Origin of the sequence: Streptomyces angustmyceticus (assembly GCF_040701845.1) — a bacterium.
GTDB lineage: Bacteria > Actinomycetota > Actinomycetes > Streptomycetales > Streptomycetaceae > Streptomyces > Streptomyces angustmyceticus_A.
Window position 1 is genome coordinate 1 of record NZ_JBFBHQ010000035.1, and the last position, 51,188, is coordinate 51,188.

The 51,188-nt window shown below is 72.4% G+C and carries 55 protein-coding genes; 24 read left to right on the forward strand and 31 right to left on the reverse strand.

The genetic code is table 11. The features are described from left to right. A partial coding sequence (locus tag AB0411_RS35475; protein WP_366421365.1) for a hypothetical protein occupies positions 1-346 on the forward strand: 346 nt, incomplete at its 5' end. 112 nt (positions 347-458) lie between these two features. Here AB0411_RS35475 and AB0411_RS35480 read toward each other — a convergent pair. After that, positions 459-1,109, reverse strand: a complete 651-nt coding sequence (locus AB0411_RS35480) for a DNA-3-methyladenine glycosylase (protein WP_366421366.1) — start codon at positions 1,107-1,109, stop codon at positions 459-461. A gap of 172 nt (positions 1,110-1,281) precedes the next feature. Between AB0411_RS35480 and AB0411_RS35485 the strand changes: the two genes are divergently transcribed. The 3 genes from AB0411_RS35485 (at position 1,282) to AB0411_RS35495 (ending at position 3,544) form a co-directional block, all read left to right on the forward strand. After that, on the forward strand, positions 1,282-2,064 hold the full coding sequence (locus tag AB0411_RS35485; protein ID WP_366421367.1) for a sporulation protein: 783 nt from the start codon (positions 1,282-1,284) through the stop codon (positions 2,062-2,064). A gap of 42 nt (positions 2,065-2,106) precedes the next feature. Beyond that, a complete protein-coding gene (locus tag AB0411_RS35490) occupies positions 2,107-2,646 on the forward strand; it encodes a YbhB/YbcL family Raf kinase inhibitor-like protein (protein WP_366421368.1) in 540 nt (179 codons plus the stop codon). 394 nt (positions 2,647-3,040) lie between these two features. Next, entirely contained in the window at positions 3,041-3,544 is a 504-nt protein-coding gene (locus AB0411_RS35495) for an HNH endonuclease (protein WP_086718236.1), read from the forward strand. A 33-nt stretch (positions 3,545-3,577) separates the two neighbouring features. Here the strand turns inward: AB0411_RS35495 and AB0411_RS35500 are convergent, their stop codons facing one another. From AB0411_RS35500 to AB0411_RS35515, 4 genes are all read right to left on the reverse strand, one after another. Then, positions 3,578-4,345, reverse strand: coding sequence for a sulfite exporter TauE/SafE family protein (locus AB0411_RS35500; protein ID WP_366421369.1), 768 nt, complete (start codon positions 4,343-4,345; stop codon positions 3,578-3,580). 83 nt (positions 4,346-4,428) lie between these two features. Further along, on the reverse strand, positions 4,429-5,367 hold the full coding sequence (locus AB0411_RS35505; protein WP_086718234.1) for an SPFH domain-containing protein: 939 nt from the start codon (positions 5,365-5,367) through the stop codon (positions 4,429-4,431). 102 nt (positions 5,368-5,469) lie between these two features. Then, a complete protein-coding gene (locus AB0411_RS35510) occupies positions 5,470-5,883 on the reverse strand; it encodes an NfeD family protein (RefSeq protein ID WP_260639906.1) in 414 nt (137 codons plus the stop codon). Positions 5,884-5,956: 73 nt separating this feature from the next. Then, entirely contained in the window at positions 5,957-6,769 is an 813-nt protein-coding gene (locus tag AB0411_RS35515) for an ABC transporter ATP-binding protein (protein WP_366421370.1), read from the reverse strand. A 90-nt stretch (positions 6,770-6,859) separates the two neighbouring features. Here AB0411_RS35515 and AB0411_RS35520 point away from each other — a divergent pair, with 90 nt between their 5' ends. Next, positions 6,860-7,675, forward strand: a complete 816-nt coding sequence (locus AB0411_RS35520; protein ID WP_366421371.1) for a hypothetical protein — start codon at positions 6,860-6,862, stop codon at positions 7,673-7,675. 102 nt (positions 7,676-7,777) lie between these two features. Here the strand turns inward: AB0411_RS35520 and AB0411_RS35525 are convergent, their stop codons facing one another. The 4 genes from AB0411_RS35525 to AB0411_RS35540 all read right to left on the reverse strand — a co-directional run bounded on the left by AB0411_RS35525 (position 7,778) and on the right by AB0411_RS35540 (position 10,488). Further along, positions 7,778-8,023 carry a chaplin gene (locus AB0411_RS35525; protein ID WP_366421372.1) on the reverse strand — a complete coding sequence of 82 codons (246 nt, stop codon included), beginning with the start codon at positions 8,021-8,023 and terminating at the stop codon, positions 7,778-7,780. 156 nt (positions 8,024-8,179) lie between these two features. Beyond that, positions 8,180-8,422, reverse strand: coding sequence for a chaplin (locus AB0411_RS35530; RefSeq protein ID WP_313772107.1), 243 nt, complete (start codon positions 8,420-8,422; stop codon positions 8,180-8,182). A gap of 193 nt (positions 8,423-8,615) precedes the next feature. Beyond that, positions 8,616-9,305, reverse strand: a complete 690-nt coding sequence (locus tag AB0411_RS35535; protein ID WP_366421407.1) for a response regulator transcription factor — start codon at positions 9,303-9,305, stop codon at positions 8,616-8,618. A gap of 25 nt (positions 9,306-9,330) precedes the next feature. After that, positions 9,331-10,488, reverse strand: a complete 1,158-nt coding sequence (locus AB0411_RS35540) for a GAF domain-containing sensor histidine kinase (RefSeq protein WP_366421373.1) — start codon at positions 10,486-10,488, stop codon at positions 9,331-9,333. A 187-nt stretch (positions 10,489-10,675) separates the two neighbouring features. Here AB0411_RS35540 and AB0411_RS35545 point away from each other — a divergent pair, with 187 nt between their 5' ends. The 3 genes from AB0411_RS35545 (at position 10,676) to AB0411_RS35555 (ending at position 13,918) form a co-directional block, all read left to right on the forward strand. Further along, positions 10,676-11,584, forward strand: coding sequence for an SDR family NAD(P)-dependent oxidoreductase (locus tag AB0411_RS35545; protein ID WP_366421374.1), 909 nt, complete (start codon positions 10,676-10,678; stop codon positions 11,582-11,584). Next, a complete protein-coding gene (locus AB0411_RS35550; protein ID WP_366421375.1) occupies positions 11,581-12,714 on the forward strand; it encodes an S-adenosylmethionine:tRNA ribosyltransferase-isomerase in 1,134 nt (377 codons plus the stop codon). Before AB0411_RS35545 ends, AB0411_RS35550 begins: the two co-directional genes overlap by 4 nt. Before the next feature lie 445 nt (positions 12,715-13,159). After that, the gene (locus AB0411_RS35555) at positions 13,160-13,918 is read left to right on the forward strand and encodes a transglycosylase SLT domain-containing protein (protein WP_366421376.1); all 759 of its coding nucleotides are present in this window, start codon (positions 13,160-13,162) and stop codon (positions 13,916-13,918) included. Positions 13,919-14,012: 94 nt separating this feature from the next. On the opposite strand, the gene AB0411_RS35560 is transcribed toward AB0411_RS35555, so the two are convergent. Beyond that, positions 14,013-16,607, reverse strand: coding sequence for an ABC transporter ATP-binding protein/permease (locus tag AB0411_RS35560; RefSeq protein WP_366421377.1), 2,595 nt, complete (start codon positions 16,605-16,607; stop codon positions 14,013-14,015). 564 nt (positions 16,608-17,171) lie between these two features. Here AB0411_RS35560 and serB point away from each other — a divergent pair. Beyond that, entirely contained in the window at positions 17,172-18,419 is a 1,248-nt protein-coding gene (gene serB / locus AB0411_RS35565; RefSeq protein WP_129297060.1) for a phosphoserine phosphatase SerB, read from the forward strand. A 225-nt stretch (positions 18,420-18,644) separates the two neighbouring features. Here the strand turns inward: serB and AB0411_RS35570 are convergent, their stop codons facing one another. From AB0411_RS35570 to AB0411_RS35585, 4 genes are all read right to left on the reverse strand, one after another. Next, positions 18,645-19,163, reverse strand: coding sequence for a SixA phosphatase family protein (locus AB0411_RS35570; protein ID WP_086718623.1), 519 nt, complete (start codon positions 19,161-19,163; stop codon positions 18,645-18,647). A gap of 88 nt (positions 19,164-19,251) precedes the next feature. Then, a complete protein-coding gene (locus AB0411_RS35575; RefSeq protein ID WP_366421378.1) occupies positions 19,252-19,461 on the reverse strand; it encodes a hypothetical protein in 210 nt (69 codons plus the stop codon). A gap of 169 nt (positions 19,462-19,630) precedes the next feature. Next, entirely contained in the window at positions 19,631-19,747 is a 117-nt protein-coding gene (locus tag AB0411_RS35580; protein ID WP_263295963.1) for an SGM_5486 family transporter-associated protein, read from the reverse strand. A 16-nt stretch (positions 19,748-19,763) separates the two neighbouring features. Then, positions 19,764-21,104, reverse strand: a complete 1,341-nt coding sequence (locus tag AB0411_RS35585) for a CynX/NimT family MFS transporter (RefSeq protein ID WP_366421379.1) — start codon at positions 21,102-21,104, stop codon at positions 19,764-19,766. A gap of 145 nt (positions 21,105-21,249) precedes the next feature. Here AB0411_RS35585 and AB0411_RS35590 point away from each other — a divergent pair, with 145 nt between their 5' ends. Then, complete coding sequence (locus AB0411_RS35590) at positions 21,250-21,933, forward strand: FadR/GntR family transcriptional regulator (protein ID WP_366421380.1); 684 nt, start codon at positions 21,250-21,252, stop codon at positions 21,931-21,933. Positions 21,934-22,007: 74 nt separating this feature from the next. On the opposite strand, the gene fabI is transcribed toward AB0411_RS35590, so the two are convergent. Further along, positions 22,008-22,778 (reverse strand): enoyl-ACP reductase FabI, encoded by a 771-nt coding sequence (fabI, locus tag AB0411_RS35595; RefSeq protein WP_088797049.1) that lies wholly within the window; start codon positions 22,776-22,778, stop codon positions 22,008-22,010. A gap of 5 nt (positions 22,779-22,783) precedes the next feature. Then, a complete protein-coding gene (fabG, locus tag AB0411_RS35600) occupies positions 22,784-23,488 on the reverse strand; it encodes a 3-oxoacyl-[acyl-carrier-protein] reductase (RefSeq protein ID WP_366421381.1) in 705 nt (234 codons plus the stop codon). Positions 23,489-23,782: 294 nt separating this feature from the next. Between fabG and AB0411_RS35605 the strand changes: the two genes are divergently transcribed. The 3 genes from AB0411_RS35605 (at position 23,783) to tyrS (ending at position 28,371) form a co-directional block, all read left to right on the forward strand. Continuing rightward, on the forward strand, positions 23,783-25,312 hold the full coding sequence (locus AB0411_RS35605) for a TldD/PmbA family protein (RefSeq protein ID WP_366421382.1): 1,530 nt from the start codon (positions 23,783-23,785) through the stop codon (positions 25,310-25,312). Then, positions 25,309-26,760: a metallopeptidase TldD-related protein gene (locus AB0411_RS35610; RefSeq protein ID WP_366421383.1), complete on the forward strand. Its 1,452-nt coding sequence runs from the start codon at positions 25,309-25,311 to the stop codon at positions 26,758-26,760. The genes AB0411_RS35605 and AB0411_RS35610 overlap by 4 nt, the downstream gene beginning before the upstream one ends. Before the next feature lie 207 nt (positions 26,761-26,967). Further along, complete coding sequence (gene tyrS / locus AB0411_RS35615) at positions 26,968-28,371, forward strand: tyrosine--tRNA ligase (RefSeq protein WP_366421384.1); 1,404 nt, start codon at positions 26,968-26,970, stop codon at positions 28,369-28,371. 101 nt (positions 28,372-28,472) lie between these two features. Here the strand turns inward: tyrS and AB0411_RS35620 are convergent, their stop codons facing one another. Beyond that, positions 28,473-28,751: a GlsB/YeaQ/YmgE family stress response membrane protein gene (locus AB0411_RS35620; RefSeq protein WP_366421385.1), complete on the reverse strand. Its 279-nt coding sequence runs from the start codon at positions 28,749-28,751 to the stop codon at positions 28,473-28,475. 221 nt (positions 28,752-28,972) lie between these two features. Between AB0411_RS35620 and AB0411_RS35625 the strand changes: the two genes are divergently transcribed. Together AB0411_RS35625 and AB0411_RS35630 are read left to right on the forward strand one after the other, a co-directional pair. Beyond that, complete coding sequence (locus AB0411_RS35625) at positions 28,973-29,347, forward strand: DUF3099 domain-containing protein (RefSeq protein WP_366421386.1); 375 nt, start codon at positions 28,973-28,975, stop codon at positions 29,345-29,347. 230 nt (positions 29,348-29,577) lie between these two features. After that, on the forward strand, positions 29,578-29,823 hold the full coding sequence (locus tag AB0411_RS35630; protein WP_366421387.1) for a hypothetical protein: 246 nt from the start codon (positions 29,578-29,580) through the stop codon (positions 29,821-29,823). A 69-nt stretch (positions 29,824-29,892) separates the two neighbouring features. On the opposite strand, the gene moaA is transcribed toward AB0411_RS35630, so the two are convergent. The 3 genes from moaA to AB0411_RS35645 all read right to left on the reverse strand — a co-directional run bounded on the left by moaA (position 29,893) and on the right by AB0411_RS35645 (position 33,045). Then, entirely contained in the window at positions 29,893-30,882 is a 990-nt protein-coding gene (gene moaA, locus AB0411_RS35635; RefSeq protein ID WP_366421388.1) for a GTP 3',8-cyclase MoaA, read from the reverse strand. A gap of 184 nt (positions 30,883-31,066) precedes the next feature. After that, the gene (locus AB0411_RS35640) at positions 31,067-32,704 is read right to left on the reverse strand and encodes a solute symporter family protein (protein WP_366421389.1); all 1,638 of its coding nucleotides are present in this window, start codon (positions 32,702-32,704) and stop codon (positions 31,067-31,069) included. After that, entirely contained in the window at positions 32,701-33,045 is a 345-nt protein-coding gene (locus AB0411_RS35645) for a DUF485 domain-containing protein (RefSeq protein WP_366421390.1), read from the reverse strand. Before AB0411_RS35645 ends, AB0411_RS35640 begins: the two co-directional genes overlap by 4 nt. Before the next feature lie 220 nt (positions 33,046-33,265). On the opposite strand from AB0411_RS35645, the gene AB0411_RS35650 reads away from it, so the two are divergent. Both AB0411_RS35650 and AB0411_RS35655 read left to right on the forward strand, forming a co-directional pair. Further along, entirely contained in the window at positions 33,266-33,463 is a 198-nt protein-coding gene (locus tag AB0411_RS35650) for a hypothetical protein (protein ID WP_366421391.1), read from the forward strand. A gap of 196 nt (positions 33,464-33,659) precedes the next feature. Then, entirely contained in the window at positions 33,660-35,174 is a 1,515-nt protein-coding gene (locus tag AB0411_RS35655) for a S8 family serine peptidase (RefSeq protein ID WP_366421392.1), read from the forward strand. Positions 35,175-35,220: 46 nt separating this feature from the next. On the opposite strand, the gene AB0411_RS35660 is transcribed toward AB0411_RS35655, so the two are convergent. Genes AB0411_RS35660 through AB0411_RS35670 form a run of 3 tightly spaced genes read right to left on the reverse strand, consistent with a single transcriptional unit; the run spans position 35,221 to position 38,475 of the window. Then, the gene (locus AB0411_RS35660) at positions 35,221-36,852 is read right to left on the reverse strand and encodes a TIGR03086 family metal-binding protein (protein ID WP_366421393.1); all 1,632 of its coding nucleotides are present in this window, start codon (positions 36,850-36,852) and stop codon (positions 35,221-35,223) included. A 10-nt stretch (positions 36,853-36,862) separates the two neighbouring features. Further along, a complete protein-coding gene (locus AB0411_RS35665) occupies positions 36,863-37,579 on the reverse strand; it encodes a lysoplasmalogenase (protein ID WP_366421394.1) in 717 nt (238 codons plus the stop codon). After that, complete coding sequence (locus tag AB0411_RS35670) at positions 37,576-38,475, reverse strand: sterol desaturase family protein (RefSeq protein WP_366421395.1); 900 nt, start codon at positions 38,473-38,475, stop codon at positions 37,576-37,578. Before AB0411_RS35670 ends, AB0411_RS35665 begins: the two co-directional genes overlap by 4 nt. A 132-nt stretch (positions 38,476-38,607) precedes the next feature. On the opposite strand from AB0411_RS35670, the gene AB0411_RS35675 reads away from it, so the two are divergent. From AB0411_RS35675 to AB0411_RS35700, 6 genes are all read left to right on the forward strand, one after another. After that, positions 38,608-39,312 (forward strand): Type 1 glutamine amidotransferase-like domain-containing protein, encoded by a 705-nt coding sequence (locus tag AB0411_RS35675; RefSeq protein ID WP_403152693.1) that lies wholly within the window; start codon positions 38,608-38,610, stop codon positions 39,310-39,312. A gap of 136 nt (positions 39,313-39,448) precedes the next feature. Then, positions 39,449-40,486, forward strand: a complete 1,038-nt coding sequence (locus AB0411_RS35680) for a DEDDh family exonuclease (RefSeq protein WP_403152690.1) — start codon at positions 39,449-39,451, stop codon at positions 40,484-40,486. A 63-nt stretch (positions 40,487-40,549) separates the two neighbouring features. Next, a complete protein-coding gene (locus AB0411_RS35685; RefSeq protein WP_030087516.1) occupies positions 40,550-40,783 on the forward strand; it encodes a hypothetical protein in 234 nt (77 codons plus the stop codon). Positions 40,784-40,889: 106 nt separating this feature from the next. Then, positions 40,890-41,717, forward strand: coding sequence for an SURF1 family cytochrome oxidase biogenesis protein (locus AB0411_RS35690; protein WP_366421397.1), 828 nt, complete (start codon positions 40,890-40,892; stop codon positions 41,715-41,717). 54 nt (positions 41,718-41,771) lie between these two features. Then, on the forward strand, positions 41,772-43,556 hold the full coding sequence (locus tag AB0411_RS35695; RefSeq protein ID WP_366421398.1) for a glycoside hydrolase family 15 protein: 1,785 nt from the start codon (positions 41,772-41,774) through the stop codon (positions 43,554-43,556). Positions 43,557-43,560: 4 nt separating this feature from the next. Beyond that, on the forward strand, positions 43,561-44,316 hold the full coding sequence (locus tag AB0411_RS35700) for an SDR family oxidoreductase (RefSeq protein WP_366421399.1): 756 nt from the start codon (positions 43,561-43,563) through the stop codon (positions 44,314-44,316). A 94-nt stretch (positions 44,317-44,410) separates the two neighbouring features. Here the strand turns inward: AB0411_RS35700 and amaP are convergent, their stop codons facing one another. From amaP to AB0411_RS35725, 5 genes are read right to left on the reverse strand one after another with little or no spacing between them, the layout of a single operon-like run. Beyond that, positions 44,411-45,016, reverse strand: a complete 606-nt coding sequence (gene amaP / locus AB0411_RS35705) for an alkaline shock response membrane anchor protein AmaP (protein ID WP_366421400.1) — start codon at positions 45,014-45,016, stop codon at positions 44,411-44,413. 7 nt (positions 45,017-45,023) lie between these two features. Then, positions 45,024-45,689, reverse strand: a complete 666-nt coding sequence (locus tag AB0411_RS35710) for a DUF6286 domain-containing protein (protein ID WP_366421401.1) — start codon at positions 45,687-45,689, stop codon at positions 45,024-45,026. After that, a complete protein-coding gene (locus tag AB0411_RS35715) occupies positions 45,686-46,078 on the reverse strand; it encodes a hypothetical protein (RefSeq protein ID WP_366421402.1) in 393 nt (130 codons plus the stop codon). The genes AB0411_RS35710 and AB0411_RS35715 overlap by 4 nt, the downstream gene beginning before the upstream one ends. A gap of 6 nt (positions 46,079-46,084) precedes the next feature. Continuing rightward, complete coding sequence (locus tag AB0411_RS35720) at positions 46,085-46,282, reverse strand: hypothetical protein (protein WP_086717251.1); 198 nt, start codon at positions 46,280-46,282, stop codon at positions 46,085-46,087. A 36-nt stretch (positions 46,283-46,318) separates the two neighbouring features. Further along, positions 46,319-46,780, reverse strand: a complete 462-nt coding sequence (locus AB0411_RS35725; protein WP_366421403.1) for an Asp23/Gls24 family envelope stress response protein — start codon at positions 46,778-46,780, stop codon at positions 46,319-46,321. A gap of 221 nt (positions 46,781-47,001) precedes the next feature. Between AB0411_RS35725 and AB0411_RS35730 the strand changes: the two genes are divergently transcribed. Further along, complete coding sequence (locus tag AB0411_RS35730; protein ID WP_366421404.1) at positions 47,002-47,727, forward strand: hypothetical protein; 726 nt, start codon at positions 47,002-47,004, stop codon at positions 47,725-47,727. A 50-nt stretch (positions 47,728-47,777) separates the two neighbouring features. Here AB0411_RS35730 and AB0411_RS35735 read toward each other — a convergent pair whose 3' ends face one another. From AB0411_RS35735 to AB0411_RS35745, 3 genes are all read right to left on the reverse strand, one after another. Then, positions 47,778-48,557 carry an enoyl-CoA hydratase/isomerase family protein gene (locus AB0411_RS35735; protein ID WP_366421405.1) on the reverse strand — a complete coding sequence of 260 codons (780 nt, stop codon included), beginning with the start codon at positions 48,555-48,557 and terminating at the stop codon, positions 47,778-47,780. Between the two features lie 113 nt (positions 48,558-48,670). Then, positions 48,671-48,892, reverse strand: a complete 222-nt coding sequence (locus tag AB0411_RS35740) for a helix-turn-helix domain-containing protein (RefSeq protein ID WP_006606369.1) — start codon at positions 48,890-48,892, stop codon at positions 48,671-48,673. Between the two features lie 335 nt (positions 48,893-49,227). Next, the gene (locus tag AB0411_RS35745) at positions 49,228-50,826 is read right to left on the reverse strand and encodes an ABC-F family ATP-binding cassette domain-containing protein (RefSeq protein ID WP_366421406.1); all 1,599 of its coding nucleotides are present in this window, start codon (positions 50,824-50,826) and stop codon (positions 49,228-49,230) included. Positions 50,827-51,188: the final 362 nt, after the last annotated feature.

Consider the following 51,188-nt stretch of genomic DNA (forward strand, 5'->3'; position numbering starts at 1 on the left):
ATATCTGGCGTTGACTTTTGGCACGCTGTTGAGTTCTCAAGGAACGGACGCTTCCTTTGTGCCTGTTTCACCAGGCTCTCCGGGCGCTTCCCTTCAGTCTTGCGTTTCCGACTCTATCAGATCCTTGCGGTTCCGATTTTCGCCGGTGCGTTTCCGCCTTTCAGCTTCTTCGCGGTTCCGACTCTACCAGATCCGGCTTCTTTCGATTCCGGTTCCGATTTCCGTCGGAGGTGCGCCTTGGAGCAGTTATTTACTGCTGCCCTTTCGGCGTGGTCCCTACTTTAACGGCTTTCCCTGGCGACTCATAATCGAGGCGGCTGGATCGAATTTCGGCAACGCGAAATAAGACCCGTGAGGGTGCCTATCGGAGTAGTTGGTTGTGCCGCCTGGCGGTCTGCGCAGATAGCGCTGCCCGTCTCCAGCGGCTCGGGCTACGTTAGGCGGTCGGCCATGCAGAGTCAAGTAGCGCTGGTGGTGCGGCGTCGGGGGACGTGGGGGCGGTAGGGGCTGACGGTCGGGTCGTCGGCGATCCAGTAGCGCCAGGGGTGGTCGGCACCGTCGCCGCCGACGCCGGTGCGCGGGCCGTTGCGTACGAGTTCGCGGGCGGGCGGGCGGCCGTGCAGGACGGAGAGGGGGGCCGTGCCGCCGGTGCACAGGTCGGTGCCGTCGAGGGTGCGGTCGATGTCCAGGGCGGTCGCCAGGCGGGCCGGGCCCTTCGCCAGTTCGTTGGTGTTGCGGGCCTTGGGGCGGCGGGCGGCAGCCAGGGGCGCGCCGGTGAGGATCTCGCCGGCGCGCAGGAGGACGCCGCTCGCCTTGTCCTCGGGGCCGCAGACCGCGTTGAGGCTGAACCACATCCCGTAGATGAAGTAGACGTACGCATGGCCGGGCGGGCCGAACATGGTGGCGTTGCGCGCGGTGCGGCCGCGGTAGGCGTGGGAGCCGGGGTCGGTGTCGCCGTCGTACGCCTCGACCTCGGTGAGGCGGAGCTCGATCGGGCCGTCGGGGGTGTTGCGGCGGAGGATGCGGCCCAGCAGGTCGGGGGCCACGTCGACCACGGGGCGGTCGAAGAAGTCGTGGGTGAGCGGCATACGTTCCGGTACGTCGGTCATGCGGACCGAGAGTAGTGGAGCCGTTCGAGAGGGCGGCTGGCCATGGGGGCGCCGGGGTTGGGAAAGTAAGGGCCGTGGAACCGGGTCGTACGGTTTCGCGTTCGTAGGGATCAAGCCGAGACCTCGGCGCGCAGTACACAGCACACAGGCGTTCCGCCTGGGGAGGACGAGCATGGGATTCAAGAAGCTGCTGGCGAGCCTGGGCGCCGGGGGTGCGTCGGTGGAGACGGTGCTCTTCGAGGAGAACGTCGTCCCGGGTGGGGTCGTACAGGGCGAGGTGCGGATCCAGGGCGGGTCCGTGGCCCAGGACATCCAGGGACTGTCCGTCGGGCTGCAGGCGCGCGTCGAGGTCGAGAGCGGCGACGAGGAGTACAAGCGGAACATCGAGTTCACCAAGGTGCAGCTGGGCGGCGCCTTCGCGGTGCAGCCGGGTGCGGCGCACACCGTGCCGTTCGGGCTGGAGATCCCGTGGGAGACGCCGATCACCACGTTCCTGGGGACGCATCTGCACGGGATGAGCGTCGGCGTGACGACGGAGCTGGCGATCGCCCGCGCGGTGGACTCCGGTGACCTCGACCCGGTGAACGTGCACCCGCTGCCGGCGCAGCAGGCGATCCTGGACGCGTTCGGGCGGCTCGGGTTCCGGTTCAAGGCGGCCGACCTGGAGCAGGGGCACATCCGGGGGACGCGCCAGCGGCTGCCGTTCTACCAGGAGATCGAGTTCCATGCGCCGCAGCAGTACCGCGGGCTGAACCAGGTGGAGCTGTCGTTCGTGGCGGACGACCGGGAGATGGACGTCGTCCTGGAGATGGACAAGAAGCCGGGGCTGTTCAGCGAGGGGTCGGACACCTACCGGTCGTTCACGGTCGGGCTGAACGACTTCGAGGGGACCGACTGGGCGGCCTACCTCAACCAGTGGCTGGCGGAGGTCGGCGGTAAGCGGAACTGGCTCTAACCTGGGCGGACAGGTGTCAGCAAGCGACCAGGAGGTGTTGCAGTGTCCGAGCTGAAGCGGCGGCCGCTCCCGCACGATTTCCATCCGCCGGTGCCGGCGTTCACGGTGCTGAGCGACGAGGTGGAGCCGGGCGGGACGCTGCGGCCGGAGCAGGTCTTCGCCGAGGGGAACCGTTCACCGCAGCTGCGGTGGGAGGGGGCACCCGCGGGGACGAAGAGCTACGCCGTCACCTGCTACGACCCGGACGCGCCGACGGGCAGCGGCTTTTGGCACTGGTCGCTGTTCGACATCCCGGCGTCGGTGACGGAGCTGCCGGCCGGTGCCGGGTCCGGGGAGATGAAGGGGCTGCCCGAGGGCGCCGTGCACGTCCGTAACGACTACGGGACACGGGACTTCGGGGGCGCGGCGCCGCCGCCCGGGGACGGTCCGCACCGCTATGTCTTCACGGTCTACGCGGTGGACCAGGAGAAGCTCGGTCCGGATGCCGAGGCCTCGCCCGCGGTGGTGGGCTTCAACCTGCGGTTCCACACCCTCGGGCGGGCTCAGCTGATCGCCGAGTACGAGATTCCCGCGGCGGGCTGAGCGCCGTAATTCCGTTGCGCCCCGGCGCTTCCCCCACGCACAGTGGTGTCCGTGCCGCCGCCCCGTAAGAAGGGCGTCGGGCAGCCGGTACCGCAGTGGCGGGAGCGTCGGGGCGCAGGTGTGTCGTCCGTTGCTCGCCGGAGCCCGCGTTCGAGCGGGTGTCCTCGCCGGCTGCCGTTTGCTCCGGGTCTCGCGTAATTCACGGGGGTGGGACCCGGAGCGCACGTTTTTCCGGCTCCGGGTGAGGCACTGCCGGAGCACCTCCTTTTCATCTGCCGATCGTCCTCCATTTCCCTTGTGGCATGCGGAAATTGCGTTGTTCGGGGAATACCTGCCGCTGCACAGTGGAGCAACTTCGCCACGGGGGCGGAGCGGGTCCGGGAGGGTGGACGGGATGCGCGAGACGCTGGTGCTCAATGCGAGCTTCGAGCCGCTGTCGACGGTGTCGCTGCGGCGGGCGGTGGTGCTGGTGATGCAGGACAAGGCCGTTGTCGAGCACGCTCACCCGGGGCTGCGGATCCGTGCCGCTTCGGTGGATCTGCCGGTGCCGCAGGTGATCAGACTGAGCAGATACGTCCGGGTGCCGTTCCGACAACGGGCGCCCTGGTCGCGGCGGGGTGTGCTGGTGCGTGACCAGCACCGGTGCGCGTACTGCGGGCGGCGGGCGACGACCGTGGACCATGTCGTGCCGCGGTCGCACGGCGGCGGGGACACCTGGCTGAATACCGTCGCCTCGTGTGCGGAGGACAACCACCGCAAGGCGGACCGTACGCCCGAGCAGGCGGGGATGGCGCTGCTGCGGCGGCCGTTCGAGCCGACGCCGGCGGACGCGCTGCTGTCGACGCTGGGGGTGTCGGTGCGGGACGCGCTGCCGGAGTGGCTGGCGCTGCCGGCGTAGCGCGCACCTCGGGAGTCCGTCGTCCGGCTCCTCCTACTTCAGGAGGAGTTGGACGATGGCCAGCAGGCCGACGAGGACGATGACGCCGCGCAGCGCGGTGGGCGGCAGCCGTCGGCCGACCTTCGCGCCGAGCTGGCCGCCGAGGGTGGAGCCGAGGGCGATCAGGGCGACGGCGGTCCAGTCGAAGTGGGCGACGAAGAGGAAGAAGACCGCCGCCACGCCGTTCACGACGGCCGCGAGGACATTCTTGAGGGCGTTGATCCGCTGGAGGTCCTCCGTGAGCAGTACGCCCATCAGGGAGAGGTAGATCACTCCCTGCGCGGCGCCGAAGTAGCCGCCGTAGACGCTGGCCAGCATCAGGCCGAGGAGCAGGGCCGGTCCGCCGTCGCGGTGGGCGGTGGTGCCGTTGCGCTCGCGCCGGGCGCGGATCCACGCGGCGAGCCTGGGCTGCGCGACGACGAGGACGAGCGCGACGGCGATCAGCACCGGGACGATGGTGTCGAAGGCCTTGGAGGGCAGTGCCAGCAGCAGGACGGCGCCGCCGAGGCCGCCGATCAGGGCGAAGGCGGAGAAGCGCAGGATCCGGCGGCGCTGGCCTGCGAGTTCGCGGCGGTAGCCGATGGCGCCGCTGATCGAACCGGGCACCAGGCCAAGGGTGTTGGACACGTTGGCGGTGACCGGTGGCAGGCCGAAGGCGAGCAGTACCGGGAAGGTGATCAGGGTGCCGGAGCCGACGACGGTGTTGATCGTTCCGGCGCCGATTCCGGCGGCGAAGACTGCGACTGCTTCCCCGATGGACAAGGCCCTCTCCTCACATGGTCAGGGTCGCCTCCCCGCCATGAAGGTCGAGGGGCCACCGCTGATCATGCACGAGGCCGGACGGGTCAGTCGATGGGCGGTGCCTCGCGGTTCGGCGAGCTGGGCTTGGGGATGGAACCGCCGCCGGTCGGCGGGGTGAAGTTGCCGATGGCGCCGCCGAGACCCTTGAGGGCGTCGCCGATCTCACTGGGCACGATCCAGAGCTTGTTGGCGTCGCCCTCGGCGATCTTCGGGAGCATCTGGAGGTACTGGTAGGAGAGCAGCTTCTGGTCCGGGTCGCCGGCGTGGATGGACTCGAAGACCACCCGGATCGCCTGGGCCTCGCCCTCGGCGCGCAGGGCCGCGGCCTTGGCCTCGCCCTCGGCGCGCAGGATCGAGGACTGCTTCTCGCCCTCGGCGGTGAGGATCTGGGACTGCCGGACACCTTCGGCCTGGAGGATGGCGGCGCGCTTGTCGCGGTCGGCGCGCATCTGCTTCTCCATCGAGTCCTGGATGGAGGTCGGCGGCTCGATGGCCTTGAGTTCGACGCGGTTGACGCGGATGCCCCACTTGCCGGTGGCCTCGTCGAGGACGCCGCGCAGCGCCGCGTTGATCTCCTCACGGGAGGTCAGGGTCCGCTCCAGGTCCATGCCGCCGATGATGTTGCGGAGGGTGGTGACCGTGAGCTGCTCGATGGCCTGGATGTAGCTGGCGACCTCGTAGGTCGCGGCGCGGGCGTCGGTCACCTGGTAGTAGATGACGGTGTCGATGTTCACGACCAGGTTGTCCTGGGTGATCACCGGCTGCGGCGGGAACGGCACGACCTGTTCGCGGAGGTCGATGCGGTTGCGGATGGAGTCGATGAACGGGACGACGATGTTCAGGCCCGCGTTGAGGGTGCGGGTGTAGCGGCCGAAGCGTTCGACGATGGCGGCGCTGGCCTGTGGGATGACCTGGATCGTTTTGATGAGTGCGATGAACACGAGCACCACCAGGATGATCAGGACGATGATGATCGGTTCCACAAGCGGCTCCCGTGCCCTTCGTTGCTGGTCCGCGCCGGCCGGTGACCGGCTTGCCGTTGATCAGTCTTTCAGAGACGTGGCTCGTCGCGCAGCGTGTTCGGGTCAGATGACGACGGCGGTGGCGCCTTCGATCTCGACGACGTCGACCTGCTGGCCGGGCTCGTAGACCTGGTTGCCGTCGAGGGAGCGGGCGGACCAGATCTCGCCCGCGAGTTTGATGCGGCCGCCGACCCCGCCGTCGACCCGCTCCAGGACCGTGGCGCTCCTGCCCTTGAGCGCGTCGATGCCGGAGGCGAGTTGGGGACTCTGGCCGCGGTGGCGGTTGGCGAGGGGGCGTACGACGGCGATCAGCGCCACCGACACGGCGACGAACACGAGGAATTGCGGGACGGTGCCGCCACCGAGACCTGCGGTGACGGCACCGGCGACGGCGCCGACCGCGAGCATGCCGAATTCGGGCATCGCGGTCACGACGAGAGGAATGCCCAGTCCTACGGCGGCGATCAGCCACCACACCCATGGATCCACCGCTTCATGGTAGATCCGTGCGGCGGCCCGGGACAGGGCGCGATCGGCCAGGCGCGGGCCGTCAGGTCAGGGGCAGACCCTGCGCGGTCCAGCGGTCGTTGCCGTTGCGCTCGACGATCAGCGGGAGGCCGAAGCAGTGGGAGAGGTTGCTGGAGGTGAGTTCGAGCTCCAGGGGGCCGGCGGCCAGCACCTTGCCCTGACGGATCATCAGGACGTGGGTGAAGCCCGGGGCGATTTCCTCGACGTGGTGGGTGACCATGATCATCGAGGGCGCGTACGGGTCGCGGGCCAGGCGGCCGAGGCGGCGGACCAGGTCCTCGCGGCCGCCGAGGTCGAGGCCGGCGGCCGGCTCGTCCAGCAGGAGGAGCTCGGGGTCGGTCATCATGGCGCGGGCGATCAGAGTGCGCTTGCGCTCGCCCTCGGAGAGGGTGCCGAACTTCCGGTCCAGGTAGTCGTTCATCCCGAGGCGGTCGAGGAAGGCGCGGGCGCGCTGCTCGTCGATGTCCTCGTAGTTCTCCTGCCAGCTGGCCGTCATGCCGTACGCGGCGGTCAGCACGGTCTGCAGGACGGTCTGGCTGCGGGGCAGCTTGTCGGCCAGGGCGATGCCGGCCATGCCGATGCGGGGGCGCAGGTCGAAGACGTCGACCTTGCCGAGCTGCTCGCCGAGGATCGACACATCGCCGGCGGTCGGGAAGAGGTAGCTGGAGGCGACATTCAGCAGGGTGGTCTTGCCGGCGCCGTTGGGGCCGAGGATCACCCAGCGCTCCCCCTCCTTCACCGACCAGGAGACCTGGTCCACCAGAGCCCGTCCTTCGCGGACCACGGATACGTCCACCAGCTCCAGCACATCGCTCATGAGCGCGTTGTCTCCCATTGCTTCTCGGTCGTCGCGTACACCTGTAGGCGCAGCCCCCCTGCAAACCTACGCCACTCGTTGTCAGTGCTCTTCCCTAGGCTGGGGGCCATGCTCGATGAACCACGTTCAGGACGGCTGGCGGCATGGGGAAATGCCCTTTTGGCCGGACTTGTCTCACCTGATGAAGCCGCGCACCGGATCGCGGACGACGACGCGGTGCACCGCGTGGCGGACCTGCCCGGGGAGGAGGCGCCGGTCGGGCTGACGCTCGCACTGGGGCGGCTGCGGACGCTGGGGGCGACGGGCCTGCGGGTGGCCCTGCCGGTGTCCGGGCATCCACTGGGGCTGTGCGGGCCCCCGGAATTCAATGCGCGGGCGCTGGAGGCCGGGGAGGCGGTGCTCGCCTCGGGGGCCGGGCTGGGGCTGGTCCCGGAGACGTACGAGGCCGGGCCCGAGGGCGGCACCGGTCCCGATGTGCATGTGGAGGTGGTCTGGCGCTGCCTGCCGGTGCGGGAGGCGCCGCCCGCCGATGTGCCGTCGCTGGGCGAGGCCGAGCGGGAGCTGGCGGAGGCGCTGCGGGAGGCGACCGAACTGCTCTCGAAGCTGGACGTGGCCGGGTCCGGGCCGGTGGCGCAGGCCGCGCTGGAGGCGTACCGGGCACGGGCCGAGGCCGGCCGGCAGGTGCTGGCCCCCGGATATCCGCCGCGGGCGGTGCGGGTGCTGGAGCTGGCGCAGCGCGTCGGTGCGCTCATCGGCATCGCGCACCAGGCCGGCGGGGACGGCAGGGAGCACGGCGCGGCGGTGAGTTCGTCCGAGATCGCGGCCCGTGCCGAGGCGCTGCGGCCGGTGGAGCGGACGGCCCGGCGGGCGCAGGTGGCGGCGTACAACTCCGCGGTGGAGGAGAGGGAGCGGCACCGCGGGTGAACGCAAGCGGCCCCGCCGGACCATTGTGTGGTCGGCGGGGCCTGTGCCGGCCGGGCCGGACGCCTCTGGGCAGGCGAAGCCGTGCGGCCCGGCCGGACAACCTCAGTTGTTCGAGGTGGCGTTGCCGAAGGCGGGGTTGAGCGCGCCGATGACGTTGACCGTGTTGCCGGTGGCGTTCACGGGGACGTGCACCGGGGCCTGGACGAGGTTGCCCGACCCGACGCCGGGGGAACGCGTGGCCGCGCCGTCGGCCTGCGCGCCGCTGGTCGCGAAGGCGGATCCGGCGGCCGCACCGAGGGCGATCCCGGTGGCGGCGAGGACGAGGGCGGCCTTCTTGGCGGTGTTCATGGGGGCGAGTTCCTCACGTACCGGCACGGGGCCGGAGGGACGATGGGGGGAGGGAGGGACCGGCCGCGCGTCGAAGGGGTGACGGGGCCGGTCGGCCCGACCCGCGCGGACCATGGCGTCGCGCGGGTCAGGCGGTGGCCTGCGGGCCGTCTGCGATCAGACGTTGACGCAGGGGTTGCCGAAGGTGGGGTTGAGCGCACCGATGACGGTGGCGGTGACGCCGCAGGCGTTCACGGGGACGTGCACCGGGACCTGGACGACGTTGCCGGAGACGATGCCGGGGGAGTTCACCGCACCGCCCTGCGCCTGCGGGGAGTGGGCGGAGGCGATGCCGGCGCCCGCGAGGGCGAGACCGCTCGCCATCATCGTGACGGCCGCTGCGCGCTTGATGTTCTTCACTTCTCTGGCTCCTCGTTGCCGTTGCCGTGGCCAGCCGCCACGACTGCACTGGACAACGCCCCGGGCCGGGGAGGGATACGCCGAACGGGCTACAGCTACACGACAGTATGAATCTCGGATCTGAAGACGACATTCCGCTTGTGTGGGCGGTAGAAGAGCGCCGCCGTCGTAACCGGCGCTCCCCTACCGGCGTTCAGGCCCCGATGCCGTGCCGTACGGCCCACAGCGCGGCCTGTGTGCGGTCGGCGAGGTCGAGCTTCATGAGGATGTTGGAGACATGGGTCTTGACGGTCTTCTCCGACAGCACCAACGCGCGGGCGATCTCGCGGTTGGAGCGGCCGTCCGCGATCAGGCCGAGCACCTCGCGCTCCCGGTCGGTGAGGGAAGTGCCGCGCCCCTGCGTGCCGTTGTTCTCCTCCTGGGTGAGCAGTGCGCCGGCCACTTCGGGCTGCAGGAGGACATGGCCCGCGTGGACGGAGCGGATGGCGCCGGCCAGCGCGTCCGGGTCGATGTCCTTGTACACATAGCCGGCCGCGCCCGCGCGCAGCGCCGGGACGACGGTGCGCTGTTCGGTGAAGCTGGTGACCACCAGCACCCGGGCGGGGTTGGCGAGTTCGCGCAGCGCGCGGAGCGCCTCGATGCCGTCCATGCCGGGCATCTTGACGTCCATCAGGACGACGTCGGGGCGCAGCTCTTCGGCGGCGGCGAGGCCCTCGGCGCCGTCGGACGCCTCCCCCACCACCTCGATGTCGTCCTGGACCTCCAGGAACGTCCGCAGCCCGCGGCGCACCACCTGGTGGTCGTCGACGAGCAGCACGCGGATCGCCTGTCCGCCGCCCGCGGCGCGCCGCCCGGAGCCCGCGCCGGCCTCCCGCGGGGGCATCCCCGTCGCGCCGTCCCTGTCCCTGTCAGCCACCGGGCACCTCCATCTCGACAGCGGTGCCCTTGCCGGGCTCCGATTCCACGGTGAGCTTGCCGCCGACGCCGCTCGCGCGGTCGCGCATCGAGACCAGGCCTAGGTGGCGGCCGGCCCGGCGGACCGCGCCGGGGTCGAAGCCGCAGCCGTCGTCGGAGATCCGCAGCAGGGCGCCCTGGCCGCTGCGGGTGAGGGTCACCTCGACCAGTTCGGCGCCGGAGTGCCGCAGGGCGTTGTGCAGGGCCTCCTGGGCGACCCGGAGCAGCGCCTCCTCCTGGGCGGCGGGCAGCGCCCGGACGCTGTGGGCGGCGAAGGTGACCCGCGCGGAGTGGGCCCGGTCCAGGACCTGGGCCTGGGAGCGCAGGGTGGCGATCAGGCCGTCCTCGTCCAGGGCGGCGGGCCGCAGTTCGACGACGGCGGCCCGCAGTTCGTCGGCCGCCTCCGCGGCCAGCGCGGCGACCTGGTGCAGCTCGTCCTTGGCGCGCGCCGGGTCGCGGTCGACGAGGGCGGTGGCGGCCTGGGCGGTGAGGCGGAGCGAGAAGAGTTTCTGGGCGACCGCGTCGTGCAGCTCGTGGGCGAGGCGGGCGCGCTCGCCGGCGATGGTCAGTTCGCGGCTGCGCTCGTAGAGGCGGGCGTTGGTCAGGGCGATGGCGGCGTGCTGGGCGAGTATCCCGAGCAGCCGCTCGTCCTCCTCGGTGAAGCCGCAGCCGTCCCTGCGGGAGGGAGGGGCCTCGGGGCGGCGCTTGTTGGCCAGGAAGAGGGCGCCGAGGATCTCGTCCCCGTCGGCGACCGGGAGGCCGAGGAAGTCGGACATGTCCGGGTGGGCGGTCGGCCAGCCGCCGAAGCGGGGGTCCTCGCGGACGTCGGCGAGCCGTTCAGGGGTGGCGTTGTGCAGCATCGCGGCGAGGATGCCGTGCTGGCGGGGCAGCGGGCCGATGGCCTTCCACTGCTCGGCGCTGACACCGTCCACCACGAACTGGGCGAAGCCGCCGTGGTCGTCGGGCACCCCCAGGGCCGCGTATTCGGCGTCCAGCAGCTCACGGGCCGAGGCCACGATCGTCTTGAGGACGTCGCGCACCTCCAGGTGCCTGCTCATCGCCAGGATCGCGGTGCTCACCGCGGGGATCCCGGCTCCCGCTCCGTTGGTCATGGCCTCACCGTACCGGCGGGGCGACCAGGCCGTATCGGTCCGGCGGCGGCCGCCTCCTCCGTCCCCCGGCCTAGGACGAATGCCCTGGCCACGGCCGGTCCGGCGCCCGACGTCCGCGGGGCGGCGGCGTTCCTACCGTGAGGCCGGGGCCGGATCCGGTCCCCCGTCGGGGAAGGTGGAGACGATCATGCCGGTGGCGATCATCACGGGGGCGTCGAAGGGGCTGGGCCGGGCGCTGGCCGCGGCACTGGCCGCACGGGGCTGGGACCTGGTCGTGGACGCCAGGTCGGCCGGGCCGCTGGAGGACGCGGTGCGGGAGCTGCGCGGGGCGGGGGCGCGGGTGGTCGCGCTGCCGGGGGACGTGACGGACGGCGGGCACCGGGCGGCACTGGTGGCCGCGGCCGGTGAGCTGGGCGGGCTCGATCTGCTGGTGAACAACGCGAGCGTGCTGGGGGCGGAGCCGCTGGTCCCGCTGGCGGACCATCCGCTGGACGGGCTGCGGGCGGCGCTGGAGGCGGATGTGGTGGCCCCGCTCGGCCTCGCGCAGGAAGCTTTGCCACTCTTGCGCATTTCCTCCTACCTGTCCTCGTATGAAGAAGTCGTTCCTTATATAGGAAACGCTCCCTATATAGAGGATGTCGGAAATGCTCCGTCATACGATCCACACCCTTACATCGGGAATGCCCGAAATGCCGGATCGTCCGATTCGCCCCCTTATGTAGGGGTAGAAGATGTCCTTAACGGGGCGAAACGGGCACCCGTCCCGACGGGTGGAGCGATCCTCAACATCAGCTCGGACGCGGCGGTCGAGGCGTACCCGACCTGGGGCGGCTACGGATCGGCGAAGGCGGCGCTGGACCAGCAGTCGGCGGTGCTCGCCCAGGAGGAGCCGGGGCTGCGGGTGTGGTGGGTGGATCCGGGCGACATGCGGACCGATCTGTACGCGGCCGCCGTACCGGACGACGACCCCTCCGGACGGCCGCTGCCCGGCACGGTGGTCCCCGGGCTGCTGCGCCTGCTGGACGACCGGGCCCCCAGCGGGCGGTACCGCGCGGCGGCCGGGGTCGCCGTGCCCGACGGGGCGGGCTCCCGGTGATCGCGGAGGCCCTGCGGGTACCGGCGGAGCTGTCGGCCGCGGTTCCGGCCGAGCAGCGCGGGCCGGGCCTGGGCCGGGACGCCGTACGGCTGATGGTGAGCCGGGGGGCCGCCGGGACCGGCCACCACCTGTTCGGCGAGCTGCCGGAGCTGCTGACGGCCGGGGACGTGCTGGTGGTGAACACCTCGCGGACGCTGCCCGCCGCCGTGGACGGCCGGGTCGGCGACGGCCGGGGGCGCGGCGAGCCGGTGGTGGTGCACTTCTCGACGCGGGCGGACCGGTGGCATCCGGCAGGGCGGTCGGCGGCCGGCTGCTGGGCGGTGGAGCTGCGGACGCCGGACGGCCGGGGCAGCACCGGGCCGCGGGCGGGCGGCCCGGCCGGCGCGGTGGTGCGGCTGCCCGACGGGGCGCGGCTGGTGGTGGAGGCCCCGCTGGACCCCGGGAGCGGGCGGCTGTGGTGGGCGCGGGTGACGGGCGCGGAGGTGCCCGAGCTGATGCGGCGCCACGGGCGGCCGATCCGCTACGGCTATACGGACCGGGACCAGCCGCTGGCCGCGTACCAGACGGTGTTCGCGGCGGACTCCCCCGGCGGCGGCAGCGCCGAGATGCCCAGTGCCGCCCGGCCCTTCACGGCGGCGCTGGTGGCGCGGCTGGTCAGCAAGGGCGTGATCGTCGCGCCGGTCTCGCTGCACACCGGGGTCGCCTCGGCGGAGGCGTTCGAGCCGCCGTATCCGGAGCGGTTCGCGGTCCCCCCGGTCACGGCCTGGCTGGTGAACGCGGCGCGGGCCCGGCGCAGGGCGGCGGCGCGGCGGCATGCGGCGCCGGGCGGCGCGTCCGGGCGGATCGTGGCGGTGGGGACCACAGCGGTGCGGGCCCTGGAGTCGGCGACCGGCCGGGACGGGCGGGTGCGGGCCGCGGCCGGCTGGACGGACCTCGTGGTGACGCCGGAGCGCGGGGTGCGGGCGGTGGACGGCCTGCTCACCGGGCTGCACGAGCCCACCGCCTCCCATCTGCTGATGCTGGCGGCGGTGACGGACGGCGAGGTGCTGCGGCGCGCGTACGCGGAGGCGGTGCGGCGGCGCTATCTGTGGCACGAATTCGGCGATCTGCACCTCGTGCTGCCGGACTGAGTCCGGGGCGGGCGCGGGGCGAACGGCCGGGGCCGGGTGCGGGCGGTTGAGGACCGCCCGCACCCGGCCCCGGAATGCGAAAGGCGGGAGGTATTCCGCGGCCGTTCGACCGATCCTCGCGGAGTTCTCACGCGTACGGTCTGTGCGTTTGCAATTACGTCCGGCGAGACAAACACCGCCGCACTGTGACGCCGCGCATAGGACGCAGGTCACTTACGAGCCGGGTTAGTGGACCCCCTAATACTGCGTGAGCTGGGAAAGTCCTATTCGGGACGCAATATCCGCCAGCGGGGTTCCACTAACCCGGATCGTATGTCACACCTTTGCCGGGGGAATTTCCGGCCGCTAAGAATGGCTCTCGTCGCTCGGCGCCGTGATCGGAATACGGCGTTCGCCACCGCTCTGGGCCCGTGCGGCATCCCCCCATCGGAAGGTCTGTCCCGCCATGCCTCAGCACGCCACTTCTGGTCTCCACCGCCTGACCCGGACGCACAAGCTCGCCGTCGCCGGTGTCGCCACTGCCGGTGCCGCAGCTCTGGTCTTCGCTGCCGTTCCGGGTGCCGACGCCGATCAGGGCAAGACCCAGGCGACCTCTGTCGAGAACGTGAAGCCGGTCGCCTTCAGCGCGGTCGGTACCGCCGCCCACGCCCAGCAGGCCACCATCGCCCAGCAGGCCGACAAGTCCGCGGCCGCGGGCAAGGCGGAGAAGGCCGCCCAGGTGAAGGCCGCCGCCGCGGCGAAGGCCAAGGCTGCGAAGGCGCGTGCGGAGCAGGCCGCCGCGAGCCGCTCCGCCGTACGCACCGCGATCCCCGCGGCCGCGCCGAAGCCGGCCCCGAAGCCGGCTCCGAAGAAGGCCGCGCCGAAGCCCGCCGCCAAGACCTACCCGAACAACCTGGACGGCTGGATCCGCGAGTCGCTGGACATCATGGCCAAGAAGGGCATCCCCGGTTCCTACTCGGGCATCCACCGCAACATCATGCGGGAGTCGAGCGGTAACCCGATGGCCATCAACAACTGGGACATCAACGCGATCAACGGCACCCCGTCCAAGGGCCTGCTGCAGGTCATCGCGCCGACCTTCAAGACGTACCACGTCGAAGGCACGTCCTGGAACATGTACGACCCGGTCGCCAACATCACCGCCGCCTGCAACTACGCGGCCGACAAGTACGGCTCGATGGACAACGTCAACTCGGCCTACTGAGCCGCCGGTTCAGGCAGTCCGCAGCGCACACCGCCGAGGGGCGGCACCCGGTGACGGGTGCCGCCCCTCGGGCGTGCCGGTGCGGTGCGCGGCGTTACTTGCGCATGACCTCGGGTTCGTGGCGGCGCAGCAGCCGGGCGACGACGAAGGCGAGCCCGATGCCCAGGCTGATCAGGATGATCATGTCCATCACATAGACGCCGGTGTGGTGCTTCCACAGCGGGTCGGGGTTGCCCGGCTCCCACGGCAGGAGCGTGTTCATGTCGGCGGTCGCGCCCATCGCGGCGACGGCCCAGCGCGACGGCATCAGCCAGGCGAACTGCGCGACGCCCGGGGTGTCGAAGAGCTGGAAGAGCACGCCGGTGAAGACCACCTGGACGATGGCGAACATGACCAGCAGCGGCATGGTCTTCTCCGCGGTCTTCACCAGCGAGGAGATGATCAGGCCGAACATCATCGAGGTGAAGCCGAGCGCGATGATCGCCAGCGCCATCTCCACCGCCGGGGCCTTCGCGACGATGAGCCCCTCGCTGGGCATGTTCCGGGTGGAGAAGCCGATCGCCGCGATGATCACGCCCTGGATGGCCGTGACCACGCCGAGCACGATCACCTTGGACATCAGATACGCCGACCGCGACAGGCCGGTGGCCCGTTCGCGCTCGTAGATGACCCGCTCCTTGATGAGCTCACGGACCGAGTTGGCGGCGCCCGAGAAGCACATCCCGACCGCGAGGATCAGCATGATCGTGCTGGCGTCGCGGTTGGTGCGGCTCTTGTTCATCGGCCCGTAGCCGAGGCCGTAATCGCTGGGGATCAGCATCGAGACCACGCCGAGCACCGCGGGCAGGATCAGCATCAGGCCCAGGAAGCCCCGGTCGGAGGCGAGCACCGAGACATAGCGGCGCATCAGCGTCCACAGCTGCGAGCCCCAGCTCTGGGACTTCTGTATCCGGGCCGGCGGCACCTGGACGTCGACCGACTGCGGGGCGACGGCGTCGATGTCCGCGGCATACATCTGGTAGTGCGGGGAGCCGCGCCAGCGCCCCATCCAGTCGTAGTCGCGGTAGTTCTCGAACGCGGAGAACACATCCGCCCAGGTGTCGTACTGGAAGAAGTTGAGCGCCTCCTCGGGCGGGCCGAAGTAGGCCACGCCACCGCCCGGGGCCATCACCAGCAGCTTGTCGCACAGCGCGAGTTCGGCCACCGAGTGCGTGACGACCAGGACCGTACGGCCGTCGTCGGCGAGGCCGCGCAGCAGCTGCATGACGTCACGGTCCATGCCCGGGTCGAGGCCCGAGGTCGGCTCGTCCAGGAAGATCAGTGACGGCTTGGTCAGCAGTTCCAGGGCCACCGACACCCGCTTGCGCTGGCCGCCGGAGAGCGAGGTGACCTTCTTGTCCTTGTGGACGTGGAGCTTGAGTTCGTGCAGCACCTCGTCGATCCGGGCCTCGCGCTCGGCCTCGGCGGTGTCGCCGGGGAAGCGGAGTTTGGCCGCGTACTTGAGGGCCTTCTGGACGGTCAGCTCCTTGTGCAGGATGTCGTCCTGCGGGACCAGACCGATGCGCTGGCGCAGTTCGGCGAACTGCTTGTAGAGATTCCGGTTGTCGTAGAGGACATCGCCCTGGTTGGCGGGGCGGTAGCCGGTCAGCGCCTTGAGCAGCGTCGACTTGCCGGATCCGGACGGGCCGATGACCGCGACCAGCGACTTCTCGGGGACGCCGAAGGAGACGTCCTTGAGGATCTGCTTGCCGCCGTCGACGGTGACCGTGAGGTGGCGGGCCGAGAAGGAGACCGCGCCGGTGTCGACGAACTCCTCCAGGCGGTCGCCGACCATGCGGAAGGTGGAGTGACCGACGCCGATGATGTCGTTCGGGCCGACCGGCGCCTTGCCGGACTTGGGGACCGGCTGGCCGTTGATGTAGGTGCCGTTGTGGCTGCCGAGGTCGTGGATCTCGAAGCGGCCGTCGGGGGTGGCGCGGAACTCGGCGTGGTGGCGGGAGACCTGGAGGTCGGAGACGACCAGTTCGTTCTCCAGCGCACGGCCGATGCGCATCACCCGGCCGGTGTCCAGGCGGTGGAAGGTGGTCGGGCTGCGGTCGCCGTGGACGGGCGCGCCGGCCGCCTGCTGCGCCGGGCGCTGCGGGGGCTGCTGGGCCCGCTGCGGGGGCACGGCCTGCTGGGCCTGCTGGGCCTGCTGGGGCTGCCGGTCCTGCTGCGGCGGGACATAGGGCGGCTGCCCGTCCTGCGGCGGGGCCTGCCAGCCCTGCTGGGCCGGCGGCTGCTGCTGGGCCGGCGGCTGCTGCGCGGGGGGCGCCTGCCAGCCCTGCGCGGCCTGCTGCTGCCGCGCCGCAGCGGGCTGGGCGCCGAAGCCGTCGGCGGCGGGCGCCCCGGCGGACAGGGTCACCCGGGGACCGTCGGTGGCATTGCCCAGATGCACGGTCGAGCCGGGGCCGATCTCCATCTGGTGGATCCGTTGGCCCTGGACGTACGTGCCGTTGGTGCTGCCCTGGTCTTCGATGAGCCAGCCGCGGCCGGCCCAGCGGACCGTGGCATGCCGCCAGGAGACCCTGGCGTCGTCGAGCACCATGTCGCCCTGCGGATCACGGCCCACGCTGTAGGACCGGGACGGGTCGAGCGTCCAGGTCCTTCCGTTCAATTCGAGTACGAGTTCAGGCACTCCACGCCCCATTACATAGTCCCCCGAGTGACGCCCTGTATGGGAAGTCCAGGGATGGTGAACATCGTGAGGAACTATTTCAGGCTCGGCCCTCCGACCGGTAACCGGGACGGGACCGGGGTGCACGGGGTCCGCTCCGGGCCCGTCACACTCGCACGGAGCGGGGGAACGCCCGCGGAGGGGCAGGGATCACCGGATTCCGGGTGTTCCGGGCGGCCGGACGCCGGCGGGAAGGCGGCAGGGCCCGCCGGGGACGCCGTGCGCGCCCGCACCGGAAGCCGCATGATGGGATGAAGCGGGCATAACGCCGACCGATGGCGCGGCCCGCCGCGGTGGCGTGCGGCGTGGTGTGCCCGGGGCGCGCCGAACCGGTCGCCCCGGCAAGGAGGTTGGCGCGCCCGAGCGGATCCCCTGGTCGGGAGCGTACGAGGCGAGCCGGACACGACTCCATAACGATCCAGGGGGTGGCCGGATGCCGGAGGTGTGGGGTGCGGGCGCGGCTCCACGGGGCCGCGCCGGTCCGAACCCCGGACACGCGTACGGCCGCGGCCGCCCGGCGGTTACCGTAAGGGCACCATGAGCGCATCGCAGACCCCGCCTGCCACCGCCGTACCGGGCGATGACGTACCGACCCTTCTCGTGAAGATCTTCGGGAAGGACCGGCCCGGCATCACCGCAGGTCTCTTCGACACCCTCGCTGCCTACTCCGTCGATGTCGTGGACATCGAACAAATGGTGACCCGGGGGCGCATCACGCTGTGCGCGCTGGTCACCGCCCCCTCCCCCGCCGAGGGCTCCTCCGGCACCTCCGAAGGCGACCTGCGGGCCACCGTGCACAGCTGGGCCGAATCGCTGAACCTCCAAGCGGAGATCATCTCCGGCCGCGGCGACAACCGGCCGCGCGGCACCGGGCGTTCGCACGTCACCGTGCTGGGGCATCCGCTCACCGCGGAGACCGCCGCCGCGATCGCCGCCGCCATAACGGCCACCGGCGGCAACATCGACCGCATCTTCCGCCTGGCCAAGTACCCGGTGACCGCCGTCGAGTTCGCGGTGTCCGGTGCCGCGACCGAGGCGCTGCGCAGTGTGCTGGCCCCCGAGGCCGCACGGCTCGGCGTGGATGTCGCGGTGGTGGCGGCCGGGCTGCAGCGCCGGGCGCAGCGGCTGGTCGTCATGGACGTCGACTCGACGCTCATCCAGGACGAGGTCATCGAGCTGTTCGCGGCGCACGCCGGCTGCGAGGCCGAGGTCGCCGAGGTCACCGCCGCCGCGATGCGCGGTGAGCTGGACTTCGAGCAGTCGCTGCACGCCCGGGTCGAGCTGCTCGGCGGGCTCGACGCGTCCGTGGTCGAGGCCGTCCGCAAGGAGGTGCGGCTCACCCCCGGCGCCCGCACCCTGGTACGGACCCTCAAGCGGCTCGGCTACCAAGTAGGCGTCGTATCGGGTGGTTTCACCCAGGTCACCGACGCGCTCCAGGAGGAACTGGGCCTGGACTTCGCCTCGGCCAACACCCTGGAGATCGTCGACGGCAAGCTCACCGGCCGGGTCACCGGCGACATCGTGGACCGGGCGGGCAAGGCGCGGCTGCTGCGGGAGTTCGCGCAGCAGGCCGGTGTGCCGCTCGCGCAGACCGTGGCGATCGGGGACGGCGCCAACGACCTCGACATGCTCAACACGGCCGGGCTCGGTGTCGCCTTCAACGCCAAGCCGGTGGTGCGGGAGGCGGCGCACACCGCGGTGAACGTGCCGTTCCTGGACACCGTGCTGTACCTGCTGGGGATCACCCGCGAAGAGGTCGAGGCGGCGGACACCCTCGTCGGCTGACCGGCCTGCCGGGCGCGGACCGGGCGGCTCCGGGACGACCGGCGCCACGGAGTGCGTCCGCCGTACGAAGCGCGGCCGCGGTACGGGGCGGGGGCCGCGGTACGCGGAAGCACCACGCCCCGGCGAAGGAGCCGACGCACAGGAGAGGGCCCCGGCAGCAGTCTGCCGGGGCCCTCTCGGCGTCCCTACCGCCTCCCCGCGTGCGGCGCGCGGGGGGGGCCGGCGCTACTCGTGCGGGCTCCAGTAGGCGACCAGGCGCCCGACGCCGTGCTCGAGCGACTTCCAGGAGCCGCTGAAGGAGAGCACGGCCAGCGAGGCCGTCGGGAAGCCGCTGCGGTTCATCCGCGGCAGCAGATCGCCCTCGGCGTCGCCGGAGAGCGCGTCGGCAAGGGCGTGCACACCCGGGTTGTGGCCGACCAGCATCAGATCGGTGACGTCGTCCGAGGTCTCGTTCAGCAGCGCGATGAGCTCGCCCAGGGAGGCTTCGTAGATCCGCTCCTCGTAGACGGTCTTGGGCCGCTGCGGGAGCTCGTGGACGGCGAGCTTCCATGTCTCGCGGGTGCGCGCTGACGTCGAGCACAGGGTCAGATCGGGGGTGATCCCGGCTCCGGCCAGCCAGCGGCCGGCGACCGGGGCATCCTTGCGGCCGCGCTCGGCGAGCGGACGCTCATGATCGCTGGTCTCCGACCATTCGGCCTTGGCGTGTCGGAGGAGGACAATCCGGCGGGGTGTATCGGCGCTCATGGGTCCCAGCTTCGCACGAAAGGCGGCGCGGGGCGCGGGGTGTTGAAGTGCTCCTTCCGCTGGGCGGGACACGGGCGGCGGGCGGGCATCAGGCACCACCGCGCACGAGCGCGGCCAGGAGTTCCAGCAGCGGCCCGAGGCCCTGCGGCACGCTCGCGGCCCGCGCCTCGGCGGGGCTCGCGACGAGTGTCAGCAGGACAGCGAAGGAGATCACCGGCAGGACCAATGCCCACCACGGCAGGCGCATCCGCCGGCGGGGAGCCTTGGCTGCGGGTGACCGGCTGGACGCGGCGGGCATGCGGATCGCCTCCGGGGCGCATCGAAGGGCTGCGCGGCCGCGGGCGTACGGCGCGCCCACCGCTGCGGCGGTGCACTTCGAAGCTACGGATCCCCGGCGGCCGTTCCCATCCGGGAAGCCACCCACTCGCCCCTGAGGCCCATCCCCTAGGGGATGGGCCCCGGACGCGCTACGGCGCCGCGATACTCGCGATGATCGCGACGACGACGGTCACGCCGAGCATGACGCCCAGGACGAGGAGCAGCTTCTTCTGGCTGCCCTGCGGATTCGGTTCGAGCACTGGCATGCGCCCAGTGTCGCACTCAGGTCTCGTCCTCGATCCGGCGGTCCCGCCCGGCCAGCACACCCACCGCGATCTGCGGCACCATCAGCCCGGCCATCAGGGCGATCGGCAGCCCCCAGCCGCCGCTGTGCTGGTAGAGCGTGCCGACCAGCAGCGGGCCGGGGATGGAGATCAGATAGCCGACGCTCTGCACGAAGGCCGAGAGCTTGACGACCCCGGCGGAGCTGGTCGACCGCATCCCGATCATCGTCAGGGCCAGCGGGAAGGCGCAGTTGGAGATGCCCATCAGCAGCGCCCAGGCCCAGGCGCCGGCGGCCGGTGCCAGCCACAGCCCGGCGTAACCGGCCAGGCCGCACAGGCCCAGCAGCACCGCGAGCGGACCCTGGTGCCGCATCCGGGACGCCAGCCGCGGCAGGACGAAGGAGAGCGGGACGCCCATCGCCATGGTGACCGCCAGCAGCACCCCCGCGGTGCCCGCCGAGACCCCGGCGTCGCGGAAGATCTGCGGCATCCAGCCCATCGTGATGTAGGCGGCGGTGGCCTGCAGGCCGAAGAAGACGGCCAGCGCCCAGGCGGTCGGCGACGCGGTGATCCGTACGGGGTTCTCGGGGGTGCGGGCCGGGCCGTCCGCGGCCGGCCGGGCGGCGCCCGCGCGCTGCCGGACGACCACGAGCCAGGGCAGCACGGCGACCGCGGCGAGCACCGCCCACACCGCCAGGCCGGTCCGCCAACTGCCGCCCAGGGACTCGGTCATGGGCACGGTGAGCGCCGCGGCGAGCGAGGTGCCCAGCGCCAGCGCCATGGAGTAGAGACCGGTCATCGAACCGACCCGGTCGGCGAACCAGCTCTTGATGACGACCGGCATCAGGACGTTGCTGACCGCGATGCCGGCCAGGGCGAGCGCGCTGGCGGCGAGGAAGCCGCCGGTGCCGCCGGCGAAGGGCCGCACCGCGACGCCCACGGTGATCGCGACCATGCCGGCGCAGACGACAGCCCCGGGCCCGAAGCGCCTGGCCAGGCGGGGTGCGGCGATGCCGAAGGCGGCGAAGCACAGCGCGGGTACGGAGGTCAGCAGTCCGGCGACGGTGCCGCTCATGCCCAGGCCGTCGCGGACCTCCTCCAGGAGCGCGCCGAGGCTGGTGATGGCCGGGCGGAGGTTGAGCGCGGCCAGGACGAGACCGGCGATCACGATCCGCGGCAGCCAGCGGCCGGCCGGCCCGGTCGCCGGGAGTCCCTCCGGGGCGGGGGCGGCCGCCCCGGGGGCCGGCAGGGGCGCTCCGGCGCCGCCGGCGGACCGGCCGGCGTCGGGTGTGCGGGGCCCGGCGGCGGGGTCGAGGGTCGCGAGGTCGTCGTCTGCCATAGACGCCATCATAGAATCATGGGATGAATGCTTGTCCAGCCGATATCGATACCCTCTGCTGGCCCGGTCGGCGCCGGGGGCCGCAAGGGTCCGGCCGGCGCCGCACCCTCCCCGTCCGTCGTCCCCTGCCTTCCGGAGCGCAGCCATGCCTCTGACCTCGCCCCGCCGGTCCGCACTGGCCGACCAGGTGATCGCGCAGCTGCGCGCCCAGATCACGTCCGGCGAGTGGCCGGTGGGCGCCCGCATCCCGACCGAGCCGGAGCTCGTCGAGCAGCTCGGGGTGGCCCGCAACACCGTCCGCGAGGCCGTACGGGCGCTGGCGCACAACGGTCTGCTGGACATCCGGCAGGGCTCGGGCACGTACGTGGTGGCGACCAGCGAACTGGCCGGGGTGATGAACCGCCGGTTCGCGGCGGCCGAGCCCGGACACGTCGCCGAGCTGCGCAGCGCCCTGGAGGCGTCGGCCGCCCGGCTCGCCGCCGAGCGCCGCACCGCGCAGGACCTGCGGCAGCTCGACGCCCTGCTGGAGCGGCGCGAGCGCGCCTGGGAGTCCGGCCGCGCGGAGGCCTTCGTGGAGGCGGACGCGACCTTGCACCTGGCGATCGTGGCGGCCTCGCACAACGAGGTGCTGGCCGAGATCTACGCCGACCTCGGGGGCGTGCTGCGGGACTTCCTGCGGGCCGACGTGGGCGAGGAGCTCCGGCCGGAGGCGCACATGGACCATGCCCGGCTGGTCGAGGCGATCCGTGCGGGCGACGGCGAGCGGGCCGCCGCCGAGGCGAGCGCGCATCCCTTCGGCTGCCGGCTCCGCCCCCTGGGACGGGACTGACGCCGGCCGCGCCCCGTACACGCCCGCTGCCCGCCCCGGCGGACCGGAACGGGCAGCGGAAAGGCGTCGGTGCGTCAGGCACCCATCATGTGCACACCGCCGTCGACGTGCACGATCTCGCCCGTCGTCCGCGGGAAGAAGTCGGACAGCATGCCGACGACGCCACGGCCGGCCGGCTCCGGGTCGGCCAGGTCCCAGCCGATCGGGGCGCGGTGGTTCCACACGTCCGCCAGCTCCTCGAAGCCGGGGATGGACTTGGCGGCCATCGACTTGATGGGGCCGGCCGAGACCAGGTTGCAGCGGACGCCCTTGGGACCGAGGTCACGGGCGAGGTAGCGGTTGGTGCTCTCCAGCGCCGCCTTGGCCACGCCCATCCAGTCGTACTTCGGCCAGGCGATCTGCGCGTCGAAGGTGAGGCCGACGACCGCGCCGCCGTGCTCCATGAGCGGCAGGCAGGCCATGGTCAGCGACTTGTAGGAGTACGCCGAGACCTGCACCGCGGTGCCCACGTCCGACCACTCCGCCTCCAGGAAGTTGAAGGCGCCCTGCGGGCCGAAGGCGATGGAGTGCACGATGCCGTCGAGGCGGGCGCCCTCGCCCTGGTGCTCGCGGATCTTGTCGGCCAGGCCGTCCAGGTGCTCCTGGTTGGTGACGTCCAGCTCGATGACCGGGGCTTCCTTGGGGAGCCGCTTGGCGATCCGCTCGACGAGGGAGAGCCGGCCGAAGCCGGTGAGGATGACCTCGGCGCCCTCGTTCTGGGCGACCTTGGCCGCCTGGAAGGCGATCGACGACTCGGTCAGGACACCCGTGACCAGGATGCGCTTGCCTGCAAGGATTCCACTCATGCTGATCAGTGACCCATGCCCAATCCGCCGTCGACGGGAATGACGGCTCCGGTGATGTACGCGGCCTCGTCGGAGGCCAGGAAGCGGACCGAGGCGGCGATCTCCTCGGGCTGCGCATACCGCGCGAGCGGCACCTGCTTGACGATGCCGTCCCGCTGCTCGTCGGTGAGCACGCGGGTCATGTCGGTGTCGACGAAGCCGGGTGCGACGACGTTGACGGTGATGTTGCGGCTGCCGAGCTCCCGGGCGAGCGAGCGGGCGAAGCCCACCAGGCCGGCCTTGGACGCGGCGTAGTTCGCCTGGCCCGCGCCGCCCATGAGGCCCACCACGGACGAGATCAGCACGACGCGGCCCTTGCGGGCCCGCAGCATCGCCCGGTTGGCGCGCTTGACCACCCGGAACGTGCCGGTGAGGTTGGTTTCGAGGACCGAGGTGAAGTCCTCCTCGGACATCCGCATGAGCAGCTGGTCACGGGTGACGCCGGCGTTGGCCACCAGCACCTCGACCGGACCGTGCTTCTCCTCGATCTCCTTGTACGCCTGCTCGACCTGCTCGCTGTCCGTGATGTCGCACTTCACGGCCAAGAACCCCGAGGGCGGCTCGCCCGAGCGGTAGGTGATGGCGACCTTGTCGCCTGCCTCGGCGAAGGCACGGGCGATGGCGAGGCCAATGCCGCGGTTACCTCCGGTGACCAGAACCGAGCGGCTCAAGAGATCACCCTTTCCGTTTCCAGTCCGTCCTGCGTTCGATAAGAAACTATCGGTCGCGGAGCCCTCAGGTGGAATCCAGCACGGACAGGCACGCGTGCCGGTCACTGTCGGGTCTCCACAGAACCGCCACCGCGGCGGGGCATCCCGGCACCCCCGCGGGCCGTGTCGCGCCGATGCCCGGCACCCCGGCGCCGGCCCCCTCGCCTGGCCGACTCCCGGCGCCCCGCACCGCCACACCCTGGGCCGCGGACGCCCGGCAGGGCATGATGCAGGCGCCGACCACGGGAGGACTCCTTGCCTGCACCCCATGCCGTTGACGAAACATTCCTGGCGCTGCCGCTGCACGCGCTGGCCGACGCGGCGCTGGCCCGCGCCCGCGCGCTGGGCGCCGACCACGCGGACTTCCGCCTGGAGCGGATCCGCAGCGCGTCCTGGCGGCTGCGGGACGCCCGTACGTCCGGGACCTCGGACACCACCGACCTCGGGTACGCGGTCCGGGTGGTGCACGGCGGGGCCTGGGGCTTCGCCTCCGGGGTGGACCTGACCATGGACGCGGCCGCGCGGGTGGCCTCGCAGGCCGTGGCGATGGCCAAACTTTCGGCCAAGGTCATCCGGGCCGCCGGTTCCGACGAGCGGGTCGAGCTGGCCGACGAGCCCGCCCACCCGGACCGCACCTGGGTCTCCTCCTACGAGATCAACCCGTTCGACGTGGCGGACGCCGACAAGAGCGGGCTGCTGGCGGAGTGGAGCGCGCGGCTGCTGGCCGCCGAGGGCGTGGCCCATGCGGACGCCGCGCTGCTGACCGTCCAGGAGAACAAGTTCTACGCCGACAGCGCGGGCACCAGCACCACCCAGCAGCGGGTGCGGCTGCACCCGCAGCTGACCGCGGTCGCGGTGGACCCGGCGAGCGGCGACTTCGACTCGATGCGCACCCTCGCCCCACCGGTCGGCCGCGGCTGGGAGTACCTCACCGACGGCCGCTACGACTGGGACGGCGAGCTGGCCCGCCTCCCCGAGCACCTCGCCGAGAAGATGCGCGCGCCGGGCGTCGAGGCCGGCACCTACGACCTGGTGGTGGACCCCTCCAACCTGTGGCTGACGATCCACGAATCGATCGGGCACGCCACGGAGCTGGACCGGGCCCTGGGCTACGAGGCGGCGTACGCGGGCACCTCGTTCGCCACCTTCGACCAGCTCGGGAAGCTGGCCTACGGCTCCGAGATCATGAACGTCACGGGCGACCGGACCGCCGAACACGGTCTCGCCACGATCGGCTACGACGACGAGGGGGTGGCCGCCCAGTCCTGGGACCTGATCAAGGACGGCACCCTCGTCGGCTACCAACTCGACCGCAGGATCGCCCAGCTGACCGGCTTCGCGCGCTCCAACGGCTGCGCGTACGCGGACTCCCCCGGCCATGTCCCCGTCCAGCGGATGGCGAACGTCTCCCTGCAGCCGGCGGCGGACGGACCGTCCACGGAGGACCTGATCTCGGGCGTCGAGCGCGGCATCTACCTCGTCGGCGACCGCTCCTGGTCGATCGACATGCAGCGCTACAACTTCCAGTTCACCCAGCAGCGGGCGTACGCGATCCGGAACGGGCGGCTGGCGGGGCAGCTGCGGGAGGTGGCCTACCAGGCGACCACCACCGACTTCTGGGGCTCGATGACCGCCGTCGGCGGACCGCAGACCTATGTCCTCGGCGGCGCGTTCAACTGCGGCAAGGCCCAGCCGGGGCAGGTGGCCGCCGTGTCGCACGGCTGCCCGTCGGCGCTCTTCGAGGGCGTGAACGTTCTCAACACCACGCAGGAGGCCGGTCGATGAGCACCCGTACGCCGCGCAGGAACAGGCCGCACGAGATCGTCGAGCGGGCCCTGGAGCTCTCCCGTGCCGACGGCTGCGTGGTCATCGCCGACGAGCACTCCAGCGCCAATCTGCGCTGGGCGGGCAATGCGCTCACCACCAACGGCGTCACCCGTGGCCGCACGGTCACCGTCGTGGCGACCGTGGACGGCGGCCGGGGCACCGCGTCGGGCGTGGTCTCGCGCTCCGCGGTGACCGCGGAGGACCTGGAGCCGCTGGTGCGGGCCGCCGAGGCGGCCGCCCGGGACGCCGGGCCCGCCGAGGACGCGCAGCCGCTGGTCGGCGGCGAGAAGGTGTCCGCCGACTTCACCGAGGCGCCCGCCGAGACCTCCCCGGAGGTGTTCGCGGCGTTCGCGCCGGCGCTGGGCGAGTCCTTCCGGCAGGCCCGCGCCGGGGGCCGGGAACTGTACGGCTTCGCCCACCACGGCATCGTCTCGTCGTACCTGGGGAACTCCGCCGGGCTGCGGCTGCGGCACGACCAGCCCACCGGGACGCTGGAGCTGAACGCCAAGTCCGCAGGTACCGGCGCGGCCGGACCCCGCTCGGCCTGGACCGGTCGCGCGACCCGCGACTTCACCGACGTCGATCCGCGGGAGCTGGACGACGAGCTGGCCCGGCGGCTGGGCTGGGCCGAACGGCGGATCGAGCTGCCCGCCGGGCGCTACGACACCCTGCTGCCGCCGACCGCCGTCGCCGACCTGCTCGTCTACCAGATGTGGTCCTCCGGGGCCCGGGACGCCGCCGAGGGCCGTACGGTCTTCTCCCGGCCGGCCGACGGCAACGGGCCGGCGGGCCCCGGGGCGGGCACCCGGGTGGGCGAGCGGCTCTGCGAGCTGCCGCTGACGCTGCGCAGCGACCCCTCGGCTGCCGGTCTGGAGTGCGCGCCGTTCGTCCTGGCGCACTCCTCCGGCGACGATGCCTCGGTCTTCGACAACGGGCTGCCGCTGGCGGCCACCGAGTGGCTGCGCGAGGGCGTGCTGCACCGGCTGCCGACCACCCGGCACAGCGCCGCGCTGACCGGCCTCCCCGTGGCGCCGGGCATCGACAACCTCCTCCTGGAGGGCGGTGGTTCGCGTTCGCTGGACGAGATGGTGGCGGCCGCCGGCCATGACGGTCCGACCCTGCTGCTGACCTGCCTGTGGTACATCCGCGAGGTGGACCCGGCGACGCTGCTGCTGACCGGTCTGACCCGGGACGGCGTCTACCTCGTCGAGCAGGGCGAGGTGGTCGGCGAGGTGAACAACTTCCGGTTCAACGAGTCGCCGGTGGACCTGCTGTCCCGGGCGGTGGAGGCGGGGCGTACGGAGCGGACCCTGCCGCGCGAGTGGGGCGACTACTTCACCCGGGCCGCGATGCCCGCGCTGCGCGTCCCGGACTTCAACATGAGCTCGGTCAGCCGCGGGGTGTGAGGCCGCGGGCGCCCGCCCGGCCGGTGACGAGCCGGCCGGGCGGGCGCACGGGCCGGGGCGGACGACGGGCCCGCCGCACCAGGGGCGGCCGGCGGGCCGACGCCGGACGGTCGTGGCGCGGGGGCGGACGGCGCCGGAGTGTCACTCCGGGCGAATAGACTGTGCGCTTGTCCTCCCGTTTGGGAACCACGATCGATCAGGAACGCCATGACACGCCTCGGCGAATCCGTCGCCCGCGCCACCGCCCTGCTCTCCGCCGACCTCTCCTCGGACGCCACGGTCCAGGAGCTGCTCCAGGAGACGGGCGCCCGGCGCTCTCTCGACCTGACGGACCTGCCCGCCAAGGAGCAGGCCGAGCTGATCGCGGCCCGTACGGTCGAGGTCCTGCCGGGCGTGGAGCAGCTGGCCGAGCGGATCGAGGAGCGCCGGGCGGCCGGCAAGGGCCTGCACATCAAGCTGGGCATCGACCCGACGGCGACCGATGTGCACCTGGGGCATGCGGTGCCGCTGATCGTCCTGAGCCGGTTCCAGCGGCTGGGCCACGACGTCACGCTGATCATCGGTGACTTCACCGCCAAGATCGGCGACCCGTCGGGCCGTACCGCCGAGCGTCCGCCGCTGACCGACGAGGACATCGCGCACAACCTCGCCACCTACCGCGAACAGGTGCGGCCCTTCTTCGACTTCGAGAAGGTCAGCTTCCGGCAGAACAGCGAGTGGCTGGCGCCGTACACCTTCCCCGAGCTGCTCATGCTGCTCGCCCAGGTGCCGGCCTCCCAGCTGCTGCAGCGCGAGGACTTCCGCAACCGGCTGGCGGCCGGCTCCGGCCTGACCATGACGGAGCTGCTGTACCCCATCGCGCAGGGCCTGGACTCGGTGGCGCTGGAGTGCGATGTGGAGCTGGGCGGCTCCGACCAGCTGCTCAATCTGCAGATGGGCCGCAAGCTGATGGAGCTGCGCGGGCAGCGGCCGCAGCTGGTGGTCACGATGCCGCTGATCGAGGGCACGGACGGCACCGGCGCCAAGATGTCCAAGTCCAAGGGCAATTACGTCGGGCTGGGCGCGCCCGCCGACGATGTCTTCGGCAAGATCATGTCGGTGCCGGACCGGCTGATGGAGCCGTACCTGCAGGCCTGGACGGAGTGGACGGACGAGGAGATCGCCCTCGTCCTGGGCCGGGTCACGGACCGGTCGCTGCACCCGATGGACCTCAAGAAGATCCTGGCGGGCGAGGTCGTGGCCGCGCTGTACGGCCTGGAGGCGGCGATGGCGGCGCGGGCCGGTTTCGTGGCGCAGTTCTCCAAGAAGTCGTTCTCCGACGTGGACTCGCTCCCGGTCGTCGATGTCGCCGCGCACGGCGCGGAGACGGTGGCGACGGTGCTGACCAAGGTCCTGGAGTTCACGCCCAGCGCCTCGGCGGCGCGGCGGCTGGCCAAGCAGAACGCGCTGCGGCTGGTCGTGGAGGGCGAGGACGGGCAGCAGACCCTGGTGCTGGCGGAGGCCGATTCGGTCCGTCCGCTGGGCGAGGTCCTGACCGAGAAGCTGGCGGACACGGCCGGGGTCGCGTACCTCAAGGCCGGCCGGAAGCTGGCCCAGCTCGACGGCCGCTGAGACGGCAGACGTACGGGCGGCCGGAGCGCATCAATGCGCTCCGGCCGCCCGCGTCGTACGGCTCCGGGCCCGCGGGCCCGGCCTGACCGGGGAGATACCGCCTAGGCGGCGTGTTTCTTGCGGTCCCGCATGGAGACCCAGAGGCGGTCGCCGACGGCGACGATGACGATCGCGCCGGCCAGTTGCAGCAAGTGCCGGATCCAGTCGATGCCCCTGGTGTCGTTGACCCCGATGCCGGTGGCGACCCAGTTGCCGAGGACACTGCCCAGCATGCCGAAGATCACCGTCAGCCAGAGCGGGATCTGCTGCTTGCCCGGGATGATGGCCTTCGCGATCAGGCCGAGCACCAGGCCCACGATGATGGCCCACAACCACGTCATGTCGACTCCTCCTGCGCCACGGTGCAGATGACACTCGCCCCGTCAGTGTCGCCCCGCATCGACTACGGCGCACGCCGGGGACCGTCGTACGCACCGGTGCGGTGCGGGCCCCGCCGAAACGGGCACCACCCGGTCTCGAAGGCGGCGCAGTCGCGGCGTACCGTGGAATCCGACCGGATACCGGGGAGAATCCGGCACGACTGAGCAGGTGGTGGAACGTGATGCGGAAGCAGAGCAGCGGCCAGGCCTTCCGGATCACCGGGGCCAGGCAGGGCCTGTCCGAGGACGTACGCGGACGGCAGCGCCGGTATGTGATCTCGATGGCGGTGCGGACGGTGGCCGTGGTGCTCACCGTCGTGCTGTGGAACATCGAACGGCCCGTCGCCATCGCGACATTGGTGCTGGGCCTGACGCTGCCGTACATCGCGGTGGTGATCGCCAACGCGGGCCGGGAGAACGCCCCTTCGCTCCCGAAGACCTTCATCGCGGGACCGACCCGGCCGATGCTGACGCCGGGAGCGGACCGTGCTCCGGCGGAATCGGTTCCGGAGCGGCCGGCGGCGGACTCCTCCGCCGCGCCGCATGACCCGAGCTGATCAGCACCGGTCTGCAAAGCTCAAGAAAAGCTCAGATCAATCATGGAGTTCCGGTGCACCAGGCACCATCCCCCGTGACATACTGCGTACGCGCTCCGCATCCCCCGTCGGAGCGACGGACCGACGCCGGGCGGCTCCCCCCGTGGCTGCCCGGCGTCGTCATGTCCGCAGGTCCGCGGGGTGCGGTGGCCGGAGCCGGTGCGGTGATCGCAGGACGTAGGGTTGAGGCCGTGAACTCCCCGAATCCCCAGGAAGCCGCCGAGGGCGCCGTCGTCTGCTCCGCGAAGGGCTGCCGCGCCGCCGCGGTGTGGGTGCTGGCCTGGAACAACCCGAAGCTGCACACCCCGGACCGGCGCAAGACCTGGCTGGCCTGCGAGGAGCACCGGGAGCATCTGTCGCAGTTCCTCGGCGTGCGCGGCTTCCTCAAGGATGTCGTGACGCTGGAGGAGTGGGAGGCGTCGGCCGCCGACCGCTGAGGCGGGCCTAGGCGGCCGCCGGCCGCCGAAGCGGACCGGGCCAGCCGCCGGTCACCCCAGCGGACCGGGTCAGCCGCCGATCGCGGACATCGGGCGCTCCGGCTGCAGGAACGACGGGTCGTCCAGGCCGGAGCCCGCCTTCTTGCCCCACATCGCGCCCTTCCACAGGGCGGCGATCTCGTCGTCGGGGGCCTCGGAGCGCAGCGCGGTGCGCAGGTCCGTCTCCTCGGTGGCGAACAGGCAGGTGCGGACCTGGCCGTCGGCGGTCAGCCGGGTGCGGTCGCAGGCGCGGCAGAACGGGCGGGTGACGGAGGCGATCACCCCGACGCGGTGCGGGCCGCCGTCGACGATCCAGCGCTCGGCGGGCGCGGAACCGCGCTCCTCCTCGCCCTCGGGGGTGAGCGTGAAGCGGGTGCGCAGCGAGGCGAGGATGTCGCCTGCCGTGATCATGCCCTCGCGCTTCCAGCCGTGCTGGGCGTCCAGCGGCATCTGCTCGATGAAGCGGAGCTCGTAGTCATGGGCGACGGCCCAGGCCAGCAGGTCGGGGGCCTCGTCGTCGTTGAGTCCCGGCATCAGGACGGTGTTGACCTTGACCGGGGTCAGGCCGGCCGCGCGGGCCGCCTCCAGACCGCGCAGGACGTCGTCGTGCCGCTTGCGGCGGGTCATGGCCTGGAAGACGTCCGGCCGCAGGGTGTCGAGGGAGACGTTGACCCGGTCCAGGCCGGCGTCGCGCAGGGCGGTGGCGGTGCGCTGCAGGCCGATGCCGTTGGTGGTCAGCGACATCTGGGGCCGCGGGCTGAGGGCGGCGACGCGCTCGACGATGCCGGGCAGACCGGGGCGGAGCAGCGGTTCACCGCCGGTGAAGCGGACTTCTTCGATACCCAGGTCCCGCACGGCGATGCCGATCAGCCGGACGATCTCGTCGTCGGTGAGCAGATCGGGTTTGGCGAGCCACTGCAGGCCCTCTTCCGGCATGCAGTAGGTGCACCGCAGGTTGCACCGGTCGGTGAGTGAAACGCGCAGGTCGGTGGCCACACGACCATAGGTGTCGATGAGCACTGGGCCCCCTCCCCAAGAGTGATGGCTCGGTACCTCTCCTCCGGTGGATCAGTACGTCTTCGAGCCTACGCGATGGGTGTGACAGTCAGCAGAGATGAGAAGCACGAGGTGGGCGGGGTGGCGTCGTAGATCTCTACGACGCCACCCCGCCCGGGTCCCGTAGGGACGGCTCAGCCGCAGGCCCTCAGTGGGCTCCGGTCCCGGTCAGCGAGCGGACCTCCAGTTCGGCGTACTTCTGCGCGTCCGGCTCCTCCTTGGACAGCAGCGATCCCAGCCAGCCGAGCAGGAACCCCAGCGGGATGGAGATCAGGCCCGGGTTCTCCAGCGGGAAGACGGCGAAGTCGGCGCCGGGGAACATCGAGGTCTCCTTGCCGGAGACGACCGGGGAGAAGAGGACCAGCAGGACGGAGGAGACCAGGCCGCCGTAGATGGACCACAGGGCGCCCCGGGTGGTGAAGCGCTTCCAGAACAGGCTGTACAGGAGGGTCGGGAGGTTGGCGGAGGCGGCGACCGCGAAGGCGAGCGCCACCAGGCCCGCGACGTTCAGGCCGCGGGCGAAGACGCCCAGGACGATGGCGACGGCCCCGATGCCGACGGTCGCCCAGCGGGCCGCGCCGACCTCTTCCTTCTCGGTGGCCCTGCCCTTGCGCAGGACGTTGACGTACAGGTCGTGCGCGAAGGACGAGGACGAGGCGAGGGTGAGGCCGGCGACCACCGCGAGGATGGTGGCGAAGGCGACGGCGGAGATGACGGCGAGCAGGACGGCGCCGCCGGTGGATCCGGCACCGCCGCCGATCGCCTCGGCGAGGAGCGGGGCCGCGGTGTTGCCCGCCTTGTTGGAGGCGGTGATCGTCTCGGGCTTGATCAGGGCCGCGGCGCCGAAGCCCAGCGCGATGGTCATCAGGTAGAAGACGCCGATGATGCCGATCGCCCAGTTCACGGACTTCCGGGCGGCCTTGGCGGTGGGGACCGTGTAGAAGCGGATGAGGATGTGCGGCAGGCCCGCGGTGCCCAGGACGAGGGCGAGGCCCAGCGAGATGAAGTCGATCTTCGAGGTCGCGGTGGCCCCGTACTTGAGGCCGGGCTCCAGGAAGGCGGAGCCCTTGCCGCTGTTCTCGGCGGCCGCGCCGAGCAGGTCGGAGAGGTTGAAGTGGAACTTGAGCGCCACCAGGAAGGTGATCAGCAGGGTGCCGGCGATCAGCAGCACCGCCTTGACCATCTGGACCCAGGTGGTGCCCTTCATGCCGCCGATGGTGACGTAGAGGATCATCACGACGCCGACGAGGACCACCACCAGGATCTTGCCCGCCTCGCTGGTGATGCCCAGGAGCAGGGTGACCAGGGCGCCCGCGCCCGCCATCTGGGCGAGCAGGTAGAAGATCGAGACGATGATGGTGGAGGTGCCGGCGGCGGTGCGGACCGGGCGCTGGCGCATCCGGTAGGCGAGGACGTCGCCCATGGTGAAGCGGCCGGAGTTGCGCAGCGGTTCGGCGACCAGGAGCAGCGCGACGAGCCAGGCGACGAGGAAGCCGATGGAGTAGAGGAAGCCGTCGTAGCCGAAGAGGGCGATGGCGCCGGCGATGCCCAGGAAGGACGCGGCGGACATGTAGTCGCCGGAGATGGCCAGGCCGTTCTGGAAGCCGCTGAACTGCCGCCCGCCGGCGTAGAAGTCCTCCGCGCCCTTGGTCTGCCGGCCGGCCCAGACGGTGAGCCCGAGGGTGGCGGCGACGAAGACCGCGAAGAGGGTGACGATCAGGGTGCGGTGCTCGCCCGCGCCGCCGGCCGCGAGTTCGAGCGCGAGGGGACGGTGCAGAGGGCTCATGCGTCACCTTCCAGGCGGGACTTGATGGCCTCGGCCTTGGGGTCGAGCTTGGTGGCGGCGTGCCGGGAGTACCACCAGGCGATGAGGAAGGTCGTGACGAACTGGGCGATGCCGAGGACGAAGGCCACGTTGAGGTGGCCGAGGACCTTGGTGGCCATGAAGCCGCCGGCGTAGCTCGACAGCAGCACGTACCCGAGGTACCAGAGGACGAAGGCGACGGTCAGCGGGAAGGCGAACGAGCGGTGTGCGCGGCGGAGTTCGTCGAATTCCGCGCTCGACTGCACCTGGATGTAGTCGGGCGGTTCGTGCGTCCCCGGGTCGAGGGTAGGTGCGGCGCTCACGGAATCTCCTGACGCGAAGGGGCAGGTCCCCGGGCCGGCCTCGCGGAGCGGCCCGGGCGGGGCCCGGTCGGCGGTAAAGGTCACGTAAGTGATCTGGATCACGCATCGTAGAGGCGCGTCAGACGATACGACAGGGGTGCGTTGGTTGAATCCCAGAAGAAACCGGGGGAATACCCGGCGCCGCCCGCCACCGCCCGGGGTGCGCTTCGTTGAGCCCGGTGTGAATCCGCCGCCCCAGCAGGCCCCGCAGCCACCCGCTCCCCGCCGGCGCCCCTACGGCAGCATCCGCCTGCCGGCGCCGCTCCCCCTCGCCCCGTCGGAGCCGCGGCCGGGCGCGGACGGCACCGCGCGCCGCTGGTACGGTCCGCGGATCGCGCTGCCCCCGCTGAGCATCACCGCCCTGCGGCGCCACGACTGACCGGCCCTGACGGGTGCTCATACGGGCCGAGATCGGCTGACGCGCTATCAATTCCGCACTCCTGGCGGGTTTTCTCCCCGTTTTTTCGCCCCATTCCATTGCTGCACAGGAGTGATCGCCGATAACTTCACATCTCATTGCATCCGCCCGTGCGCACGCCGTGCACGGGCGGTCTCACGGATGATGTGGAGTATCCATGGCACATCCCCGATCCAGACGCATGCGGGCGCTGGCCGTACCGCTCGGACTGGCTCTGACCGCGTCCCTCGGTTTCCTCCCGCACGCGGCCACCGCCGCGTCCCAGGACTCCGCCCCGGCCGCAGCGGCCTCGGCCGACGGCCCGCTGCTGTCGTACGTCGTGAACACCACGCCCGGCCATGCCACGGTCGGCAAGGTCGAGAAGGCGATAGCCAAGGCCGGCGGGAAGGTGATCGTCGCCCATGAGCAGATAGGCGTGATCGTCGTCCACTCGGCCAACCCCCAGTTCGCCACCACCGTGCGCACGGTGCCCGGTGTGCAGTCGGCGGGCGCGACCCGCACCGCGCCGCTGAAGGCGCAGGGCACCACCGACATCGGCAAGCCGCAGAAGATCGACCTGCCGAAGTCCCAGCTGGCGGCGGCCGGCAAGGCGGCGAAGGCGAACGGCGAGGAGCCGCTCGAACCGCTGCAGTGGGACCTGCCCGCCATCAAGGCCGACAAGGCCGCGAAGGTGAACCCGGGCAGCAAGAAGGTCACCGTCGCCATCATCGACACCGGTGTGGACGACACCCACCCCGACTTGAAGGCCAACTTCTCCGCGAAGCAGTCCGCCAACTGCGTGGGCGGCGTGGCCGACACCTCCAAGGGCGCCTGGCGCCCCTGGAACCCGGACGAGGACTACCACGGCACCCATGTCGCGGGCACGATCGCCGCGGCCCGCAACGGCGTCGGCGTGGCGGGTGTCGCGCCGGGCGTGAAGATCTCCGCCCTCAAGGTCAGCGAGCCGGAGACGAGCCTGTTCTACGCCGAGAGCGTGGTGTGCGCCTTCGTCTTCGCGGCCGATCACGGCGTCGAGGTCACCAACAACAGCTACTACGTCGACCCGTGGATGTTCAACTGCAAGGACGACGCCGACCAGGCCGCCATCATCGACGCGGTCGGCCGTGCGGCGAGCTACGCCCAGCGCAAGGGGGCGATCAACATCGCCGCGGCGGGCAACTCCGGCCTCGACCTGGCGGCGCCCCAGCTCCCCGACGCCTCCAGCCCGAACGACTCCACCCCGGTCGAGCGCACCATCAACCCGAAGACCTGCTGGGACGTTCCCACCCAGCTGCCGGGCACGGTGACGGTCGCGGCGGCCGGCGTCAACAAGCTCAAGTCGTACTACTCGAACTACGGCCTCGGCCAGATCGACGTGGCCGCGCCGGGCGGCGACTCGCGGCAGGTGCCCGAGCTGCCCGCCAAGAACGGCAACATCCTCTCCACCATGCCGGGCGGTGACTGGGCCTACCTGGCCGGCACGTCCATGGCGACCCCGCACGTCGCGGGCGTCGCGGCGCTGCTCAAGAGCGCCCACCCGAAGGCCGGCCCGCAGGAGATCCAGTGGCTCCTCAAGGAGCAGGCGGACAACCCCGGCTGCCCCACGGGTGACGCCACCTGCACCGGCACCAAGCACGTCAACAGCCACTTCGGCTACGGCATCGTCGACGCGCTGGACGCGGTGAAGAAGTAACGTCCGGGCGGTTTCCGGTACGGACGGGGAAGGGCCGGGTGGTGCGTCACCCGGCCCTTTTCCCTGCGGTGCGGGCGGGGTCGCGGCCGAGGAAGGCCGCCAGCCGGTCCGTGGCGCTCGCACCGGGCGGGACCGGCCGCTCCGGGGCGAACGAGGCGCCCTCGGTGCGCGGCACGCCGCCGTAGATCCGGCGGGCCGCGGCCAGGGTCTCCTCGGCGACCCGGGGCGCCGGCGCGGTGGGCGCGCCCGTCGCCCGTGCCAGGTCCCAGCCGTGGGCGAGGAGTTCGACCACGACCTGCTGGACGAGCATCGCGCCGGGCGCCTCGTAGGGGCCGAAGGTGCGGTGGAGCATTCCGCTGCCGGTGAAGGCGGCGAGGGCGGCGCGGGCGGAGTCCTCGAAGGCGGCGCGGTGGTCGTCGCCGAGGTGGTCGGCGGCGGGGTCGTCGCGCGGGGTGCCCTCGGCGATCGAGGCGGCCATCAGGTTCTCCCACACCATGTGGTCGAGCAGCTGCCGTACGTTCCAGCCCGCGCACGGTGTCGGCAGTGCGAGGTCCTCGGGCGGCACGGCCGCGACCAGGGCGCCGACGTCCCGGATCACCTGCGCGTAGGCGTGCAGCACCCGGTCCGGGTCGGTGCCCTCGAACGCGGAACGGTCCAGCCGGTACGGGCGGCGGTGGGCGCGCAGCGCGGCCGTGGTCCAGGCGCCGGCGATGCCCCAGCGGGGCGGCGCGGGCCGGCCGGTGACGGTGCACACCAGCTGCCAGTAGCGCTCGACGGCCGGTTCGGTGGCGGTCTCCAGTTGCTCCAGCAGCCGGCCGCGGGCCCGCGGGCCGTCCTCGGCGGGCGGGTCGGCGGTGCCGGCCTGGGTGGGGATCCAGGCGGCGACCAGCTCGGCGACGACGGGCCCGGCCGCCGGGGAGTCCGGGGCGATGCCGGCCGCGACGGCCGCCTCGCCGCGCTCGCGCATCAGCTCGGCGACGCGCACCGCGGCCCGCTCCTGGCCGGCCGGGTCCGGCTCCCCCGCGGGGCGCGCCTCCCCCTCCGGTGCCGTACGGGCGCTGTACTCGGCCAGCCGGCGCAGCGCCGCCCGTAGTTCCGGCTCGCGGACCAGGGCGGCCAATGCGGTCCAGGCGTCGATCTGCTCGGGGGTGGGGTCGTCGGGCAGATCGGGAACCGCGGCCAGCAGGCCGCTGCGGTAGGCGGGGGCGGGCACCCCGTCGAGGGCGTCCTCGACGAGGTCCGTGATGATCCGGCGGCGTTCCCGGTCCGACAGGCGGGCCAGTTCGGTCATGTGCGGCAGCTCCTCTGCTGCGCTCCCCCGCAGGGCCACCGCACGCAGCACGGCGCGCCGCAGCCGCAGGGTGCGTATCCGCGCGTCCAGCGCGTCCGCCCCCTGGCCGGCCGTCTCGACGATGGTGCGCTCGCGGTGCAGCACGGCCCGGATGGCCGCGAGCCCGATGCCCAGGTCGCGCAGGCTGCGCACGAGCTCCAGGCGGGCCGGCGCCGCCGGGCCGTAGAGCCGGTAGCCCGCGGGGGTGCGGGCGGCGGGCGGCAGCAGGTCCTGGTCCGACCAGTTCCGGATGGTCTTCACCGGAACGCCGGTCAGGCGCGCCAGTGCGCCGATGGTGAGCAGGCCCGTGCCGTCCTCGTACATGGGCTCCACTGTCGGGTCTCCCACGGGGGGAGACTCAAGCGGCGCCGTGTCCGGCCGCCGGGACCGGCTCCTCGCCGGGCTGCGGTGCGGGGCCGGGAGCCGCGCCGGCGGCCCGCAGTACGCCGCCGGCCAGGGCGTACTGGGCCGCGACGTAGGTGAGCATGATGCAGAACTGGGGGGCCGGGAGTTGCGGCCAGTGGGCGATGCCGCCGGCGATCAGGGTGTCGGAGAGGAGGAAGAGCAGTCCGCCCGCGGCGGCCAGGGGGCCCGCGCGGAGCGCGCCGAAGGCCATCGCGGTGAGCAGCAGGCTGTAGCCGGCGACCGGGATCCGCAGATCGGCCGGGAGGTCCGGCCACAGCAGCGCGACCGTGCCGGCGAGCAGCACGGCGTACGCGGCGCCGGCCGCGGCCATCCGGCCCCGCCGGCCGGGCCCGGGGGACGTCCCGTGCCGGGCGAACAGCAGCAGGTAGCAGACGTGTCCCGCGGCGAAGGAGCCCATTCCCACCAGGAAGGCGAGGTCCCCGCCGATCTGGAGGAAGGTGTCGCCACCGCAGCCGCACAGCAGCGCACCGGCGAGCAGCCGGGGGCCGCCGCGGGCGAGCACACAGGCGGCCAGCACCGGCATCAGCGCGGGCTTGGTGACCTGCACCATCGCCGTGACGTGCCCGAGCAGCGCCGCCAGGTGCACGACGGCCAGTGCGGCGCCCGCCCACAGCAGCGGTCGTACGGCCCGCGGCCACCGTGCCGTCACGCGGCCGGCTCCTGGACGGAGGTGCGCGCTCCGGTGTCCGTCGGGGTCTGCCCCGCGGGGGCCGGCACGGCCGGCTGCCAGCCCGGCCCGCGGAACACCCGCCCGGCGCGCTCGCGCCAGCTGTCCGCGGCCCGTATGTCGCGCGCGATGGCGGCGTACTCATGGGTGGCCACCCGCAGCGGGTTGAAGCTGTTGACGTTCTTGGTGAGCCCGTAGACCGGCCGCTCCGTCTCGGCGACGAACGAGCCGAACATCCGGTCCCAGATGATGAGGATCCCGCCGAAGTTGCGGTCCAGGTAGCCGCCCTGTGAGGCGTGGTGGACGCGGTGGTGGGAGGGGGTGTTGAACACGAACTCGACGGGGCGGGGCAGTTTGCCGATCCGCTCGGTGTGCACCCAGAACTGGTAGACGAGATTGGCCCCGGAGGTGAAGGCGATCGCGGCCGGATGGACGCCGAGGGCGATCATCGGGACGTAGAAGGGCCAGACGGTCCAGGTCGTCCAGGGCTGGCGCAGGGCGGTGGTGAGGTTGAACTTCTCGCTGGAGTGGTGCACCACGTGGCAGGCCCACAGGACGCGGATGACGTGGTGGCCGCGGTGCGACCAGTAATAGAAGAAGTCCTGGGCGAGCAGCATCAGGGGCAGCGTCCACCACAGCACGGGTATCCGCAGCGGGGTGAGTTCGTAGACCGCCGCGTAGATCGCCACGATCGGGATCTTCCACAGCGCGTCGAACACGAGGCTGCCGAGCCCCATGCCGACGCTGGTGGCGGCGTCCTTGGCCTCGTAGCCCTCCGCCTCCTCGTCGGGATGCAGGCGGTAGCTCACCATCTCCACCACGGTGAGCAGGACGAAGGCAGGTACGGACCACAACACGACATCGGGCAGGTGCGGCATGTCCCGCACCATAAATCGGTGGACGGCGGCGCCGCTAGGGGTTGTTACTGAGAAGTATGTGAGACGTGCCGTCAGCTGCTCCGCGGCGACGGCACGGCGGGAGGTCCCGACGACGACCGGAATCGAGGTCCCATGCCCCGCACACCGACCATCGCCCTGCTCGGCGGCGGCTTCTCCGACGACCCCGACACCCTGCTCGACGACTTCGTACTGGAGGCCTCGGGGCGACCCCGGCCGAAGGTCTGCTTCCTGCCGACCGCGAGCGGCGACGCGCCGGGGTACATCGAGGGGTTCCACGCGGCGTTCGCCGCGCGCGCCTGCGAGCCGGTCCACCTGGAACCGTTCCGACGCTCCGTGACCGATCTGCGGGCATTCGTCCTCGCTCAGGACATCGTGTACGTCGGGGGCGGCAACACCGCCAACATGCTTGCCGTCTGGCGGGTGCACGGCCTGGACACGATCCTGCGCGAGGCGTACGGGGCGGGGGTGCTGCTGTGCGGCATCAGCGCCGGGGCGTGCTGCTGGTTCGAGGCCGCGTACTCGGACTCGTTCGGCCCGCCGGTGCCGCTGGCCGACGGGCTGGGACTGCTGCCGGGCAGCCTCTGCCCGCACTACGACAGCGAGCCGGCGCCGGCCCGGCTATCTGGCGGCGGTCAACGACCGTGCCCTGCCGGGAGGTTGGGCGGTCGACGACGGCGCCGCCGCACTGTTCGCCGGCGGCCGCCTCGTCGAGGCGGCGTCACCCGCAGGCCGGGCGCCACGCTCCGCCGGGTGGACATCGGCGCGGACGGTGCGGCGGCGGAGGCGGTCCGGCCGGCCCGGCTGCTGGGGACGTAGCGCAGGGCGCCGACGACCCGGCCCGCCGTCAACTCCGGTGGAGCCCCCGGGACTACGGCGCGTGGGGCGCGCGACCGGCCCGCGCGCCCCACGCCGGTTCGGTGGCTGTCAGTGGCGGCCCGTATCCTCAATGACCATGCTCGAAGACCGCATGGCAGCAGCCGACCCGATCGCGCCGAAGATCGGCCAGCAGCCGGGCCCGCAGACGCCGCCGGCCCCCTGGCCGTCCGCCTATCCCCAGGGGTACGCGGTGGTCGACGTCGAGACCACGGGCCTGGCCCGTGACGACCGGATCATCTCCGCGGCCGTGTACCAACTCGACGCACAGGGCGAGGTCGAGGACCACTGGTACACCCTCGTCAACCCGCAGCGGGACCCGGGGCCGGTCTGGATCCACGGGCTCACCAGCGCCGTGCTGGCCGACGCCCCGCTCTTCCCCGAGATCGCCCCGGAGCTGTCCCGGCGCCTGGCCGACCGGGTGCTGGTCGCGCACAACGCCATGTTCGACTGGTCGATGATCGCCCGCGAGTACGCCCGCGCCGCGGCGACGGCACCGGTCCGGCAGCGGCTGTGCACCATCGCGCTGTCCAAGGAGCTGCGGCTCCCGCTGCCCAACCACAAGCTGGAGTCCCTCGCCGCCCATTACGGCGTGGTGCAGGAGCGCGCCCACCACGCGCTGGACGACGCGCGGGTGCTGGCCGAGTCGTTCCGTCCCAGTTTGCACCGCGCCGCGCGGGAGAACCTGCGGCTGCCGCTGCTGAGCTGCCAGCCGCTGACGGAGTGGTCGGACGCCCCCGGACCCCGGCAGCACTCCACCGCCACGGCGTACCGCCCCACCTCCTGGCGGCCCTCCCGCAAGCGCCCGGCCTGCCCGTACCCCAACCCGGGGCGCTACGAGGCCGGCGGCCGGCTGGTCCAGGGGATGCGGGTCGCCTTCTCCGGCGACACCTCCGTCGACCGCGAGCTGCTGGAGGACCGGGCGATCGAGGCCGGCCTGCATGTCGCCACGAGCCTGTCCCGGCTGACCAGCCTGCTGGTGACCAACGACCCCGACGCCCGGACCTCCAAGACCGCCAAGGCCGCCTCGTACGGCACGGTCGTCATCGACGAGGCCGCCTTCATGCAGCTGCTGCAGGACGTCGAGCCGGCGGGCTCGCCGCCTGCGTCCGGGTGAAGCCCGCCCAACACACCCGCCGGCACCGCCTCCCGCGGGGGCGCCGCCCGCACCCTGTGGCGCATGGCACGTTGTGAGGTCTGCGGAAACGAATACGGCATGACGTTCGAGGTGCACGCGCAGGGCGCGGTGCACGTCTTCGACTGCTTCGCCTGCGCCATCCACCGCATGGCGCCGATCTGTGAGCACTGCCGGTGCCAGATCATCGGCCAGGGCGTCGAGGCCGACGGGCAGTGGTACTGCGGTGCGCACTGCGCCCGGTCGGACGGGAGGGTGGGCATCGTCGACCGGGTCTGAGCCGCCGGGCCCGCCGGTCCGGCCCGGACGGCGCCCCGGGCCTCCCCGGCACTGCCCGGGGGACCCGCGGCCCGGGCGCTGCGGCGCCCCAGGTACCGTCGAGGCCGTGTACCGCTTCCTGTTGTCCCGGCAGTGGGTGATCGTCACCCTTCTGGCTCTCGTGCTGATCCCCGTCATGATCAAGCTGGGCTTCTGGCAGCTCCACCGCCATGAGCACAAGGTGGCGCAGAACCAGCTGATCGCGAGCAGCCTGGCCGCCAGGCCGGTCCCGGTCACCGAGCTGGCCGCGCCCGGCCGGGTCCTGCCGCACCACGACATGTGGCGCACGGTCACCGCCACCGGCACCTACGACACCGCGCACGAGGTCGTGGTCCGCCAGCGCACCGCCGCCGACGAACAGAGCATCGGCTACTACGTCCTGACCCCGCTGGTGCTCGGCGACGGCCGGGGCGTGCTGGTCAACCGGGGCTGGATCTCGGCGGGCAACGACCTGACCAGGTTCCCGGACGTCCCGGCCGCCCCCAAGGGCAAGGTCACCGTGACCGGCCGGATGATGGCCGACGAGACCACCGCCGTCAGCGGCATCAAGGACACCAAGGGCCTGCCCGCCCGCCAGATCATGCTGATCAACAGCAAGGAGCTCACGCCCCGGATGGGGCGGCCGCTGCTCGGCGGCTACATCGAGCAGACCGGGCCCGAGCCGCCCGGCGGCAAGCCCGAGCTGGTGCCGGAGCCGGACCACGACTCCATCGGCCCGCACATGGCGTACGCGATCCAGTGGTGGCTGTTCGCGGCGGCGGTGCCGGTCGGCTGGGTCGTCCTGGTCCGCCGGGAGCGCCGCGACCGCGCGGAGGCCGCCGCCGCGGAGGCCGGGGCGGCCCGGGAGCCCGAGGACGCCGACGAGGACACGGCGGCGGTCCCGGCCCACGGGTAGCCCGTACAGCCGCCACCCCGCGTGGCGCACCCGCCGCGCGGGAAAAGCCGCTGAGTGCACCCACATATCGAGGACTATGCGCTCATCGGCGATCTGCAGACCGCCGCGCTCGTCGGCCGCGACGGCTCCATCGACTGGCTGTGTCTGCCGCGCTTCGACTCCGGGGCCTGCTTCGCCGCGCTCCTGGGCCACAAGGACAACGGCCACTGGCGGCTGTCCCCCCTGTCCCCCGAGGCACGCGCCGAGCGCTCCTACCGCGGCGACTCGCTGATCCTGGACACCGTGTGGGAGACCCCCACGGGCAGCGTCCGGGTCATCGACTTCATGCCGCAGCGCGACCGCCAGCCCGATGTCGTACGGATCGTCGAGGGCCTGAGCGGCAGCGTCGAGATGCGAGGGGTGCTGCGGCTGCGGTTCGACTACGGCCGGGTGGTGCCCTGGGTGCGGGCCACCGAGGGCTGCCGGGTCGCCGTCGCCGGACCGGACTCGGTGTGGCTGCGCACCCCGGAGCGGAGCACCACCTACGGCAAGGACTTCAGCACCCGCACGGACTTCACCGTCACCGCGGGCGAGCGCACCGCTTTCGTGCTGACCTGGCACCCCTCGAACGAGCCCCGGCCCACCCGGATCGACCCGTTCGAGGCGCTCCAGGACACCCTGGACGACTGGCAGGCCTGGTCCGCGCGCTGCCGCTACACCGGCCCCTACCGCGAGGCCGTGATCCGCTCGCTGATCACCCTCAAGGCGCTCACCTACCTCCCCACCGGCGGCATCGTCGCGGCCCCCACCACCTCGCTGCCCGAGGAGCTGGGCGGCGTGCGCAACTGGGACTACCGCTACTGCTGGCTGCGCGACGCCAGCCTCACCCTGAACTCCCTGCTCTCCGCCGGGTATCTGGAGGAGGCCGGCGCCTGGCGGGACTGGCTGCTGCGCGCGGTGGCCGGTGCCCCCGACGACCTGCAGATCATGTACGGGCTGTCCGGCGAGCGGCGGCTGCCGGAGGCCGAGCTGCCCTGGCTGTCCGGATACGCCGACTCCGTGCCCGTACGCATCGGCAACGCCGCCGTCGAACAGCGTCAGCTCGACGTCTACGGCGAGGTGCTCGACTCCTTCCACATCGCGCGCACCGCGGGGCTGCCGTCGGAGCCGCACGCCTGGAGCATCCAGCGCGCGCTGGTGGACTACCTGGAGTCCACCTGGCGCGACCCCGACGAGGGGCTGTGGGAGATCCGCGGACCGCGCCGGCACTTCGTGCACTCCAAGGTCATGGCCTGGGTTGCGGCCGACCGGGCGGTGTGGGCGCTGGAGACGAACCCGAAGCTGGGCGGGGACGTCGACCGCTGGCGGGCGATGCGCGAGGAGGTGTTCCGGGAGGTGTGCGAGCAGGGCTACGACGCCGACCGCGGCACCTTCACCCAGTTCTACGGCTCGACGGAGCTGGACGCGGCGACCCTGCTGATCCCCCGGGTCGGCTTTCTGCCGGGGAACGACCCCCGGGTCGTCAGCACCGTCGACACGGTGCGCAGGGAACTCACGCACGAGGGGCTGGTGCGCCGGTACAGCACCGAGGGCGGCTCGGTCGACGGGCTGCCGGGCGACGAGGGCACCTTCCTGGCCTGCTCGTTCTGGCTGGTCGACGCCCTGCGGCTGAGCGGGCGGCCGCACGAGGCCCGGGAGATGTTCGAGCGGCTGCTGGACCTGCGCAACGACCTGGGGCTGCTCTCCGAGGAGTACGACCCGGCGGCCGGCCGGCAGCTGGGCAACTTCCCGCAGGCCTTCAGCCACATCGGTCTGGTGGGGACCGCCTTCGGACTGCAGGACGGGGCAGGGGCAGACTAGGGCCATGGATCTTGGACTCACCGACCGGACGTACCTCGTCACCGGGGCGACCCGCGGCCTCGGCTACGCCACCGCCCGTGAGCTGGTCGCCGACGGCGCCCATGTCGTGATCTCCGGGCGCACCGAGGAGAGCGCGGCCGCGGCCGCCGCCTCGCTCGGCGAACGCGCCCTGGGAGTGGCGGCCGACAACGCCGACCCGGCAACCCCCGGCCGCCTGGTGGCCGCGGCCCGGGAGCGCTTCGGCCGCCTGGACGGCGTGCTCGTCAGCGTGGGCGGCCCGCCGCCCGGCAGCGCCCTCGACAACACCGACGACCAGTGGCAGCAGGCCTTCGAGTCGGTCTTCCTCGGCGCGGTACGGCTGGCCCGCACGGCCGCCGCCGAGCTGACGGAGGGCGGCGTGATCGGCCTGGTGCTGTCCGGCTCGGTGCACGAACCGATCCCCGGCCTCACCATCTCCAACGGGCTCCGCCCCGGCCTCGCCGGCTTCGCCAAGTCGCTCGCCGACGAGCTGGGCCCGCGCGGCATCCGGGTCCTGGGCGTCCTGCCCGGCCGGATCGCCACCGACCGGATGACCCAGCTCGACGCGCTCTCCGGCGACCCGGAGGGCACCCGCGCCCGCAACTCCGCGGCGATCCCGCTGCGCCGCTACGGCAAGCCGGAGGAGTTCGGCCGGGCCGCGGCGTTCCTGCTGTCGCCGGCCGCGTCGTACGTCACCGGGGTGATGGTGCCGGTGGACGGCGGGGCCCTGCACGGCTTCTGACGGGGTGCCCGCCGCGCGGCCGGCCGGGACTTGTCGCAGGGCCGGGCCGGATCGCGTCGCGGGGCCGGCCGGCCGGAGATCTACCGCGGTTCGCCTAACTGACCCGCTCGGGCCGGTGCTTGACCGCGCGCAGCCGGACGTCCCCCGGCAGCCGGTCGAGGCCGGCCGAGCGGCGGGCGTGCGCCACCGCCTCGTCGGACAGGCGCCGGACCACGGTCCCCGGGTCGGCGTGCGGCGCGAGGGCCAGCCGGGCCCGCACCCGTGGTTCGCGCCGGCGGCCGGTCAGCAGCACACCGGCCCGGTCGACGCCGTCCAGCGCCTCCGTCTCGGCCGCGAGGACGCCCTCCAGCGCCCGGCCGCGCAGCGTGGCGCCCTCACCGTCGCCGCTGTCGACGAGGATCTCGTGCAGCCGGTGCCGCCGCAGCTGCGACAGCAGCCACCACAGCATCAGCAGCACGAGGACGGCCAGAGCGGCGATCACACTCGGCCACCACCAGCCCTGGCCGGTCCAGCGGGTGCGCTGCTGCGCGGACAGCAGGACGTCGCCGGGGCGGGACCAGGGCCAGTGAGCGGGCAGGTCCAGGTGCTCCTTCGCCGGCAGGTTCAGCCCGCCGAGCAGCACCAGGCCACCGGTGCCCAGCAGCACCACGCCGACGACCCCGAGCAGTACCCGGTTGACCGTTGTGCTGATCCTGCGCATCGCTCGCTCACCTCTTCTTCGGGCGCCGGACGTGCACGGTCAGGCCGAGCCGGTGCGCCAGCCCCAGCTGCCGCAGGCCCTCGCCCAGCGCGACGCCGAGGTCGGCGCGGACCTCGTCCAGCCCGCGGAAGTGCGAGACGGTGTGTGCCTTGGCCTTGCGGCGGCTGACCTTCATCCGTACGGACTGGACACCGGCGACCTCCATGGCGCGATCGCGCAGCACCAGCGCGGCGGCCGCCCGGTCCAGCCCGGCCCGCAGGTCCGGCGCGGTCGGCCGCATCGGCAGCACCCGGCGCAGCCCGGGGGTGACGGCCAGCACGATCAGCCAGATGCCGAGCACCAGGGCGAGCGCGGCGGCGGCCAGCACCCAGGGGGTGTCGAGGTGACGGGTGGCCAGTTCACGGGCCAGCCACCGGCGCCAGGCCATCGCGGGATGGTGGGCGCGCACCGCGACCACGTCGTAGAGCAGCAGCCCCGCGGCGGCCAGCAGCACCAGCGCGACCACGGCGGCCGGCACCCGGCGGGCCGACCAGAAGCGCCCGGCCCGCCCGCCGCCGGCGGTGTCCGTCGCGGCCTCGTCCGGGGGGCCGCCGGCGCCCTCGGCCGAGGCATCGGGCGCCGGGTCGAGGGTGGGCAGCCGCCGGGTGTCCGGCTGCTGCGTGTCGTCGCTCATCGCACCCTCCCGCGGCCCGTGCGCTCCAGCAGCGGGGAGTGCAGCCGCTCGACGTCCACGGCGACCTCGGGCACCTCCATGTGCGCCAACGCCGTGACCCGCTCGGTGACCTGACGGCGCACCGCCCGGCACTGGGCGCCGATGTCGGAGGGGTAGCCCAGCTCCACGGCGATCCGCACCCGCGCCTCGCCGAAGTGCCGGCGGTCGTCGCGCCGGTGGACGGTCACCGTGGCATGCGCATCGGTACCGGCCTGCGGGGACTGCCCGCGCAGCGCCTCCCGGGCGGCGCGGGCGGCGATCTTCGCCACCACCCGGTCCGCGATTCTGGTCGCGCCCCGCTCACCCGCCGGTACGCCGGCGGCAGCGGCGACCGGGGACACCGTCGCCACCCGGCCTCACCGCCGCCGGTCGTCGCGGCCGCTGCCGCGCGGACGGAAGAAATCGCCGGCTTCCAGATCCCCGTCCAGGAGTCTGCCGGCCACAAACCCGATGGCGCCCAGCGCCGCCACCAGCACGAAGGCGCCGAAGCCGCCGAAGTATCCGGCGAAGCCCAGCGCCATACCGGCCAAGAGGCCGACCACGGCCATGCTCATCGTGCGCTCCTTCGCTACCACTCCGGACGGACCCGGCTACTGGAGCCTCGGCTCCGCTCCCTCTTCTTCGTCTTCCTCGTCGGGCAGCTTGACGTCGCTGACCGCGATGTTGACCTCGACGACCTCCAGGCCCGTCATCCGCTCCACCGCGGAGATGACGTTCTCCCGCACGGAGCGCGCGACATCGGCGATGGCGACGCCGTAGTCGACGACGATCTCCAGGTCCAGCGCGGTCTGCACCTCGCCGACCTCGGCCTTGACCCCACGGGTCGCGGTCGCGGACCGGCCGCCGCCGGGGACCCGGTCGCGGACGGCGCCGAGCGTACGGGCGAGGCCGCTGCCCATGGCATGCACACCGAGGACCTCCCGGGCCGCCAGGCCGGCGATCTTCTCCACCACACCGTCGGCGATGGTGGTCCGCCCACGGGTCGCGGGATCGCCGCCACCCCGTCTGGCGGGGGTCCGCGTCCCCTCTGCGTGCTGCTGGCTCTCGCTCATCGCCGTCGTCCCTTTCCGCGAGGAGAAACGGTCCGCCCGCTTCGTTGCCCACAGTAGGTCCGGTCGCCACGGACCGCCCCAGGGATGCGGCAGCCGAGTGCTCCGTACGGCGGTGTCCGGCACACCGCCCTGCCGCCGGGGCCGGTCTGCGGCAGGCTGGGGGCGTGGTCCGGAACGGGTCAGGGAACAGGTCCGGGCTCTGCCGGGAAAGGGGTGACGCGGTGGCCGCGAACCAGTGGGCACAGTCGGTGCGGGCGCAGCTCGGGATCGGCCGGGTGCTGCCGCTCGGCGGGCCCGCGGACGGCTCGTGGATCACCGAGCAGGCGGCCGCGGGGGCGCTGCGGGCGGCCGCCGGGACACCGGCCGGCGTCCGCGTCGGGACGCTGCGGCTGTCCGTCGCCGACCCCGGCCGGGCCCCGGAACCCGCGGTGCCGGCCCCGCCGAGCGCTCTGCCGCCCGGCCCGCTGCGGATCGAGGCGGACTTCGCCGCGGTCGCCGGCCGGCCGCTGCCCGCCGTCGCCGACCAGGTGCGCACCGCGCTGCTGGAGGCGTCGGTCCGGGAGCTGGGACTGGTGGTCGGCGTGGTGGATCTGCAGGTCAGCGCGCTGCTGGCGGAGGACGAGGCATCGCCACCGCCGCCCGCCGCCCGGCCGGAGGAGCCGGCCGCCGCCCCTGCGGAGGACGCCCGGAGCGGGGCGACGCAGGAGGGTCCGGCGGGGATCACCGCCGTCGCGCGGGGAGTGCCGGGCGTGGCCCGCCTGGCACCGGTGCTCGGCGGGCTGTCCCGTCCGGTGCGGCGCACCGACGGTCATGTGCTGATCCAGCTGGCGACCGCGCCGGGCCACCGGGCGCTGGACGTCTCCTGCGCCGTGCGGCGGGCGGTGGCGGCCGCGCCGGCGGCGCCGTCGACGGTGGCCGTGCTGGTCACCGCCGTGGAGCAGCGCTGACGGGCGCCCCGGCCGGCAGGACGCCCGTCGGTGGAAGGGATGCGGCGGGGCTACTCCCCCACGCCCGCGAGGTCGCGCAGCCGGCGCGCCTGCGCGGCCCGCTCGGCACTGCGCTGCTCCTCGTAGGTGCGGCCCGCGGCGCCGGCCAGCAGGGCCTTGGTCTCGATGACGGCGTCCCGCGGCGCGGCGGTGAGCGCGGCGGCCAGGTCGGACACCGCGGCGTCGAGCTCCTCCGCGGGCACCACGAGGTTGGCCAGGCCGATCCGCTCGGCCTCCTCGGCGTGCACGAAGCGCCCCGTGGCGCAGATCTCCAGCGCCCGGGCGTAGCCCACCAGCCCGACCAGGGGGTGGGTACCGGTCAGGTCCGGTACGAGTCCCAGGCTGGTCTCGCGCATGGCGAACTGGACGTCGGGCGCGACCACCCGGAGATCGCAGGCCAGGGCGAGCTGGAAGCCCGCGCCGATGGCATGCCCCTGTACGGCGGCGATGGACACCAGGTCGTTGCGCCGCCACCAGGTGAACGCTTCCTGGTACTCGGCGATCGTGGCGTCCAGCGCGCTGTCGGTGCCACGTGCCAGATCGATGAACGACGGCTCGCCGTCGAAGCCCTCGGGCGTGAACGCCTGGCGGTCGAGGCCGGCGGAGAAGGACTTGCCCTCACCGCGGAGCACCGCGACCCGCACGTTTCCCGGCAGCAGCGAGCCCGCCTCGGCGAGCGCCCGCCACATGGCCGGTGACTGCGCATTGCGCTTCGCCGCGTTGGCGAGGGTCACCGTGGCGATCGCACCGTCGACGGTGAGTCGCACACCGTCCTTGTCCAGCAGAGTCATGAGCGCCTCCGAGTCAGCCAGCCGCACCTGCGTGCGTAAGTGACTGAACGGTAACCTCCCGGTCGACCGCTCGGTCGACCGGGGGGACACCGCTGCACCCGGAGTCGCAGCCGTCAGGCCGATGCGGCCTTCTTGCCCCTCGTGGCTCCGCCGCGACCGCGCAGGACCACACCGGATTCGCTGAGCATCCGGTGCACGAATCCGTAGGAGCGGCCGGTTTCCTCGGCCAGCGCCCGGATGCTCGCACCGGAGTCGTACTTCTTCTTCAGGTCTGCCGCGAGCTTCTCGCGCGCGGCGCCGGTCACCCGGCTGCCCTTCTTCAGAGTCTCGGCCACCCGTGCCTCCTCGTGGGAAGTGCGCTCTGGACTCTCATGATCACCCCTCCCCGGCTTCCTGGCCACCCATTCCGCAAGGTCAGTACGACATCCTTTGCCGTCCGGCGGCCGCCCACCGGGGCCGGAATGCCACATTCCGCCCTGGTGGAAGGCCGTTCTCGCCCGGCTTTGCGCGAGAAGTGGCAGGTCAGGTGGTATGCCGCCGAAATGGTGACGGCCGGGCCCCAGGGGCCCGGCCGTATGCCGCAGACTCGCCGATGTACGAGCCGTTCTCACTCAGATGATGGATCACACGTCGGCCGAATGATCCATGCGGCATGATCCAACCGCCGCGGTCAGGCCAGCGCGACCAGGTCCGCGTAGTCCTGGCCCCACAGGTCCTCGACGCCGTCGGGCAGCAGGATGATCCGCTCCGGCGACAGCGCGTCCACGGCCCCCTCGTCGTGCGTCACCAGGACCACCGCGCCCGTGAAGGTGTGCAGCGCGCCGAGGATCTCCTCGCGGCTGGCCGGGTCGAGGTTGTTGGTGGGCTCGTCGAGGAGCAGCACATTGGCGGAGGAGACGACCAGGGTCGCCAGGGCGAGCCGGGTCTTCTCGCCGCCGGAGAGCACCCCGGCGGGCTTGTCGACGTCGTCACCGGAGAAGAGGAAGGAGCCCAGCGTCTTGCGGATCGCGACCAGGTCCATGTCCGGGGCGGCCGAGCGCATGTTCTCCAGGACCGTGCGGTCCGGGTCCAGGGTCTCGTGCTCCTGGGCGTAGTAGCCGAGCTTGAGGCCGTGGCCCGGGCGGACCTCACCGGTGTCCGGCTGCTCTACGCCGGCCAGCAGCCGCAGCAGGGTGGTCTTGCCCGCGCCGTTGAGGCCCAGGATGACGACCCGGGAGCCCTTGTCGATCGCCAGGTCGACGTCGGTGAAGATCTCCAGGGAGCCGTAGGACTTCGACAGGCCCTCGGCGGTCAGCGGCGTCTTGCCGCACGGCGCCGGGTCCGGGAAGCGCAGCTTGGCGACCTTGTCGGAGGCCCGCACCGCCTCCAGGCCCGCGAGCAGCTTGTCGGCGCGCTTGGCCATGTTCTGGGCGGCGACGGTCTTGGTGGCCTTGGCCCGCATCTTGTCGGCCTGGGAGTTGAGCGCCGCGGCCTTCTTCTCGGCGTTCGCCCGCTCGCGCTTGCGGCGCTTCTCGTCGGCCTCGCGCTGCTGCTGGTAGAGCTTCCAGCCCATGTTGTAGATGTCGATCTGCGAGCGGTTGGCGTCCAGATAGAACACCTTGTTCACGACGGTCTCGACCAGGTCGACATCGTGGGAGATCACGATGAAGCCGCCGCGGTAGGTCTTGAGGTAGTCGCGCAGCCACACGATGGAGTCGGCGTCGAGGTGGTTGGTCGGCTCGTCCAGCAGCAGGGTGTCGGAGTCCGAGAACAGGATCCGGGCCAGCTCGACGCGGCGGCGCTGACCGCCGGAAAGGGTGTGCAGCGGCTGGCCGAGGATGCGGTCGGGCAGCCCGAGACTGGCGGCGATGGTCGCGGCCTCCGCCTCGGCGGCGTACCCGCCCTTGGTGAGGAACTCGGTCTCCAGACGCTCGTACTTCCTCATCGCCTTGTCGCGGGTGGCGCCCTTGCCGTTCGCCATCCGGTCCTCGTTCTCGCGCATCTTGCGCAGCACGGTGTCCAGATCACGGGCGGACAGGATGCGGTCGCGGGCCAGCACGTCGAGGTCGCCGGTGCGCGGGTCCTGCGGCAGATAGCCGACCTGGCCACCACGGGTGACCGACCCGGCGGCGGGGATGCCCTCGCCCGCCAGCACCTTGGTGAGAGTGGTCTTGCCGGCGCCGTTGCGGCCGACCAGGCCGATGCGGTCGCCCTTGGCGATACGGAAGGAAGCGGACTCGATGAGGACGCGGGCGCCGGCACGCAGCTCGACGCCGGAGGCGGTGATCACGGAAAAACTCCAGGGCAGGAAGACGGCGGATTGGACAGACGGTCCGAAAGCGGGCTGCGCCGTCTAATGAACCCGGGGGAGAACTGCCATGGGAGGCAGTCTAACGGCCGCACGCAAGTCGTTTTCCTCCCACCTGTTCGCTGCGCTTTGCCTGTGGCCCACGTTTTTGGCTGGCCCGCCGTGGGGGTTGCTCGCCGTTTGTCGCCCGCTGCGGGGCCGCTGCGCTTGGCCTCCGCTCCGTTTTTGGCTGTCCCGGCGTGGCGCCTGGCGGCGGGCGGGTCCGCTGCGCGGGGCTGTCGGGTGCCGGTGACGGGCCTGCGCGGGTGGGTGTCCGGACTGCTTCGCTTTACGTCCGGACACCC

Excerpts from the sequence above, each read along its gene's own strand:
- AB0411_RS35480 (WP_366421366.1), bottom strand. The coding sequence starts at position 1,109 with ATGACCGACGTACCGGAACGTATGCCGCTCACCCACGACTTCTTCGAC.
- AB0411_RS35485 (WP_366421367.1), top strand. The coding sequence starts at position 1,282 with ATGGGATTCAAGAAGCTGCTGGCGAGCCTGGGCGCCGGGGGTGCGTCG.
- AB0411_RS35495 (WP_086718236.1), top strand. The coding sequence starts at position 3,041 with ATGCGCGAGACGCTGGTGCTCAATGCGAGCTTCGAGCCGCTGTCGACG.
- AB0411_RS35515 (WP_366421370.1), bottom strand. The coding sequence starts at position 6,769 with ATGGGAGACAACGCGCTCATGAGCGATGTGCTGGAGCTGGTGGACGTA.
- AB0411_RS35520 (WP_366421371.1), top strand. The coding sequence starts at position 6,860 with ATGCTCGATGAACCACGTTCAGGACGGCTGGCGGCATGGGGAAATGCC.
- AB0411_RS35525 (WP_366421372.1), bottom strand. The coding sequence starts at position 8,023 with ATGAACACCGCCAAGAAGGCCGCCCTCGTCCTCGCCGCCACCGGGATC.
- AB0411_RS35535 (WP_366421407.1), bottom strand. The coding sequence starts at position 9,305 with ATGCCCCCGCGGGAGGCCGGCGCGGGCTCCGGGCGGCGCGCCGCGGGC.
- AB0411_RS35540 (WP_366421373.1), bottom strand. The coding sequence starts at position 10,488 with ATGACCAACGGAGCGGGAGCCGGGATCCCCGCGGTGAGCACCGCGATC.
- AB0411_RS35545 (WP_366421374.1), top strand. The coding sequence starts at position 10,676 with ATGCCGGTGGCGATCATCACGGGGGCGTCGAAGGGGCTGGGCCGGGCG.
- AB0411_RS35555 (WP_366421376.1), top strand. The coding sequence starts at position 13,160 with ATGCCTCAGCACGCCACTTCTGGTCTCCACCGCCTGACCCGGACGCAC.
- AB0411_RS35560 (WP_366421377.1), bottom strand. The coding sequence starts at position 16,607 with ATGGGGCGTGGAGTGCCTGAACTCGTACTCGAATTGAACGGAAGGACC.
- serB (WP_129297060.1), top strand. The coding sequence starts at position 17,172 with ATGAGCGCATCGCAGACCCCGCCTGCCACCGCCGTACCGGGCGATGAC.
- AB0411_RS35570 (WP_086718623.1), bottom strand. The coding sequence starts at position 19,163 with ATGAGCGCCGATACACCCCGCCGGATTGTCCTCCTCCGACACGCCAAG.
- AB0411_RS35575 (WP_366421378.1), bottom strand. The coding sequence starts at position 19,461 with ATGCCCGCCGCGTCCAGCCGGTCACCCGCAGCCAAGGCTCCCCGCCGG.
- AB0411_RS35580 (WP_263295963.1), bottom strand. The coding sequence starts at position 19,747 with ATGCCAGTGCTCGAACCGAATCCGCAGGGCAGCCAGAAGAAGCTGCTC.
- AB0411_RS35585 (WP_366421379.1), bottom strand. The coding sequence starts at position 21,104 with ATGGCAGACGACGACCTCGCGACCCTCGACCCCGCCGCCGGGCCCCGC.
- AB0411_RS35590 (WP_366421380.1), top strand. The coding sequence starts at position 21,250 with ATGCCTCTGACCTCGCCCCGCCGGTCCGCACTGGCCGACCAGGTGATC.
- fabI (WP_088797049.1), bottom strand. The coding sequence starts at position 22,778 with ATGAGTGGAATCCTTGCAGGCAAGCGCATCCTGGTCACGGGTGTCCTG.
- AB0411_RS35610 (WP_366421383.1), top strand. The coding sequence starts at position 25,309 with ATGAGCACCCGTACGCCGCGCAGGAACAGGCCGCACGAGATCGTCGAG.
- tyrS (WP_366421384.1), top strand. The coding sequence starts at position 26,968 with ATGACACGCCTCGGCGAATCCGTCGCCCGCGCCACCGCCCTGCTCTCC.
- AB0411_RS35620 (WP_366421385.1), bottom strand. The coding sequence starts at position 28,751 with ATGACGTGGTTGTGGGCCATCATCGTGGGCCTGGTGCTCGGCCTGATC.
- AB0411_RS35625 (WP_366421386.1), top strand. The coding sequence starts at position 28,973 with ATGCGGAAGCAGAGCAGCGGCCAGGCCTTCCGGATCACCGGGGCCAGG.
- AB0411_RS35640 (WP_366421389.1), bottom strand. The coding sequence starts at position 32,704 with ATGAGCCCTCTGCACCGTCCCCTCGCGCTCGAACTCGCGGCCGGCGGC.
- AB0411_RS35655 (WP_366421392.1), top strand. The coding sequence starts at position 33,660 with ATGGCACATCCCCGATCCAGACGCATGCGGGCGCTGGCCGTACCGCTC.
- AB0411_RS35670 (WP_366421395.1), bottom strand. The coding sequence starts at position 38,475 with ATGCCGCACCTGCCCGATGTCGTGTTGTGGTCCGTACCTGCCTTCGTC.
- AB0411_RS35675 (WP_403152693.1), top strand. The coding sequence starts at position 38,608 with ATGCCCCGCACACCGACCATCGCCCTGCTCGGCGGCGGCTTCTCCGAC.
- AB0411_RS35680 (WP_403152690.1), top strand. The coding sequence starts at position 39,449 with ATGCTCGAAGACCGCATGGCAGCAGCCGACCCGATCGCGCCGAAGATC.
- AB0411_RS35685 (WP_030087516.1), top strand. The coding sequence starts at position 40,550 with ATGGCACGTTGTGAGGTCTGCGGAAACGAATACGGCATGACGTTCGAG.
- AB0411_RS35700 (WP_366421399.1), top strand. The coding sequence starts at position 43,561 with ATGGATCTTGGACTCACCGACCGGACGTACCTCGTCACCGGGGCGACC.
- amaP (WP_366421400.1), bottom strand. The coding sequence starts at position 45,016 with ATGCGCAGGATCAGCACAACGGTCAACCGGGTACTGCTCGGGGTCGTC.
- AB0411_RS35710 (WP_366421401.1), bottom strand. The coding sequence starts at position 45,689 with ATGAGCGACGACACGCAGCAGCCGGACACCCGGCGGCTGCCCACCCTC.
- AB0411_RS35720 (WP_086717251.1), bottom strand. The coding sequence starts at position 46,282 with ATGAGCATGGCCGTGGTCGGCCTCTTGGCCGGTATGGCGCTGGGCTTC.
- AB0411_RS35725 (WP_366421403.1), bottom strand. The coding sequence starts at position 46,780 with ATGAGCGAGAGCCAGCAGCACGCAGAGGGGACGCGGACCCCCGCCAGA.
- AB0411_RS35735 (WP_366421405.1), bottom strand. The coding sequence starts at position 48,557 with ATGACTCTGCTGGACAAGGACGGTGTGCGACTCACCGTCGACGGTGCG.